Origin of the sequence: Ferrimonas pelagia, from assembly GCF_039543565.1 — a bacterium.
Lineage (GTDB): Bacteria > Pseudomonadota > Gammaproteobacteria > Enterobacterales > Shewanellaceae > Ferrimonas > Ferrimonas pelagia.
This window is the reverse complement of record NZ_BAABJZ010000083.1, coordinates 1-44,372: the sequence shown is the minus strand read 5'-3', so window position 1 is coordinate 44,372 and position 44,372 is coordinate 1. Positions and strand designations below refer to the sequence as shown.

Sequence of the window (44,372 nt, the reverse complement as noted above, 5' to 3'; positions counted from 1 at the left end):
TCTTCAATAACGGTGAGGTGTTCAATCAGGGTCATTTGGGGGGGATCTATGATGACGGAGAGCCCGATTAGATCACAGCAGATCGCTGGTATCAACTTCCATTAACAAAGTACGATCCCGCCCTGAGGATGGACTTTAATGACAACAGCGATAGTTGACAACCTAAGCGGTAGATATGTTCCCGTTGATGTAGCCGAATACGGTGGGTTTAGTGGGGTTGTAAAGTGCAATGATCAGCACCTTGATAGATATGTAGCTACTAAGTTCATCAAGGATAGAATTGAAGTTGATAGAATAAAAGACGAAATTGCTGCTCTTCTAAAGATGAGATCTAAAAACGTTGTTCAAGTATATGATTTGATCTCAACAGGAGAAGACGAGCTAGGAATAGTGTTAGAGTTCGTTGATGGAAGTGATCTCTTAGACAGTTCAAGTCATCCAACTGACAAAGATGACCTTTTAAGGGTTCTGTGGCAGGTGGCCTCTGGATTATCGGACATTCATGATGCAGGTTTGATTCATAGGGATATTAAACCAAACAATATCAAAGTTGATCCTGAGGGTGTTGTAAAGATCTTTGACTTTGGACTCTCGAGGGAAACTGGTGAAGAGGCAAAAACGCTTGGGTTTAAAGGAACCATAGGCTTTGCCGCACCAGAACTATACAGTAATGAAGTAGTTGAGTTTACACAAGCTATCGATGTATATGCTTATGGTGCTACTGCATTGTATTTGGCGACGGGAGATATACCGAAACTTCTTAGACAAGTTCCACCAAGACTTGCTCCAGATGATGTATTTAACGGAACATTGCTTCAGGGGCATGGTGAGTTGATTGATCTATTTAAATCCTGCTTTTCTCGCAATCCAGAACAGCGACCAAGTATCTCTAAAATACGAGATGCCTTATCCAAGCACTTACTGTTTAATAAACATCAAGCACTCGCGGTTTCTAATGCAAAAACGCACACTTTAGATATGCATAATCGGTCAGCAGCTCTTAGTTTGGGAAATATCGGTTCTTTTAATATCACTTATGATGGTTTTGATTTTAGGCTTCAAAACGTAGTTGGAGAAGTATCTGTTAACGATACTAGAGCATTATCAGGGATGGCAATACCGGGCTCTTGTGTTGTTGCGATAGGTGACCAAAATAGACATAACTGGGAACGAACATATATTACATTTGATGTATCTAATCCGGAGGTAGCTTTATGAATGGGCCGCATTCTATAGGAGATGTTGTAGGTGGTAGGTACATCATTCAAGGTTTTTTGGGTGAAGGCGGTATGCAATATGTCTACCTTGCCGATGATCAAGTTTTAGGCCGTCAGGTCGCTTTGAAAACTCCAAAGAACAATTCGGCTGAAAAGAGGTTTCATAGAAGTGCGATCGTTTCAGCTAGAGTTAATCACCCGAATATTGCAAAGACTTTAGACTACATTGAGTCAGATACTAAATCATATCTTATTGAGGAAGTGATATATGGCGATGATATGCAAAAGGCTCTTCTTCAAAAAGTTGATAAGTTAGACCCATTTCTTTGTGCCAAGGTATTTCACCACCTTTCTAAGGGACTTGCAGCGTCACACCATGTGAACGTTTTACACCGAGACTTAAAGCCAACGAATGTTATGGTTTCTGGTGGAATTAATATCGAGGAAATCAAGATTACGGATTTCGGCGTTGCGAAGCTAGCTGAGGGGGAAATCGTCGAAGCCGCTGAAGGAGGTCACGATACGATAAGTGCTTCTGCTACCGCTGTAGGAGCTTTGCCGTATATGGCACCAGAAGTAATAGATACTCCAAGAGAGGTTACCTTGAAGGCTGATGTTTGGTCTCTAGGCGCCATGATGTATGAGCTTATCTGCGGTAAGAAACCTTTTGGAACAGGTTTGAGATCTGTAAGTAAGATACTCGAAGGGAAGTATGATGAGTTCCCCGAGTTCATTACATCAAATAGGCAGTTTAAATCACTATCTGAGCAACTGATAAACATCATTGAAGAGTGTTTGCAAGTTGACCCTGTCAAACGACCAACTGCTGATCAACTGGTGAGTAAATGTAGCACTCTGTGTTATCCAGTTTGTAAAAGGCTTGTCGGAAATATCAAGAACTTACAGCACAACAGTTATGGTTTTATTTTTGTGCAGGGCAGTAACGATGTTTTCTATCACAGGAATAGTGTGTATGGCGATTTTCCGTCCGTCGGAGAGCCTGTTATGTTCTCAAAGTTTGCTGGAGGGAGGGCTGATCGAGCTTATCCCCTAGTTAAGTTAAAGAGCTAAGCTACTCAGCTCTCGGTGGGGGAAGCGAAGATAGTTGAGCGGAAGATAGACTGCCTAGATACCAATACGATCGAAGTATGATTGAAACTATCTAATGTGGATTAGGGGGTCTATGGGTGGTCTTGAGGACGGAGGACAAGCTCAACGTATTGATTTATATAAACTATTTTTCAAGCTTGGCCTCCCCAAGAGGACTCGAACCTCTATCGGCCGCTTAGGAGGCGGCTGCTCTATCCTGTTGAGCTATGGGGAGACGGACGTCATTCTAGCGACATTTTGTGGCGAAAAGAAAGGGTTAACGCGCAAGTGCTGCTTTTCTCACCAGTCTTATCGTCGAGTGGCGTTGATGGGGCTGATCGCGGGAGCATTGTCGGCGTTTTTTCGCGGTTATTTCGATGATGTGGCGCCAGCGCACTGAAACTTCACGTTTTGTCGCTTCCTCCACTAGGCTTATGGCTCCTTTTTTGCGGCTGCGACGCGGCGGCTGAATGTCTGGTGGGTGGAGGCGAAGTATGGTGCGTAAGGCGATGGCGGAGTGTGTCGGTACGTTTTGGCTGGTGTTGGGAGGCTGTGGCAGTGCGGTGCTGGCGGCGGGGTTTCCTGAGGTGGGGATCGGTCTGCTTGGGGTGTCGCTGGCCTTTGGTTTGACGGTGGTGACCATGGCGTATGCCATCGGCCATATCTCGGGGTGCCATTTGAATCCTGCGGTGTCAGTGGGGCTTTGGCTTGGCGGCCGGTTTCCGTTTTCGAATCTGTTGCCTTATGTCGCTGCTCAGGTGGTTGGCGGTATATTGGCGGGTGGGGTGCTGTATGTGATCGCCTCCGGTCAGGCGGGTTTTGAGCTGAGCGCGGGGTTTGCCTCGAATGGCTATGGTACGCATTCTCCGGGTGGGTATTCGTTGGCGGCGGCGCTGGTGTGCGAGGTGGTGATGACGGCGCTGTTTCTGGTGGTGATCATGGGGGCGACGGATGAGCGGGCGCCGGCGGGCTTTGCGCCTTTGGCCATTGGCTTGTGTTTAACCTTGATCCACCTTATCTCCATTCCAGTGACCAATACCTCGGTCAATCCGGCGCGGAGCACGGGGGTGGCAGTTTATGTCGGGGATTGGGCGCTGTCGCAGCTGTGGCTGTTTTGGTTGGCGCCGATCGCCGGTGCGATGATCGGCGCTTTGTTGTATCGAATGATCAGCCCGGCGCCGGCTGCGTCGAACGGTTGAGTCGATTGTCCGGTCTGTGAGCCGGGACAACGGCGCTTTGGCCTCGGTCAACGAGGTCGTTATCGCGAACGGTGATCTCGCTCGTTCTGGGCTTGATCACCGTTCGCCGCATTGCTGGGCACTCACTTCTGGCGGCGCGCTGGGATCAACGGCTGGCGCGCTCGACCCAATCGCCGATCTGGACACCGGTCATGGCGCCATCCCCTTGAATGCGTGCACGGGCGGACTCGGGGCGGACTTGTTCGAGGATGAGGGTGACGCGGCTCGCTTCGCCCCAGTGTTGTCCGCTGAGCTCACGCTGCTGCACCAGCTGCAGTCGGTCGCCGGGGCGGACGCCGTTACGTAGGCCTAGATCGAGGATGGCGGTGTCGTGCTCGAGCCGGGTGATCCGCCCTTGCAGCGGTTGGCAGGTGAGCAGTCCGTCGAGATCGGCGATGATATCCATGCCGAGGCGACGCAGTTCGGCGCCAAAATCCGAGGCCCAGAAGCGCTCTGTGGCGGTATCGGCCATCTCTTGACGTTTGTATTCCCAGGCAGCTGCGCTGCGGTAGCGCTGCTGCCAGACTCGCTCGCCACTGAAGGCGTCGTACAGTCGCGCTTCGATGGCGATGGTGCGTGTGGCATCGCGTTCTATGTAGCCAAACAGTTTGTCGGGACGATCGACGCTGAGATCGTCGATGATCAGGTTCAAGATATATTGACTGCCCTCTTGCTCACCCAGGCTCATGATCCAGTCGGGTTGGGGCGAGAGCAGATCGAGGCGCAGATCGTCTCGGGCGCTGGCGAAGGCGTTGCGGGATTCGCCGCTGATGGCGTTGGCGAGCAGGCGGACGAAGGCGCCGTCCAGCTCGTAGAGGCCACCGGGCACCAATTGTTCCCGATAGCGCACCTGAGCGCGGGGCAGGGTGATGGCGGCGCGGCCGACCAGCCCCTGGCATTGATTGTCGCTGGCCGATTCGAGCTCAACCAGCAGCTCAACGGAGTAGATATCCCCTTTGCGATGCTCGGAGAGCAACTCCATGGAGCGCACTTGGCTGCGGCTTTGCCAGCTCACTTGCTCCTGCTCCAGCACGCCGTTTTGGCTGCTCTGGTTAAAGTCGACCATGCCGCCTTGGCTGAAGATCGCCTGGCTGAGTGCGCGATCGATGGCGCGGCGCCGTGCGTCGTCTTCGTCGTTGTTGATCACTGGGGCTTGTCCGGTGATCTCAAAGGGCAGGGCCAATACGCTGGGGCTGATCAGCAGGGCTAGGAGTAAGGCTAAGGTCGATCTCATGAGGTTGGGTAGCTTCCGCGTCGCAAGGGTCTGTTTTCTTGGGTATGGCGATTATAAGCAAGTGGTGTGCCTAAAGGTTATGGTTTTTGCGCCGATAGCCAAGGACAATAAGGCAAATTGTGTGCGGAAGGAGCAAACATGCGTTGGGTCGCAGTCTTGCTGGCGGGTTTATTGACCGCCTGTGCCCCATTTGGGGGCGAGCAACAATATTCAGGCTTTGACGATGGCGGCAAGCCTTTGCCGCCTCAAGGGGCGATCAATGCGCTGGCGGACCGCATCGCGGTCGACTTGATGCGTCATCACAGCGATAGGGACGGTGAGCCGGTGTTGGCGATCACCACGCCGGTGATGCTGGATGAGTATGAGCGCAGCAGTGCGTTCTCGCTGCAACTGGGCGAGGCGATGGTCGCGGCGCTGCACCAGCAGGGGATGCAGGTGGTGGATCTCAATGGCTCGGATCGGGTGCGTATCGGCGAGCGCGGAAATTTGTTGCTGAGCCGGGATGTCACTCAGTTGTCCAGCGAGATGTCGGTGGATCAGGTCTTGGTGGCGACCGTTGCGCGCAGTCGCGATGGGGTGCAGATCCACAGTCGGATCTTGTCCGTGGCCAACAATCGGGTGTTGTCAGCCAGTCAGGGCCAGGTGCCGTGGCAGCAGTTGCCGGCGTTTTTCCGTCCGGCGGGGTTGGTGAGTATGGAGCAGGGGCGGTTGTATCGTCATGCCGATGGTGGGCGAGGCACGGTGATTGAATGGGAGCGCGCGCAATGAAACTGTGGTTGAGTCTGGTTTTGAGTGTGCTACTGGTCGGTTGCGCGATGGATCGCCATGTGGAATATGAGCCGATCCAGCCCGACAGCTTTCCGGTGCTGACGGCCACGGGGATCGCCCCACTCTCTGCTCAGCTCGGTAACAATGATGAGGAGAAGATGCGCCGCGCGATGCGGGCGGCCAAGCTGGATGCTTACCGAGAGTTGGCGGAGCAGGTTTATGGCCAGCGGATCCAGAGCAGCAGCGTGGTGGATGAACTGGTGCTGGCGGACGACAACTTTCGTGCTCAGGTTGATGGCGTGATCCGCGGCGCGCGGGTGATCCGCAGTTATCCGGTGGGCGACAGCTATATTACCGAGATGGAGTTGGACTTTCGCACCGTGTGGGAGCTGTATCAGCAGCGGCCGCGACAGCGGATCCGTAAGGTGACCTATTACTAAGCGCATTGCTTGATCCAGAGCGGCCTCCGATGAGGCCGCTTTTTTGTTCTCGGCGTTTACTGAGGCTGAGCGCAAGCGTGGGGTTTTGTACGGAGCGTGATATGGGTCACGCGTGCTTTGTCGGGCTGGTCATTGACGCTTCGCAAAGCTGTGTAAATTCACTGGGAATAACAACGGGTAACGGCAGGATCCTTGTTGTAATTAAACAACATAACGAGCGTTTGTATCCGGCTGCGATTATTTGAGTTTGACCTCATATAAATCCAGTTTGTCTCGGCCTGGATCAAACTTTTCGAATGAAGTGGGCGCTCCGTGGCGCAGGGTAGGATAAATTCCACTTTCAGAATTTCGCGCATGCGCGGCAAACGTCGTCCGAGACTTGAGGGCGGGGTAGCAAATTGTGTAATAAATACAAAAAACGGTGCCAATAGTGTCGTCTAAATCACTGAAATTAATTCACCTTAAGCTACTGTTGCACCCATCTATATGAGTATTCCTGTGAACCGGCCGATGTAAGTGCCACCCGTGATCAAGAGAGCCTTGGAACAGGCGATCACACCAGACAGGTTAATGACGTATGCACTCAACCAATTTCAAAAACTAAGGACTTAGTACCCATGACCGTAGATAAACCGGCAGTGATCCAGCTGCTTTCGCCGTTTACCGGTATTGCCTGTCCTCTGGAGCATGTGCCAGATCCGGCGTTTGCACAGAAGATGGTGGGTGACGGTTTTGCCGTTGACCCAACTGAGAATGTGCTGGTCGCGCCTTGCGACGCGACTGTGACTCAGATCCACCCTTCACGCCACGCGGTTACCTTGACCACCGAATCCGGTGTTGAGTTGCTGATCCACATTGGTGTGGACACCGTTAAGCTGCGTGGCGAAGGCTTTAAGGCGCTGGTTGAAGCGGGTCAAAAGGTGACCGCCAAGACCCCGCTGGTTGAAGTGGACATGGATCCGGTGGCTCAGGGCGTTAAGTCCATGCGTACCGTTATCTTGCTGACCGATCAGGACCGCATTGCGTCTTTGAAGACCACGGATGCGACCTTTGTTCAGGCGGGTGATTTCCTGTTTGAAGCTCAGCTGAAGGCGGATACTGCGGCGGTCGTTGATGCGGCGCAGATGCAAGCCTCCGAGCCGGTGACTGTGATTAACCCAACCGGTATTCACGCGCGTCCTTCCGCCGCCATTGTGGCCATTGCTAAGCAGTTTGACAGCGCCATGATGCTGGAGAAAGACGGCAAGCAAGTGAACGCGCGCTCTGTGGTTGCGCTGATGGGCATGAACATCGCTTTCGGTGACGAAGTGAAGGTTCTGGCGCACGGTGACGACGCCGACGCGGCGATCGCCGCTCTGGTTGAGGGCCTGAAAGCGGGTCTGGGCGAAGAGGGTGCGGATCCTAACGCGGTGGTTGAGAAGAAGGCTCCGGCCAACGATTTCGATATCTACGCCGAAGAGTCTCTGCTGATCGAAAAATCCAACGACGAGCGTAAGGTCATTGGTATTGAGGCGTCTGCCGGTCAAGCCAAGGGCACCTTGTACGTGATCGAAGCGGAACTGCCGGCCGTGACCGAGCAGGGTACCGATGCGGCGGCGGATAAAGCGGCGCTGGACAAAGCGGTTGCTGAAGCCAAGCAAACTCTGGTTGCCTTTGTGGCTGAGCTGCGCGAGAAGGGCATGGGCCAGAAGGCCGATATCTTCGTGGCACACCAAGAGCTGCTGGAAGATCCTGACGTGTACGACACCGCCGTTGCTGCTATCAACAGCGGTAAGTCTGCGGGCTTTGCCTGGGCGAAAGCGATTGAGAAGCAAGCGGACTTCCTGGCGGGCATGGACAATGCGCTGCTGGCAGGCCGTGCGGCTGACTTGCGTGATGTTGGTGGCCGTGTGTCCCGCATCTTGGCGGGTCTGTCTCAGGAAACCATCCCTTCTGATCTGCCAGAAAACACCATTCTGGTGGCCAAAGATCTGACCCCTTCCGACACTGCCAACCTAGATCCTAAGCGCGTACTGGCTATCGCCACTGTGCTGGGTGGCTCCTCTAGCCACTCTGCGATCCTGGCGCGTGCCATGGGCATTGCCGCCATGGCCGGTGTGGAAGAGCGTGTTCTGAACCTGCACGGCAGCGCCGCGCTGATGGACACCACCAAAGGTCAGATCCTGCTGAACCCATCCGACGCCGAATTGGCTGAGCTGGCTCTGCAACAGCAGCGTCAAGCTGAGGTGCAAGCCGCTGCCAACGCCGCGAAAGATGAAAAAGCCTACACCACCGACGGTGTGCACGTTGAGATCGCCGGTAACATCGCCAAAGTCTCCGACGCACCTAAGCTGGTTGAGAAGGGCGGTGAGGCGGTTGGCCTGCTGCGCTCTGAGTTCCTGTACGAAACCTCTGCGGTCTTCCCAACCGAAGCCGAGCAAGAGCAAGCGGTTCGTGACGTACTGACCACGCTGGGCGATCGCCCGCTGATCGTGCGTACTCTGGACGTGGGTGGCGATAAGCCACTGCCTTACTTGCCGCTGCCAGAAGAGGAAAACCCGTTCCTAGGCGAGCGTGGTATTCGTGTTGGTCTGGACAAGCCTGCGGTTCTGCGTCAGCAGCTGCGCTCCTTGTTGAAGGCTGCCGATGCGGGTCGTCTGCGCATCATGTTCCCGATGATCTCCTCTCTGTTTGAGCTGACTCTGGCCAAAGAGATCCTGGCGGAAGAAGCTGCCAAGCTGGGGATCGACATGAGCACCATCGAAGTGGGGATCATGATCGAAGTACCTTCTGCGGCGGTAATGGCTGACATGCTGGCACCACACGTGGACTTCTTCTCCATCGGTACCAACGATCTGACCCAGTACACCCTGGCGATCGACCGTGGTCACCCGAAACTGGCGGGCATTGCCGACGGCCTGCACCCTGCGGTGCTGCGTCTGGTGAAGATGACTGCCGATGCGGCGCGTGCTGCGGGTAAGTGGACCGGCGTATGTGGCGGTCTGGCGGGCGAGAAAGACGCTGTGCCACTGCTGGTGGGTCTGGGTGTCGAGGAGCTGTCTTGCTCCGTACCGGTTATCCCTGAGGTGAAGCATCAGGTTCGTAGCCTGAGCAAAGCCGAGTGTCAGGAGCTGGCGATGAAGGCCATGACCTGCACCGATGCCAAGCAGGTACGTGAACTGATGAAAGAGTTTCACGCTGCCCACGAAGCCAAATCCAACTGCGCTTAAGCCCGAGTGACGGACGAATAGAATAATGAGTATTTTTAGTAACGCATTTGCGACCCTGCAGAAGGTCGGTAAAGCGCTGATGTTGCCGGTCTCTGTATTGCCGGTAGCCGGTATCATGCTGGGTGTGGGCGCTGCCAACTTCAGCTTCCTGCCTGAGATCGTGTCCCAGTTGCTGGAAGCGGCCGGTGGTGCTGTCTTCAGTAACATGGGTCTGCTGTTCGCCATGGGTGTGGCACTGGGCTTCACCAAGAACGACGGTGTCGCAGCCGTTGCGGCCTTGGTGGGTTACGCCATCATGATCAAGACCATCACGCTGTTGGCACCGGGCACCGATGTGGGTGTTTTGGGTGGCATCATCGCCGGTGGTATTGCGGCTTGGGCGTTTAACCGTTTCTTCAAGCTGGAGCTGCCTCAGTACCTGGGCTTCTTCGCTGGTAAGCGTGCGGTGCCTATCATCACCGGTTTCACCGCCATTGCGGTGGGTGCGATCATGACCGTATTGTGGTTGCCGATCGGCTGGGCCATCGACAGCTTCTCCCACTGGGCTGCTTACCAGAACCCAACGTTGGCCTTCGGTCTGTACGGTGTGATCGAGCGCTCCTTGATCCCATTCGGTCTGCACCACGTGTGGAACGTACCGTTCTTCTTCGAAGCGGGCTCTTATGAGTTGGCTAATGGTGAAGTTGCGCGTGGCGTGATCAACCGTTTCTTGGCGGGTGATGAGACTGCCGGTCAGTTGGCGGGTGGTTACTTCTTCAAGATGTTTGGTCTGCCGGCTGCGGCGTTTGCCATCATTCACTGCGCTAAGCCTGAGAACAAAGCGAAAGTCGGCTCCTTGATGGTATCCGCTGCGCTGACCTCTTTCCTGACCGGTATTACTGAGCCGCTGGAATTTGCGTTCATGTTCGTTGCGCCGGTACTGTACGTGATCCACGCTCTGTTGGCGGGTTCCGCTTACGTGGTGTCCAACAGTCTGGGTATCGTGCACGGCACCAGCTTCTCCCACGGTTTGATCGACTTCGTGGTACTGAGTGCTAACGCGCAGAAAGTGCCGCTGATGATCGCTATCGGTCTGTGTTACTCCGCTATCTACTACACCGTGTTCCGCTTTGCCATCACCAAGTTCAACCTGATGACCCCGGGTCGCGGTGATGACGACGTTGAGGAAGTGGATGCCGGTCAAGGTACCGAGCGTGCTCAGAACTTCATCGAAGCCTTCGGTGGCCCGCAAAACCTGGCCAACGTCGATTCCTGTATCACCCGTCTGCGTATGACCGTGGTTGACGCTTCCAAGGTGGATCAGGCTCGCCTGAAGCAACTGGGTGCCTCCGGTGTCCTGGTGTCTGGTAACGCCATCCAGGCGATCGTCGGCACCACCGCTGAGATCACTAAGACTGAGATGGAAGAGATGCTCAAGTCTGGCGGTTTCGAAGCGGCCAAGCCGGTAGCTGCAGCTGCTGAAGCCGTGGTTGAAGCCTCTGCGGAAGACCAAGCGAAAGCAGACGCCCTGTCCGCCGAGCTGGCTGGTCTGAAGTCCGTCAAAGCCATCGCTGACAACCGTCTGCGTGTTGAGTTGGCAGACACCGCTGTGCTGAACAAAGACGCCCTGGTGGCGGCGGGTGTTCAGCACGTGGTTGTGATGGACGGTGCGGTTGCCCACCTGTTGTTCGTAGAGAACACTGCGGGTCTGGGTAAAGCGCTGGAAGCCAAAGTGGCCTAATCGCAACTGACGCTCTGCGTTAGAACAAGCCCCCGTTGCCGTAAGGCAGCGGGGGCTTTTGTTTGCGCAAGTGCGGGAGAGCAGCGGTCAGCTTTCAGCGGTAAGCGATCAGTCAGAGCGGGGGAGAGCAGCTATAAGCTTTCAGCGGTAAGCGATCAGTCAAAGCGGGAGCGAAGTGCGGGAGAGCAGCGCAGGAGAGCAGCGGTCAGCGTTAAGCTTTAAGCGATCAGACAGAGCGGGAGCGAAGTGCGGAGAGCAGCAAGCGATCAGACAGAGCGGGAGCGAAGTGCGGAGAGCAGCGCGGAGGAGCAGTGATCAGCGTTAAACGATCAGCGATTAGGCAGAGTGGGAGCGGGAGGGAAGTGCGGAGGTACGGCAGTAAGCTGCTTGGCGCTGGATAAGCGCAAGCGTGGAGTGGGGGAGACATTGCTGGGGGCAGGACTCAGCCCGTTGTCGGACGCCGAGTCTTTGGCTTAAACGATAAACAGGTTCGGTGCGCAGTGGCGCTTCGAGCTATCGTGCGCGATCCGCATTTGCTCTCGCACTCGCATTCGCTCTCGATCTAGCTCTCGCTTCAAACTGACCGCTGATAGCGGACCGCTGCTCTTACGCTTTAATGCTTTTACCGAGCCGGGAGCCGACGTGGGTTTGACCGCTGTCGTTATAGGTCATGGACTTGCTGTGGCGGGTGGTGCTGAGCAGCACTTGCTGCAAGCGGGCCAGACTGGCGGAGGCCAACTCAGCCTGTTGCTGGTTGTGCAGGTTGCGTTGCTTGCACTGGGCCAGTAGGGCTTTGGCCTGGGTGGTCTGCTGCTGTAGCTCGGGATCGGCGCTGAGCTGCGCGAGATCGGGGTGGCGCGCCAGATTGCCGTCGGCGAGTGCCACTTCGTCGAGCATGGCCAATTTCCGTTTGAGCAGGGTTTCGATCTGCTCAACCTCTCGGTTGACCAGTGCGTCGGTTTCCTGCTCCAGAAGCGCCAACAGCTGGCCCAGACGGGTCAGCTGTTGCGACAGCAGATCAGCGATGTGGGGCTGACTCATGGATCAGTCCATCAGCCCATCAAGCTCGCTTTCGAAGCGGGCGATGTTGTCGGCCAGTTTTTCCGGATCGACATGGTAGCGGCCTTCAGCGATGGCGGCTTTGATGCTGTCGACCTTGGCCTGATCAATGCCGGTGGCGGAGGCCAGGCTGGCTTCTGCACGCTTGAGTTGCTGTGCCTGCTCGGTCAGCACCACCTCATCGCCTTTATGCGTATGGGGTTGGGCCTCGGCCTGTGGCGCTTTGTGCGCGGCGGCTTGGGTGTGTTGATTGAGGGCACGTGGTGCGCCTCCGATCAGGTTGTTCAGATCGATAGCCATCGGGTTGGCTCCGTTGCTTACTGTGTACGTCTGTTATTAACTGTATCGTCCGTCCAATCGTTTTCTTTAGAGAAAAGATCAGAGCCGGACTTCGACGGTGCCAACGGCAACGACTCGGGCGTCAATGATACGCTGCGAGCGGCTGTTTTTCACCCGTATTGTTTCGCCAACGGTGCCATTGCCGATGGCTTCGCCGGAGGTTTTGAGCTCCAGTGCGCTGGAGCGGGCCAGAATGGTGACCAGATCGCCGCTGCAAACCTGGCAGATGTTGTTGCTGCGGATCGGTTGCTCGGCGCCGACACGGCGGATCAGGCGGGCGCCTATCAACTCGCTGGGATCGGAGAAGTGATTGCCTCGGAGGCTGTGGGCATCCCGCAGCTCGGTTGTTAATTGTGAGGGCTCGAGTAGGGTTTCCGGCGCCAGCGCCGCGCGGCTGATCACCACGGGGTAGCGAATGCGGGTTTGCACCGGGACGTACAGGGTCCAACCGCCGCTGACCGGGCAGCTGATCTTAACTGTGATGTGGCGCCCACTGCCGTTATTTGCCGGCGCGCTCGCCATCAAAGGTAATTCACATTGGGTCAAACTCAGTCGCTTATCCAATGCATTGGCCTGAATGTCGACATCCGCTCCTGGCGGGAATTCGGTAAAGGCGGCGACGTAGTCTTCGGCCGTTTGCTGAATGATCTGATGCGACATGGTTTCGGCGGCCGCTGCGCTACCGCACATTATGGCGCTGATACAGAGAATGCTGAGGGTGGCACTGGTGAACTGTTTGATTTTCATGGTAGGGCAATTCTGGCCTTTACTTGAACCTGATCAGGGAAACTGCTAAAACGCCGCTGCATTATAACGATACAATACAGATAATTATGCCATGTCGTATGCACACGGCTAACGAAACTTCGATTTTTTGCTCTCGATAAGGACACCGACCCCATGGCAAGTATCCTCGACTCCGTAAACCAGCGCACACAGCTGGTTGGTCAGAACCGTTTGGAGCTGCTGTTGTTCCGCCTTCGCGGTCGTCAACGTTACGGTATTAATGTGTTTAAGGTGCGTGAGGTGTTGCAGTGCCCACCACTCACGGCGTTGCCACACCAAAGTGGGGTGATCCGAGGCGTGGCTCATATTCGGGGGCAAACCATCTCGGTGATCGATCTGTCTGCGGCCATTGGTGGCCCGGCGATGACCCAGACCGCCGACAGTTTCATCATCATCACTGAGTACAATCGCACGGTACAGGCCTTCCTGGTGGCCGGGGTGGATCGCATCGTTAATCTCAACTGGGAGTCGGTGCTGCCGCCGCCGAAGGGCGCGGGTCAAGGGAACTATCTGACCGCCGTGACCGAGCTGGATAAGCAGTTGGTGGAGATCCTCGATGTAGAGAAGATCCTCGACGAGATCAACCCGGCGCGCACTAGCGTTAGCGCGGAGGTGGTGCGCTCGCTGGCGCCGGTGCAGGCATCCAAGCGTAAGGTTCTGGTCGCCGATGATTCGGCGGTGGCGCGCAAGCAGGTGCAGCGGGCACTGGAGCCGTTGGGGCTGGAGATCATCCTGGCGAAAGATGGCTTGGAGGCGCTGCAGTGCTTGAAAGAGCTTGCTGCGCAATGCCAGCACGATATCTCTGAGCAGATGCATCTGGTGATCTCCGATATCGAGATGCCGGAGATGGATGGGTATACCCTGACCGCCGAGGTGCGGGCCGATCCTAAGCTGCGCTCGCTGCGCGTGTTACTGCATACCTCGCTGTCGGGCGTATTCAACCAAGCGATGGTCAACAAGGTTGGCGCAGACGAGTTTATTGCCAAGTTCAATCCCGATGAATTGGCGGCCTCGGTCAACCGTTACTTGAGCGAAGCTGAGGTTTAAGCTTTGGCGAACAAGACGTTAGCGAACAACGAGTACCAGGCATTTGCGGATTTTCTGAGTCAGCACAGCGGTATCGTGTTGGGCGACAACAAGCAGTACCTGGTGCGGAGTCGACTGGCCCCTTTGATGGAGCAATACCAGCACAGCACCCTGGCGGAGTTGGTGCATGCGTCCATGCAGATGGGTCAGCATCAGCTCAAGACTGATGTGATCGAGGCGATGACCACCAACGAAACGTTTTGGTTTCGCGATGTCTATCCGTTTGAGCTGTTTAAGGCGCCCATCTTGACCGATCTCGCTGGGCAGGGCCGGCGCCTGCGGATCTGGTCGGCGGCGTGTTCGTCCGGCCAGGAGCCGTACTCGCTGGCGATGTCGCTGCAGGAGTTTCGCCTACGCAATCCGGGCCGTTTGATGCAGGGTGCGGAGATCTTGGCGACGGACATCGACAATCAGATCCTGGCGCAAGCGCAGCGGGGCGAATATGACGCCTTGGCGATGGCGCGGGGACTGACCGAGGAGCGCCGGCGTCAGTACTTTGAGGCGATGCCGGCGGGGGCGGCCCGGGTTAAGCCGGAGATCCGCAATGCGGTGACGTTTCGACGCGCCAATCTGCTGGACTCCTATGTGTTGCTGGGCAAGTTTGACGTGATCTTCTGCCGCAACGTGCTGATCTACTTCAGCCCCGAGAGTAAGCGCCAGATCTTGCGGCAATTTGCTGCCGCTTTGAACCCCGGAGGCTATCTGATGCTGGGGGCTTCGGAGTCGATGGCGAACCTATGCGATGCGTTTGAGATGGTGCGTTACCCGAGTGGGATCCTCTATCGTAAGCGCTAACGCCGATTGACCGGCGAACACCGATGAAAAGGCGTGCCAACTGGCACGCCTTTTGCTTTTTATCTCTTTATCGTGGCAAACGGGCAGTTGGAGGCAAACATTGGCCATCTCTTTTGACAAAGCACTGGGGATCCATCAGCACTCGATGGGGGTGCGCGCGGAGCGGGCGGAGGTGCTATCGAGCAACATCGCCAATGCGGACACGCCGGGGTACAAAGCTCGGGAATTGGATTTTGAGCAGGCTTTGGCAGGAGCGACCCAGCGTCAATCGTTCGGTCTGTCCCGCAGCCATGACAAGCATTTTGACGTCAATATCGATCCGCAGCCGGGCCTGCTTTATCGCACGCCGATGCACCCGGATACCGGTGATGGCAATACGGTGGATCTGCAGACCGAGCGCAACATGTTTATGCAGAACACCTTGGAGTACCAGATGAGTCTGGGCTTCCTCGACGGTAAGTTTGCCGGTATGAAGAAAGCGATCCGCGGAGATTGATGATGAGTATTTTTAATATCTTCGATGTGGCGGGCTCGGGCATGAGCGCGCAGTCGACCCGGCTGAATGTCACGGCCTCCAACATGGCCAACGCCAGCACCGTGGCCTCCAGCGCCGATACGGTGTACCGCGCCCGTCAGCCGATCTTTGAGGCGGCAATGCAGCAGGCGAGTCATCAGCAGCAAAGCGTGCCGGTGCTGATCGCCGGGATCGTGGAAAGCGATAAGCCGATGATGGCGGAGTATAACCCCAACCATCCGCTGGCCGATGGGGATGGGTATATCTATAAGCCGAACGTTAATGTGGTGGAGGAGATGGCCAATATGATCTCCGCGACCCGCAGCTACCAAGCCAATGTGCAACTGGCCAGTGCGGCCAAGGACATGGCCCAGCAAACCTTGCGTCTGGGTAAAGGTTAAAAGGAGTCTTAGCCTGTGAGCACAATTAATAACGCCGGGTTCCTCGACCAATTGAAGTGGCAAGAGGAGAAAACGCCCGAGGCCAATCCGAACCAAGCATTGACCCAGGAGGATTTCTTCTCCCTGCTGTCGCAGCAGTTGTCGATGCAGGATCCGTTTGAGCCGGTGGACAACGATCAGATGATCTCGCAGATGTCGTCGTTTGCCACGGTCGATGGGATCAATTCGCTCAATGAGGAGATTAAAAGCCTCAACACCATGATGACCTCTGGCCAGGCGCTGGAAGCCTCCGGTCTGGTGGGCCAAAAGGTGTTGGTGCCGTCCAATACCGGCCATTTGCCGGATGGCAGCGAGCCGATCGGGGGAGTGGTGACGGTGCCGACGGGCAGCCAGAGCGTGTTGGTTCGGGTCGAGGACGCCAGTGGTCAGGTGGTACGGACCATGGAGCTGCCCACCGGCGGCAGCGGCAACGTGGATTTCAGCTGGGATGGCACCGATGCCGACGGCAACCGTTTGCCGACCGGCAGCTACAGCTTTTCCTCGACCGGCATGGTGGATGGCAAAACTGAGGAGCTCGGCGTGTACACCTACGCCCATGTCTCCAGCGTCACCTTAGGTGGCGCAGATTATGAAACTGTATTGAATTTGAAAGGTTTAGGCGGGATCACCTTGGGTGACGTGCTGGCCGTCGCGGAAGGATAAAGGAAGCTTAGCATGTCTTTTAATATTGCTCTTAGTGGCATTAACGCCGCGCAGAAAGATCTGGATACCACCTCGAACAACATTGCCAACGTCAACACCGTCGGCTTTAAGGAGTCTCGGGCCGAGTTTGCGGATGTGTACAGTAATTCGCTGTTTACCCATGTTAAAACCAACGCCGGCTCCGGGGTGCGCACCTCGAACGTGGCACAGCAGTTTCACCAGGGGGCGATGGACTACACCAACAATGCGTTGGATCTGGCCATTAACGGCAGTGGCTTCTTTGTCACCAGTGCCGACCAAGGCGATCAGGACTTTTCCTACACCCGCGCTGGCGCTTTTCGTTTGGACAACGACAGTTACATCGTCAACGCCCACGGGGATTACCTTCGGGCGTTGCCGACCGATGATGATGGCAAGGTGCAATCCGTCAGTCTGAACACCACCAAGCCGGTACAGTTGCCTCAGACCACGGGTGAGCCGACAGCGACCTCGACCATTGATATGCAGATGAACCTGCCGGCCAATGGCCAGGCGTTGGATCCTCGCGCATTCAATCCGGATGATCCTGACACCTACACCTCTTCGACCTCGGTCACCATTTACGATTCGCTGGGCGAGTCTCATATTCAAACCACCTACTTTGTTAAGTTGCCCTACCCGGAACCCGGCATCGATGCCGATGGCGAGCGCGTCAACAATCAGTGGGCGGTGTTTACTACGGTCGATGGGAAGCCGGTCAGTGTCGATGGCAACTATCAGTACGAAGTGGAGGACACGGCCACTTCGACTAAGTCCATGCGCGCGCGGTTTGATTACGATCAGAACGGCGATGGCAATACCACCACTCACTACGGTGCGGTGATCGAGTTTGATGATACCGGGCTGTTTGTGCTGCCGGAGGGGGACTACCCGTTTAAAACCGAGGCGTTGAGTAACGTGATCAACGGCGGTACCAATAGCGGTCAAACCCTGAGCTTAGACTTTGGCCATCCCGATCGTTCGGACCGACTGCCGACCATGTTTGCGTCGCCGTTTGAGGTCACCGGATTGGAGCAAGACGGCTTGACGGTCGGACGCTTGACCAATGTGGAAGTCAATGAGGATGGCATTATCTGGGCCAGCTACTCGAACGGCATGAGCCAGTCGATGGGTAAGGTGGCCATGGCCCGGTTTGATAATGATCAGGGCTTAGGCCAAGCGGGATCGACCGCGTGGAAGGCCACCTCGGCGTCCGGCAGTGCGGTGATCGGCGAAGCCAATATCGGCTCTTTTGGTTCGATCAACTCCGCCGCGCTGGAGCAGTCCAACGTCGATCTGACCAACGAGTTGGTGGATCTTATCTCAGCCCAACGTAACTTCCAGGCCAACTCCCGCGCGTTGGATGTGTCCAATCAGCTGTCGCAGAATATTCTGCAGATCCGCTAAGCGCGTATTTTGCGTCGACAGACCGCAGCCCTCGGGCTGCGGTTTTTGTTTTTGGGGCAGGAAGGCAGTGACAAGCGGTCAGCAAGGGCAGTGACAAGCGGTCAGCTGTCAGCGATCAGTCAGAGCGCAGGAAGGCAGTGACAAGCGGTCAGCTGTCAGCGATCAGTCAGAGCGCAGGAAGGCAGTGACAAGCGGTCAGCTGTCAGCGATCAGTCAGAGCGCAGGAAGGCAGTGACAAGCGGTTAGCTGTCAGCGATCAGTCAGAGCGCAGGAAGGCAGTGACAAGCGGTTAGCTGTCAGCGATCAGTCAGAGCGCAGGAAGGCAGTGACAAGCGGTCAGCTGTCAGCGATCAGTCAGAGCAAAAGCAAAAGCAAAGCGCAAAGCGCGGTGGCGAGGGAGCCGTTGGCGTGCTGATGTAAGGCGTCGTCCCAGCGTCAACGCCCTGCGTCGCCCAATCATTTGGCGTGTGCAGCGGCTGGTTGCCCTTGTTGGCTTCGCCGTTTTTCGGCCCATGCTCGCTCTTGCTTATAGCTGACGGCTTAAAGCTTACAGCTTACAGCTTAAAGCTTACAGCTTACAGCTTACAGCTTACAGCTTACCGCTGACGGCTTACCGCTTAGCGCCGTCCTTTGCCGCAGGCGGCAAGGTGTTTCCTCAAGACGAAAGGATCGGCCACCGAAAGCGCTGTAAATTTCACCAAATGCTCGTCAAATCAATGACTTTCTTGGTGGCATATAAATTGCTTCGTATATAATCAGACGGATCGGTCGACAGGAACACCAACGTGGATAATTACCTTTACCTTGCCGCCAGCGGTGCCAAGCAGAATATGAATCAGCTGGCCGTGCATGCGAACAACCTGGCGAACGCCAAGAGTGATGGCTTTAAGGCCGACATGCACCAAGCGCGCTCGATGCAAGCCTATGGTGAGGGACTGCCGACGCGGGTGTTTGCCATGACCGAGCGAGCGGCCAGCGATTTTGATGCCGGCGCGCTGAAAACCACTGGGCGCACGATGGATGTGGCCATCAAGGGACAGGGCTGGATGGTGGTGCAGGACGGCCAGGGCGGTGAAGCCCTCAGCCGTAATGGCTCGCTGCGTTTTGATGAGCTGGGCATGCTGCTCAATGGCGAAGGTCGGCCGGTGCTGGCGGACAACGGCCCGGTTTTTGCGCCGCTGCCGATCGAGAAGGTGGAGATCTCAACCGATGGGATCATCTCCGTCCGGCCGCAGGGGGCGCCAGCCAATGCCATGGAGCAGATCGGCCAGTTACGTTTGACCAACCCGCCGCTCAATAGCCTGACCAAGATGGAGGATGGCCTGTTCCGTCGTCTGGATGGCGAGCCCTACTTGGGCGCGGTGGAGGTGGCGCTGCAATCCGGTGCGCTGGAGGGCAGTAACGTCAATCCGGTGACGGAGTTGGTGGGCATGATCGAAGCCCAGCGCCAGTTTGATATGGCGGTCAAGATGATGAAGACCGCCGAAGAGAATGACAAAGCCCACTCGCAGTTAATGCGGGTGTAGGCGACAAGGAGTTTTAAGCCATGCAACCGGCACTTTGGATCAGTAAAACCGGCCTGGACGCGCAACAGACCGACATCGCCAACATCTCCAACAACCTGGCCAACGCCAGTACCGTGGGCTTTAAGAAGAGCCGGGCGGTGTTTGAGGATCTGCTCTATCAGACCATCAATCAGGCGGGCGGGATCAGCTCTCAGAACTCCGAGCTGCCGGCGGGTCTGACGTTGGGGGCGGGCACCAAGGTGGCGGCCACCCAGCGGATCTTCAGTCAGGGCAATATGCTGACCACAGACAACAGTTTGGATCTGATGTTGGATGGCCCGGGATTCTTTGAGATCCAGCTGCCGGACGGCACCGTGTCTTACACCCGCAATGGCCAGTTCACCGTCAATGATGAAGGCGAGATGGTGACACCGGGCGCAGGTTACCTGCTCAACCCGGGGATCGCCCTGCCGGACGATGCGCAAACCGTGACCGTATCGGCCGAAGGCGAGGTGTCGGTTCGGGTGCCGGGTCAGGCGGAGAATCAGGTGATCGGCCAGATCGAGATCAGCAACTTCGTCAACCCAACCGGTCTGGAGCCGATCGGGCAGAACCTGTACTTGGAAACCGGGGCCAGTGGCGCGCCGATCCAGGGCGTGCCGGGGCTGGATGGCTTGGGCAGTATCCGCCAGGGCGCGCTGGAAACCTCCAACGTCAATGTGACCGAGGAGCTGGTCAATATGATCGAGAGTCAACGGATCTATGAGATGAACTCCAAGGTGATCTCCACCGTGGATCAGATGTTGGCCAACCTCAACCAGCAGCTGTAAGGGGCGCAATAGGATGAAACGCTTACTGAGCCTTGCGGCGTTGTTGGTTTTGGGCGGCTGTGTCCACCCCAATGCGCCGCTGCCGGACGATCCCTATTACGCGCCGGTGTACCCGGATCTGCCGATGAGTCAGGTGGTGACCACCGGCTCCATCTATCAGGATGCCTACACCAACGAGCTCTATTCCGACATCAAAGCGCATCGGGTGGGCGATGTGATCACCGTGATGCTGGCGGAGCAGACCCGGGCGCAGAAGTCGGCTTCAAATCAGATCAGCAAAGACAACAGCATGCAGTTGGATCCCATCGCGGCGGCCGGCGGCAATGTCACCATCAGCGGCAACCCGATCGATCTGTCTTACAACGAAGCGTACGACATGAAGCGCAACTCGGATGCGGATCAGTCCAACAGTCTGGCGGGCGCCATTTCGGTCAACGTGCTGCAGGTGCTGAGTAACGGCAATCTGGTGATCCGCGGCGAAAAGTGGATGACCATCAACGACGGTGACGAGTTTATCCGGATCACCGGGATCATCCGGCCACGGGATATCAGCCCGGACAACACCATCACCAGCAGCCGCGTGGCCAATGCGCGCATTCAGTACAGTGGAACCGGCACCTTTGCCGACTCGCAGAAGACCGGCTGGCTGGCTCGGTTCTTCTCCGGCCCGCTCTGGCCCTTCTAAAGGAACCTCATGATGACTCGATTGCTGAGCGCATTGTTGTTATTGCTGTTGCCGTTGTCGGCTCAGGCGATGCGCCTCAAAGACATCACCGATCTGCAGGGCGTGCGCAGTAACCAACTGGTGGGCTACGGCTTGGTGGTCGGCCTGCCGGGCACCGGCGAGCAGGCCCGCTATACCGAGCAAAGCTTTGCCACCATGCTGTCGAACTTCGGTATTAACCTGCCCGCCAATGCTCGGCCCAAGCTGAAGAATGTGGCCGCGGTGGCGGTACACGCTGAGCTGCCGCCATTCACCAAGCCGGGCCAGCAGATCGACATCACGGTGTCCTCGGTGGGCAGCGCCAAGAGCCTGCGCGGCGGCACCCTGCTGCAAACCTTCCTTAAAGGCGCCGATGGCAAGGTCTACGCCATTGGCCAAGGCAGCTTGATCGTGTCCGGGTTCTCTGCCAGCGGCGCGGACGGCTCCAGCGTGATGCAAAACACGCCGACCGTCGGGCGGATCCCGGCCGGGGCCATCGTCGAGCGCAGCGTACCGACGCCCTTTGCCACCGGCGACTTCCTCACCTTTAACCTGCATCGGCCCGACTTCTCGACGGCGAAGACCGTGGTGGAAACCATCAATGGCCTGTTGGGCCCTGGCGTGGCGCGGGCATTGGATGCGACCTCGATCCAGGTCTCGGCGCCGCGGGATCCGTCGCAGCGGGTATCCTATCTGGCGACATTGGAAAACCTGCGGGTTGATCCGGCCGATGAGGCGGCCAAGGTGATCGTCAACAGCCGCACCGGCACCATCGTGGTGGGTAAGGATGTGCGGTTGATGCCCACTGCGATCACCCATGGCGGTCTGACGGTGACCATTACCGAAACCCAGCTGGTTTCGCAACCCGGCGCGCTGGCCGGCGGCGAGACGGTGGTGACGCCGCAATCGGGTCTGGATGTGCGCCAGGAAGACAGCCGGATGTTCAAGCTGGATACCGGCACGTCTCTGGATGAGCTGGTGCGCGCGGTCAACGAAGTGGGGGCGGCACCGTCGGATCTGATGGCGATCCTCGAAGCCCTGTCGCAGGCCGGCGCGCTGCGTGGTGAGTTGGTGATCATCTGATGGACAGTCTGAACAGCACGGGTCACTATTTGGATATGGCTCAGTTGGACGGTTTGCGCCAGCAGGCGCAGGCCGATCCCGACGCCAGTCTGCGTGAGGTGGCTCTGCAGTTTGAGGGGATCTTCCTCAATATGATGCTCAGCAGCATGCGCGATGCCAATGCGGCGTTTGAGGATGAGGACAGCCCGTTCTCTTCGGACACCTCCAAGTTCTATCAACAGATGCAAGACGAACAGCTGGCCAGCGAGCTGTCCAGTCAGGGCAGTCTGGGCTTGGCGGATCTGATCGTCGAGCAGCTTGGCGGTGAGAGTCAGCAGATCCCGGCATCGGCCCTGCGCGGCACCGAGTTCGCGCCGCCGGTGCGCGCGGCGACAACAGCGAGCGCGGACGTGTCATTGAGCCCGGCGGAGCCGGTGGCCGAGCGCACGCCAGTGGCCCCGCCGCTGCAGGCGGCGATCAACCCCGAGCCGGTGACGTTTGACTCGCCGGAGCACTTCGTACAAACCCTGTTGCCACAGGCAGAGGAGGCGGCGCAGACGCTGGGGCAAGATCCCATGTTGTTGATCGCACAGGCGGCGCTGGAGACCGGCTGGGGCCGCAAGATCTTGCCTGGTCCGGAAGGCCAGAGCAGCCATAACCTGTTTAATATTAAGGCCGATCGTCGTTGGGACGGCGATAAAACGTCGATCAACGCGCTGGAGTTTGAGGATCAACTGCCGGTGATGCGCCGCAGTGCCTTCCGGGTGTATGACGATCTCAAGGCCAGCTTTGACGACTATGTCGATTTTCTGGGCCAGCCACGCTACCGCGAGGCGCTTGGGGCGAAGGACGCCAGTGGCTTTATCCATGGCTTGCAGCAGGCGGGCTATGCCACTGATCCCAATTACGCCAATAAGATCTTAAATGTGTTCAACGGTCTGCTGCAGCAGACCTCGGGCCGATGAGGAAGTAGAACATGGCCGATATGATGAGTATTGCCCGTTCGGGGATTTTGGCTGCCCAGCAGCGCCTCGGCGCCACCAGTAACAACATTGCCAACGTCGGCACCGAGGGCTACAACCGCCAGGTGGTCGAGCAGGGCTCCACCGCTTCGCTGCGCCAGGGCAATCACTTTGTCGGCACCGGCACCTATGTTGCGGACATCAAACGGGTGTACAACGAGTTTGCTCAGCGGGAGTTGAGCCTGGCCACCAGCCAACTGAGCCAGTCGAGCACCAGCTACAGCAAGCTCTCAGAGCTGGATCAGATCTTCTCTGTGGTGGGCAAGTCGGTGCCCAACTCGCTCAATACCCTATTCGAGAATGTCAATAACCTGAGTGACATGCCGACGGATCTGGCGGTGCGGGAGAATCTGCTGACCTCGGCGGACCAATTGGCCAAGGCGTTCAACAGCATCAACACCGAGTTGAGCAACCAGCTCAATATGCAGAACAAGCAGATCGACGGCGTGGTTGAGCGAGTCAACGCCATCACCGCTGAGCTGGCCGCCATCAATGGCGAGTTGCAGAAGGTGGGTGGGCAGGATCTGCAGCTGCTGGATCAACAGGATCGCTTGATCTCCGAGCTGTCGGAGTTTGTTCAGATCAACACCATCGAGCAGGCGCACGGGGTACGCAGCGTAATGGCCGGTGGCGCAGTGATGTTGGTGTCCGGAGAGACGGCCACCGAGCTGGGGACAGTGGCGGGCGATCCTATCCCCCATCAAACTCGTCTCACTGGCACGATCGGCGGCCAGACCGTGACCCTGCGCAACACCGAGTTGGGCGGACAACTGCAGGGGCTGTTCGACTACCGTGACAATGAGTTGACCCAGGCCAAGCAGCAGTTGGAGCTGATGGCGGTCGGCGTGGCCGATGCCTTTAATCAGGCCCAGGCCAATGGTCTGGATCTGGAAGGCAACCCAGGTGAAAACCTGTTTACCGATATTAACGATCCCAGCCTAGTGAGTCGTCGCACTGCGCCGTTTGCCGGCAATCAGAGCGCGGTGAGCGTGGATGTGCGGATCGACGACACCATGGCGCTCAGCGGTGGCAGCTATACCCTGAGCTTCGAGCGTGGTGGCTTTGCGCTGATCGATCAGCACGGCGACAGCGTGGCGCTGACGGCGGATCCGCAGGATCCGACCCGCTTGATCAGCGCGCAGGGCTTCAGTCTTCATATTGATCCCAACCAGATGGCGCAAGTCGGCGATAAATGGCAATTAACCCCGACACCGGGTGTGGCCAATGGCATGCAGATGCTGTTGACCGATCCGCGCCAGGTGGCCGCCGCGGGTAACGAGGGCGTGTTTGGTCCCGGCGATAACAGTAACGCCGTGGCGATGGCGCAGTTGGCCAACAGCAAATTGATGAACCAAGGCGACATGACCCTCACCGATATCTATCAGAATGTCACCACGACGGTCGGCGGCAAGGCGCGGGCGGCCGAAGTGGCGATGCAGTCGGCCGATGCGGTTAAGGGCCAGGCGGAGGCGCGCGTCGCGTCGGAGTCCGGGGTCAATCTGGATGAAGAGGCGGCGGATATGATGCGTTTCCAGCAGGCGTATCAAGCCTCGGCGCGGATCATGACCGTCGCCAAAGAAACCTTCGATACCCTGTTCAACTCGGTGCGATAAGGAGTAACGCGTGCGGATCTCGACCAATCAGTTTTACAACCTCAACACCCGTAACCTGACCGGGCTGCAGTCGGACACCAATAAGACCTTGATAGAGCTCTCCTCGGGAAAGCGGGTCAACACTGCTAAGGACGATCCGGTCGGCGCGATCATGATTGAGAACCTCAATCAGCAAAATCATCAGCTGGGTCAGTACAAGGCCAACATCAATCTGGCCAATAACCGCTTAAGCCAGCAAGAAGCCCGCTTGGCGGAATATGAAAAGCTGCAGATGAGCAGCCGCGACAAACTGCTGCAGGGCAACGATGGTGCCCTGTCTGAGTCCGATCGGACTGCGTTGGCGTTGGATATTCGTGAAGAGATGGAGGCGGTGCTGGCACTGGCGAACAACCAGGATGAGAGTGGCAACTACCTGTTCGCCGGTTTCCAGACAGGCACCAAGCCCTTCGTGCCCGACGCCAACGGCAACATCACTTTTATCGGTGATGATGGGCGACGCACGGCGAGTATCGCCGATGGGATCAGCGTGAACGTCAGCGAAAGCGGCGATCGACTCTTTATGAAGTCCCCCAACGGCAGCGGCGATTATCGGGCCGATTACGCCAACGCGACCATGACCGAGAAGTTCTTCGTTGAGTCGGCCCAGATCACGGATCCGGACGGGCACAGTGCCGGCCCGATGAACATTCGATTTGTCGATGACGGCAGCGGCAACGTGAACGTAACCGTGTTGGATGGCAATGGTGGGGTACTTCAGCCGCCGGTGCCGTTTGATCCCTCCGTGCCGCTGCAGTTTAACGGCATGAGTCTGGAGATGACCGGCGAGCCGGCGATCGGCGATTCGGTCCGCATCGACGCGCAAGCTGAGGTCGATATCTTCTCCACTTTGCAGCGGGCGGCAGAGCTGCTTGAGCAGCCCGAAGGGATCAACGCTCCCCACGCGCAGGCGGAGTACGCGCAGCTGATCGACGACATGGGGGCGGCGCAGATCCACGCATCGGTGGTGCGGGCGGAGACGGGCAACACCCTGCGCTCACTTGATACCTTCCGTGATCAACATGAGAATATGGAGCTGGTGTCTTCCTCGGCGAAGGCCACGCTGGAAGATCTGGATTATGCCAAAGCGATCACCCAGTTTGAGAAGCAATCCCTAGCGCTAAATACCGTCAGCCAGACCTTTGGTAAGGTAAACAGTCTGAGCCTGTTTAATTATATTTAAGATTGATCTTCTTAGAAAAAAATGCGCCTTTGGGCGCATTTTTGCCAAAGCAGCATACGTTTTTGTTCTACGCTTAGCCTCCATGCAAAAACTCTCGGCTCAATGGAGGAGCGATGCGCGCTGGCGTTTGGATCTGGCAACCGCTGCTGGGCGGGATCGCGTTGGCTGGCGCGCTCGGCTTGCTGTGGGGCCCCTATCCTAAGCTTTGGCTGAGCATCTATCTTTCTGTCTTGCTCCTGCTGTTCATCAATTTTCGCCTGCGGGCTCGGTCTTGGTGGGATCGAGGCTCTTCGACCTACTGGTGGCAGATGATGCAAGGCTGGCATGAGCCTGCGTTGGTCTATTCCGAGCAGGGGACGGTGCTGGCGCTTAGCCCGGCCTTGAGCCGCGAGATCACCGGCATTGATGCGCAGCATTGTGGTCGCCCGCTTGAACTGTTGTTTCCCGAAGCGATGCGGGCGGATCAGCGTAAGCTGCGAGACACCTTTTTTGGCTCCGACGGGCACAGTGGCCAGCGCTTGTGGTTTCGGCTGCTCGATAAACAGGGACGATGGCACGAATATTTGGGCCAGCAGCGCCTGCTGACTCGCAGAAAGGAGCGGGTGGCGCTGATCACCCTAGCGAAGCAAAAGCCTGAGCGGGCATTGGAAAGCAACCTACCGCAACTGCGCCAGCGAATGAGTGACACCTTTGAATTCTGTGCGATCGGCTTAGCTCATATGAGTCTGAGCGGCGTTTTAGTGCGTGCCAACCGGCAGATGCAAGCGCTGCTGGGGTTTAAGGAGGATGAGTTGCTCGGGCACAGCCTACACAGTTTCACCTTCGAGCCGGATGTGGACAGCGATCTGCGCGATCTGCAGTACTTATTATGCGGTCAACGCCAAAGCTATTGCGCTGAGCGGCGTTATCGACGTAAGGATGGCCAGTTGATCTGGGGGCGGGTGACGGTCTCGCTGGTATCGGGTGAGCCGGACTATTTCCTGATCGCCTTACAAGATATCGAGATAGAAAAGGCGGCGCAGCAGCAGTTACTTCGCTCCGAGCATAAGTTCCGTGTGATGGCTGAGTCCTGGTCTGAGCACGCGGTGGCGTGGATCGGCTCACCGTGGGACAACACGCTGCTGTATGTCAATCAAGGGATAGAGCGGCTATGGCAGCTGGGACGCGCGCAGGTGTATGAGCAGCCAACTCTTTTTATCGAGCGGGTTCACCCGGACGATAGGGCGCGGGTGAGCAAGTCGTGGCAGGAGCAGGGGAACCGCGGCTGGGATCTGAGCTATCGCATCCAGTTGCCAAACGGTGAGGTGCGACACGTTCGGGATCGGGGTCAGGCGATCCGGGACGACAAGGGCCAGCTCTGTTATGTCGTCGCAATGGCGCTGGACGTGACCGTTGAGGTGGCGTTACGCCAGGAGCTGGAAGACTCCGTCAAGGAGCTGCATCATGCCTACAGTGAGCTGGCGTTAACGGCTCAGACCGATGCGCTGACCGGGGTACTGAACCGACGCGCCATCGTGTTGGAGCTGCAGCGCGAGGGGCTGCGCTGCCAGCGACACCAGCAACGATCGAGCCTGGTGTTTTTGGATCTTAACGACTTTAAGCCCGTCAATGATGAACTGGGTCATGGGGTGGGGGATCAGGTCTTGTCGGGGATCGCTGCTCATCTGCGTGCGCAACTGCGGGAAGTGGATCTGCTTGGGCGCTACGGGGGCGATGAGTTCCTGATCTTATTGGTCAATACCTCGGTGGAGGATGCGGAGCAATTTTGTCGCCGGGTGATCTCACCGGGGATCGTGTTGCCCATTGAGGCGCTAGCGCAGCGACCGATCCAACTGTCTTGGGGGATCTGTGAGATCAACGCCAAGATCACCAGCGTGGAGGAGGTGATGCGAATGGCGGATAAGCATATGTATCGTCAAAAAGAGGACAGTAAACGCTTGCGTCAGTCGGGCTAACTGGTCTGATCTGAAAGGCAAAAGTAAGAAATTGGAGCCAGCTCGCTAATTGGCGTATTGCGATAGAGTGGTGGGCTTTGCTTCAGTAAGCTGGCGCTAAGTTTTTTGTTTTAGGTGTTTTTCCCATGGCCCCATCGGCAGCGGCATTTCAAGCGTTGGTTCACAGTCGTCGCTCTGTGCGTAAATTCGACGCGCAACTTCCCTTCGATCATCAAGCGGTGCAGCGTTCGCTGCAGTTGGCTCTGTTGGCACCGAACAGCTCGAATATGCAGTTGTGGGAGTTCCACTGCGTGATCCAAGATGATCTGCGCCAGCAAGTGGCCCAGTGCTGTTTTAATCAAAATGCGGCGAAGACGGCGCGGGAATTAGTGGTGTTTGCCGTGACGCCGCACAAATGGCGCGAACGGGCTGAACTGAATGCGGCGCAGATCCGGCAGAATTTCAGTGGACGCGAAACCCACCCCAGTGCCAAACGTGCGTTTAAATACTATGAGCGGATGATCCCCGCTTTATATCAAAATGACCGTATGGGTGTGCGTGGTGCCCTACGGAAATTGCTCAGTACGCTACTTGGGCTGAAAAAGCCGATGATGCGCGAGGTCAGTCGGACGGATCTGCGCGTGTGTCTGCATAAAAGCAGCTCATTGGCGGCGATGAACTTCATCAATGGCATGCGGGCGGAGGGCTACGATACCTGCGCGATGGAGGGGTACGACTCCAAGCGCCTCAAGCAGTTGCTGGGGATGGACAGGGAAACGGAGATCACCATGGTGGTCGGTTGCGGCCCTCGGGCGGAGGGTGGGATCTACAGTGAGCGCCATCGGATCGACGCTGAGACGGTGATCCACACCCATTAAGCGGTTTGATAATAAAAACGCCGGCATGATGCCGGCGTTTTTTTAGCCTGCGAGTTTGTCCGTGGCCACTTTATAGTTGGGATCTTCCATCACATTAACTTCCACCAGATCGCCGGCCTTGTGCAGTAACTGACGGCACTCCGGGCTGAGGTGGCGTAGGTGCAAGCGTTTTCCTTCCCGCAGATAGCGCTCCGCTAGGGTGTCGATCGCCTCCAATGCGGAGTGATCGGCCACACGGGAGTCGCGAAAATCGACCACGACGTCCTGTGGATCATTCTTTGCGTCGAACAGATCCAGGAAGCTGGTGATCGAAGCAAAGAACAGCGGACTTTGCGGCTGGTAGCTCTTCCAGCCCTGCTCGTCGGTGTCGATCTTGGCCGTCATATGGGCGGCATGATCCCAGGCAAAGCGCAGGGCGGAGACGATCACGCCGACCAGTACGGCGATGGCCAGATCGGTGATCACCGTCACGGCGGAGACCAGCACGATCACGAAGGCGTCGGAGCGCGGGATCTTGTTCATGATGCGGAAGCTGGACCACTCGAAGGTACCCAGCACCACGATGAACATTACGCCGACCAAGGCGGCGATGGGGATCATCTCGATCAGGCTGGCACCGAATAGGATAAAGCCGAGCAGGAATAAGGCCGCTGAGGCACCAGACAGACGTGAGCGCCCGCCGGAGTGAATGTTGATCATCGATTGGCCGATCATGGCACAGCCGCCCATCCCCCCGAAAAAGCCGGTGACGACGTTGGCCGCGCCTTGGCCTACGCACTCGCGGTTGCCCTTGCCTCGGGTTTGGGTCAACTCGTCCACTAAGGTCAGGGTCAGCAGGGATTCGATCAAGCCAATGGCCGCTAAGATCAGCGCGTAAGGGAAGATGATCACCAGCGTATCTAGGGTCATCGGCACCATAGGGATGGCGAAGTTCGGTAGCGTGCCCTCCAGCGTCGCCGCATCATTCCCGGTCATGGCGCGCACAAAGTCGACCACGCTGGCCGTTTGCAGGTCCAGACCGTGCACCAGCGCGGTCACCACCACAATCGCGGCAAGCGAGGAGGGGATCGCTTTGGTCAGCTTGGGCAGGAAGTGGATGATCGCCATGGTGAGGGCAATAAGCCCCAGCATCATGTAGAGCGGGGCGCCTTGCATCCACACCCAGTCACCGCTGGCGTCTTGCACCTTAAACTGGCCCAACTGCGCCAGGAAGATCACGATGGCCAGGCCATTGACGAAGCCGAGCATCACCGGATGGGGCACCAAGCGGATAAACTTGCCCAGCTTAAAGACGCCAGCCAGGATCTGCAGCACGCCCATCAACACGACGGTGGCAAACAGATATTGGACGCCGTGCTCCGCCACCAGCGCGACCATGACCACGGCCAGGGCGCCGGTGGCGCCGGAGATCATGCCGGGGCGGCCGCCGAAGATGGCGGTGATCAACCCAATCATAAAAGCGGCATACAGGCCGACCATGGGCTCTACGCCGGCGACAAAGGCGAAGGCCACGGCTTCGGGGACTAGGGCCAGCGCCACGGTCAGGCCGGAAAGCAGATCGGCTTTGACGCTCGCCTGGGGGTTACTACGTAGTTCAAACATACTGAAATTGAACCTAATTTGTGAGATTTGATGGTATTCGGCGCGAAAGTAACAGTGCGGCGATAGGTTGTCAAAGTGTAACGACATTCGGGCGCTTTTGAAGCTTGGTTGGATAATCGCGCGTGATGTGTCGGTTCGTGGGGATGTGCGTGCTAAGCTGCGATGATGTTGGTTTATGGGGAGAAGTGATGACTGATGGACTGACCGTGGGGATCGCGCTGGGCAGCGGCGCTGCCAAGGGCTGGGCCCACATCGGGGTATTGCGCGCGTTGGGCCAGATGGGGATCGAGCCCAAGGTGGTGGCGGGCTGTTCGATTGGCGCCTTTGTCGGAGCGGCGTATGCGGCGGGCAAACTGGATGCGCTCGAGGAGTGGGTGCTGGGCTTCTCCAGCTGGGATGTGATGGGCTTGATGGATCTGTCCTGGCGCCGCGGAGGCTTGATTGAAGGCCAGAAGGTGTTTGAGGCGGGCGGCAAGGCGATCGGCCTGACCGATATGGATCAGATCACCTTACCCTTTGTCGCGGTGGCGACCGATCTCTATACCGGCCAAGAGGTTTGGCTGGACGAGGGCAAGCTCAGTGACATTATCCGTGCCTCGTGCTCTATTCCGGGCTTGATGTTGCCGAAGAAGATCGGCGACCGCTGGTTGGTGGATGGCGCTGTGGTCAATCCGGTGCCGGTCTCGGCCTGCCGCACCCTCGGGGCGGATATGGTGATCGCGGTGGATCTGCACGGTGATGGCCGTCAGCATGGCAGTGATGTGGTCAAGATCGACACGCCGGTGTCCCAAGCGCAGAAGCGTCGGCAGGACAGTGATTCCGGTTTTATGAACTTTCTGGTGTCGGGCCGAGATCTGCTCAATCGGCTGACCAGCACATTCTCCAGTGACAAGGAGCAGCCCAATATGGTGGCGGTGATGCACCAGTCGATGGCCATCTTGGAGCAGCGCCATAAGCGCGCCCGCTTGATGGGCGATCCACCTGAGACGATGTTGTTGCCGCGGGTCGGGGATATTGCCACCATGGAGTTTCAGCGGGCTGAAGAAGCCATTGCCGCTGGCGAGGCGGCGGTGTTGCAGATGCGGCATCAGATCGAGGCGGAGATCGAGCGGATCAATCGCGGGCGCAATGGCCATTGAGGCTGACGGTGTTCGCTTCACAGGGAGAGCGTGAGATGCAAAAAGGGATGCGATGGTTGATCACCTTGTCGCTGCTGGGCGCAGCACTGTTGTGTTACGCCATGGGCAGCGAAGCGGGTGCGGTGAGTTTGTTGATACTGGGGGCCGTATTTGAGGGGGCGTTCTGGTGGCGGTTGTGCTCAGGACGGCGCTCGGCGCCGCGAGCTGACGGCAAGCGCTGAGCCGAGCGGGGCGCACCGTGGTAGGGTACGCCCTCGCCTTAGCGGCTTAACACTCGACGATATTGACCGCCAGGCCCCCTTTGGCGGTTTCTTTGTATTTAGAGCGCATGTCCATTCCGGTGTCCCACATGGTTTTAATCACCTTATCCAGCGACACCTTGTGCATGCCATCGCCACGCAGCGCCAAGCGGGAGGCGTTGATCGCCTTGACCGCGCCCATGGCATTGCGTTCGATGCACGGCACCTGAACCAGGCCGCCGACCGGATCGCAGGTCAGGCCGAGGTTATGCTCCATGCCGATCTCGGCGGCATTCTCGACATTCATCACGGTACCGCCGAGGATCTCGGTCAGTGCCCCGGCGGCCATGGAGCAGGCCACGCCCACTTCACCTTGGCAGCCCACCTCGGCGCCGGAGATGGAGGCATTCTTCTTGTAGAGTATGCCAATGGCGGCGGCCGACAGCAGGTAGCGGGTGCAGGTGTCTTGGTCGACCGGTTGGATAAACCGGTCGAAATAGCACAGCACGGCTGGGATGATCCCAGCGGCGCCGTTGGTCGGCGCAGTCACCACTCGGCCACCGGCGGCATTCTCTTCGTTGACGGCCAAAGCGAACAGGTTGACCCAGTCCATGGCATTGAGCGGATCTTTGCTGGTTTGCCCTTCCGCCTGCAGGCGACGGTACAGGGCAGGGGCACGGCGACGCAACTTGAGGCCGCCGGCGAGGATCCCTTCGCTGCGACAGCCCCGATCGACGCAGGCGCGCATGGTCTGCCAGATCTGCCACAACTCCTGATGGATCTCACTTTCCGGTCGTAATACCTTTTCATTGGCCAGCATCAACGCCGAGATCGACAGGCCATTTTCGGTGCACAGCTCGAGCAACTCGGTGGCGGTATCAAACGGGAAGGGTTGCGCTTGAGTCACCTGATTGATGGCGCTGTCCTGTTTTATCTCATCCTCATCCAGTACGAAGCCGCCGCCAATCGAGAAATAGGTTCTTTCGTACAGCAGGGTATCGCGGGCGTAGGCCTGCAGTGACATGGCGTTGGCGTGCTCCGGCAGGGACTTGCGCCTGTGATAGGTGATGCCGTTACTGCGCGTCAGTGCCACCGTGTACTCGCCGCCGAGCAGGAGAAGCTGATCTTTCTCCACTTGTGCGAGTCTTGCTTCGACGCTGTCCGGATCGCAGGTTTCCGGTTCATCGCCGAGTAAGCCCAAAACCACAGCCTTGCCGGTGCCGTGCCCTTTGCCGGTTTGGCCGAGCGAGCCAAATAACTCGGCGCGAACCTCGGTGACCGCCTTAAGCTTATCGCCTTGGCGCAGATCGTCAATAAAGCGGTTTGCCGCCCGCATAGGCCCTACGGTATGGGAGCTGGAGGGGCCGATGCCGATGCTGAACATGTCAAAAACGCTGATCATTTTGTATCCCTGTAATGCGGTTGCGTCTGCTGCACACTGTGGCCTAGTGGTACACTAGCCTCAATGTTAATGCTCAAATTGTCAAAGGAAGCCGTGTAAATGGGACCTGTTATGGCGGATCTGCTCGGCCCGGTGCTGACAGAGACGGATCGTGCCTTGCTGGATTGTTCTAGTTTAGGTGGACTCATCTTTTTTTCCCGTAATTTTACCGATGTGGACCAGTTGCAAGCCTTGGTACACGCGGTGCGCGCGCTAAGGCCTGAGCTGCTGTTGTGCGTGGATCACGAAGGCGGGCGGGTGCAACGATTTCGTGACGGCTTCACGCCGCTGCCCGCCGCAGGGGCATTGCTTCAGCGGGCCGAAGGCGATGTGGCGCTGGCGACGCGGTGGGCGCGCGAGATGGGTTGGCTGATGGCGGCAGAGTTGCGGGCGATGGACATCGATTTTAGCTTTGCGCCGGTGCTGGATCGCAACGGCTGTTCGGATGTGATCGGACTGCGCGCGTTTGCCGAACAGCCAGAGCAGATCATCGCCCTGGCCGGCGCCTATATCGATGGCATGGCCGAGGCGGGCATGGCGTGTGTGGGCAAGCATTTCCCCGGGCATGGCAGCGTTAAGGCGGACTCCCATGTGGCAGCGCCGATCGATCCCCGCCCGCTGGCTCAGATCCAAGCGGACGATCTGCCGCCCTTTATTGGCTTAGCGGACAAGTTGGACGCGATCATGCCGGCGCACGTGACCTACCCGCAAGTCGATAGCCGTCCCGCGGGCTATAGCCCGGTGTGGATCCAGCAGATCCTGCGACAGCAGATGCAGTACCGGGGCGTGGTCTTTTCCGACGATCTGGGCATGGCCGGTGCCGCCGTGGTGGGCGATATGTTGGCTCGAACCCAAGCCGCGTTGGACGCAGGCTGTGATATTGCGCTGATCTGCAACCAAACCGAAGCGGCCATCGAGGTGGCAAAGCAGATCGCGCCTTGGCCGACCGTGCCTGCGCCGATCCAAGCGCTGCGGGGCCAGCCGGGATCGGATCGAGTGACCTTACGAGACAGTGAGCGCTGGCAGAAGGCACAACAGCTTGCAGTCGCGTTTGAGCGATTTACAATGCTAGCTAAGCCATAGTTAAGGCGCGTTTGTAAGTGGCAACAAAAAGGAGAACGGAATGATCCTCTATTTGCATGGTTTTGATGCCACCAGTCCGGGCAATCATGAGAAGGTGCTGCAGCTGCAGTTTATCGATGATGATGTGCGTTTTTTAAGTTATTCGACCTTGCACCCCAAGCACGACATGCGCCATCTGCTCAAGGAAGTGGATAAGCAGCTGAAGTTGAGTGACGATCCTGATCCGATCATCGTCGGTGTTGGGCTCGGCGCCTATTGGGCAGAGCGGATCGCGTTTCTTTGCCAGATCCGCTCGGTGATGTTTAATCCCAATCTCTGGCCACAGGAGAATATGGAGGGCAAGATCGACCGACCCGAGGAGTATGTTGATATTGCCAACAAGTGTGTGGCTGAGTTCCGTAGCAAAAACCAGGGACGGTCACTGTGTGTCCTCGCGCGCCAAGATGAGGTGTTGGATACCGCTCGGGTGGCCGAGGTGTTGGCGCCATACTACCCCATAGTGTGGGACGACGAGCAAACGCATAAGTTTAAGTCCATCAGTAGCCACCTCAGTGCCATTAAGGCGTTTAAAGATCGGGTGAGTGTGGCCTGAACGACGTCGTTTTTCGCGTTCCGACCAGCAATGAGCCGCCCTTTGAGGCGGCTTTTTTCTGGACGGCTGACGTTCGATTCGCTACAACATCAGAACCTCGCCAAACGGCAAGGCCAACCTGCGGGAGCCAAAGTGGATGAAACGGGTATTAGCGAAAGTCTCAGGAAAGGTGCAAGGGGTCTGGTTTCGGGCATCGACCCAACAGCAAGCGCGACGTCTTGGGGTGACAGGCTATGTTAAAAACCTGTCCGATGGCAGCGTGGAGATCTTGGCTCAGGGGGGCGGCAATGCCGTGGACGCCTTAATCGACTGGGCCCAGCATGGGCCCAGTCAGGCGACCGTCGAGGACATCTTGCTGGACGAATACGACGGTAACGAGGTGTATCTCGATTTTGAGATCACCGATTAGTCGGCAGGGCCAACGTCTCTTCCTCTTCTTCCTCCGGCTTAGGTTGCTCCATGCGCCGGATCTGGATCACCAAGCCCATCTGTGGGTGGTCAAAATAGTGCACTTCGCGACTGCGCACCCGCCGGTTCTGATCCAGATTGATGGTGAACAGGTAAGGCTCACTGTGTTCGAGCTCCACCACGGCAGGCGCCGTTGCCGTCGGCTCGTTGGCCAGCAAGGTATCCTGTTCGATCCGCTCTTCACCGTGCCAGACTCGCTCTCCGGGTTGACGGAGATCCAATCGGGCTTCGATGAACAGGAAGTGATCTAGGTAGATATTAAGCCAGCCATCTAATTGCCAAACCGGCTCCGGGGCTTGGGAGCGTGGCAGCAAACTGTTGAACCAGTTAAAACGGGCAAACTCCGGCTGGGTTTCCAGCTGACGCTGATGACCGTCACGGTTGAACTGCTCACCGTAATTGACTCCGCCGTAAAGCATCAATGGCTGGGCATTGCGGCGGCTGTAGACCGGCATCTGCCAGCCGGTGTGCAGTAAGATCCGCTTGCCTTGCTGGCGCAATTGGCGGGCTTGACCGTCAAATTCCAGCCTATCTTCGGTCAGCAGGTATGCATGACCATCGCGTGGGTCGCCTAAGCGGTTGGCCACGGCTTGGATCGGCAACTGCGCTGGAACCGATGAGATGATCTCGGGCCGACGTTGATCGCAGCCTGCGGGATCTTCCAACCACTCGGTGGCAGAGCAGGTGTTCAGCGTTTGCTGCAGGCCGGACAGATCTGGCATCCAGACTGGGCCGAGCAGATCTTGCCCGGCGATCGCGGGCAGCGGCAGCTGCTCTTCGGGAAAGCGCTCCTGGCTCTGATTGTCGCGGTTGAAGATCAACAGCTCGACCTCAAACCAGGTGGCCTGCTCGGCGCCCGCCGTGCAGGCCACGGCGGCCATCAGCAGGGCGCAAATACGGGTTTTCACTTGGGGTATGCCTCTCATTAAAGATCGACGGACACGCGGTCCAGCCAATAGGAAACGGCCTCTATACGCTCGGCGGCGGGCTCCATCTCCTGATTGAATCGTAATTTTGTCGGTCCGTCCATTTTTAGTTTGGCGGGTTGTGATTGCAGTAAGGCGATCAGGGTGCCCGCTTGTACTGGTGTTTGCTCGCTGAAGTCGAAGCTGCCGCCTTTGGCATTGGCCTCGATCCGGCGGATCCCCAGTCGGCTGGCGCGCAGCTTGAGTTTGGCGATCTCCAGTAGATTCAGTGCTGCTTCAGGAAGGCGACCAAAACGGTCGACCAGTTCGATCTTGGTTTGCAGCAGGGCGTCTTCGTCTTTGCACGAGGCGACCTGTTTATAGATGGACAAACGGGTATTTACGTGGGGAATGTAGTCGTCCGGCAGCAGCGCCGGAATGCGCAGCTCCAGCTCGGTTTGATCCGCCAGGAGCTGATCCATCGACGGCTGTTGCCCCGCCTTGAGCGCCTCGACCGTGGCTTCGAGCATCTCCATGTAGAGGGTGAAGCCGATCTTAGCGATGTGGCCGCTTTGCTCATCGCCGAGCAGCTCGCCGGCCCCGCGGATCTCCAGATCTTGGGTCGCCAGCATAAAGCCTGCGCCCAAGTCTTCCAGCGCCTCGATGGCCTCCAGGCGCTTTTGTGCATCTTTGGTCAGCTTCTTGCCCGGAGTGAGCAGGTAGGCGTAGGCCTGGTGGTGCGAGCGGCCAACCCGGCCCCGCAACTGATGCAACTGGGCCAGACCAAACTTGTCGGCCCGTTCGATCAGGATGGTGTTGGCGCTGGGGATATCAATGCCGGTTTCGATGATGGTGGTGCACACCAGCAGGTTGAAACGACCGTGGTGGAAATCGCTCATCACGGTTTCTAGCTGACGCTCGCGCATCTGGCCATGGGCGATGGCGATGCGCGCCTCCGGCACCAGCTCGGCCAACTCTTCGGCGCACTTCTCAATGGTTTCCACGCTGTTGTGCAGGTAATACACCTGACCACCGCGCAGGATCTCCCGCATCAATGCCTCGCGCACCAGCGCCCCGTCGTTGGGCCGGACAAAGGTTTTGACCGATAAGCGGCGCTTGGGCGCTGTGGCGATGATGGACAGATCGCGCATGCCGGACATCGCCATGTTCAGCGTCCGTGGGATAGGGGTTGCGGTCAGGGTGAGGATATCGACCTCGGCCCGCAGGGCCTTGATCTGATCCTTCTGGCGCACGCCGAAGCGGTGCTCTTCATCCACCACCAGTAGGCCCAAGTCCGGGAACTTGATGTCGCTGGAGAGCAGCTTGTGGGTGCCGATGATGATGTCGATCTTGCCCTCGCTCAGATCGGCCATCGCCTTCTTCTGCTCGCTGGCGGTCTTGAAGCGGGACATCACCTCAATGCGCACCGGCCAGTCGGCGAAGCGGTCGCGGAAGTTGTCATAGTGCTGCTGGGCCAGCAGGGTGGTGGGCACCAGCACCGCCACTTGTTTGCCGCCGTGCACGGCGACAAAGGCGGCGCGCATCGCCACTTCAGTTTTACCAAAGCCGACATCGCCACACACCAAGCGATCCATGGCGGTAGGGGTGCGCATGTCCCGCACCACGGCCTCGATGGCGTTGGCCTGATCGACGGTCTCCTCAAACGGGAAGTCGGCACTGAAACGGCGATACTCGTTCTCATCCAAACCAAACTTGTAGCCGGGCTTGGCTTCGCGCTGGGCGTAGATCTCCAGCAGCTCCGCCGCCACATCGCGCACCTTTTCAGCGGCCTTGCGGCGGGCCTTCTCCCATGCTTCCGAGCCCAACTTGTTCAATTGAACCGTGGCTTCGTCACCGGCGCTGTAGCGGCTGATCATGTGCAGCGCACTGACCGGCACATACAGCTTGGAGCCGGTGGAATACTCCAGCATCAGAAACTCGGCGGTCATGCCGCCGGCATCCAGGGTTTCCAGCCCGAGATAACGACCGATGCCGTGCTTGAGGTGCACCACCGGCTGGCCGACCTTCAGCTCGGCCAGGTTGCGAATGAGGGTGTCGGAGCTGACGCTGCGGCGTTGACGCTGACGGCGTTGTTGGCGAACCCGACTGCCCAGCAGCTCCTCTTCGCTGATCAGCGCGATCTTCTCCTGCTCGAGCCAGACCGATTGCTCCAGCGGGCTGACGATCAACCCCAGCGTGCTGTCGCTGGTGGCGAAGGTGTGCCAGTGATCGAAGCGCTCCGGCTTGAGGCCGCTGCCGCGCAGCAGCTCGAGCAGGGCTTCCCGTCGTCCTTCGGACTCGACGGTGAACGCCAACCGTGGCCAGTTGGAGAGCTTGTCCAGCAGCGGCGACAGCGGCACCTTAAGCTGATGGTTGACTTCGATGCCGTCGATCGGCGCCACCTGGGCGCGCGCATCCTTGGCGATCTCCGAATGCTGGCTCTCCAGGGCGATGCGGCCATGAGGCTTGATGGCGGCGAACAGATCCTCTTCGCGCAGGAACAGGCAGTCCGGTGGCAGCAGCGGACGCAGCGGGTCAACCCGCTGATTTTCGTAGCGCTCGTTGGCGTCGGTCAGATAACGCTGACAGCCCGCTTGGATGTCGCCGACGGTGAGCAGCTGAACCTGCTCCGGCAGGAAATCGAATACGGTGGCCGTGTCTTCAAAAAACAGCGGCAGGTAGCTCTCGACGCCACCGGGCATGATCCCTTTGCTGATCTGCTGGTAGATGGATTCCGGCTCATTGCTGATCCGGCCAAACTTGGTGCCGTAGTTGGCACGAAAGGTATCGATCCCGGCGTCATCGGTGGGAAACTCGCGCGCGGGCAGCAGCTCGATGGCGGCGATCTTACCCTCAGAGCGCTGGGTGTCGGGATCAAACGGGCGGATCGATTCGAGCTCGTCATCAAACAGATCCAGCCGCAGCGGCTGCTCGGCCCCCATCGGGAACAGATCGACAATGGCGCCACGAATAGCGTACTCGCCGTGCTCATACACCTGCTCGACATGGTGGTAGCCCGCGCCAGCCAGATTGGTGCGCAGCGCAGCAATGTCGACGGTTTGCCCCTCTTTGAAGCACAGTACGTTACTGGCAACAAAGTCGACCGGACAGAGCCGGGTCAGGGCGGTGGTGATCGGCATGATCAGCGCGCCACGGGTCAGGCTGGGCAGGGCACTGAGCGCCTGCAGTCGCTGGGAGACGATGTCCTGATGGGGGGAAAAACTGTCATAGGGCAGGGTTTCCCGATCAGGAAACAGCAGGATCGGGTAATCATCGCGACTCAGATAGCGCAGCTCCAGCTCAAGCTGCAGCGCGGTGGGCGTATCTTCCGTCAGCATCAGGGTCAGACCTGGATTGCTTCGTACCAGCGCGTCGATGCACAGGCTGCGGGCGGCGCCGCTGAGGCCGGTCAGGCGTTTGCGCTGACCCGGGCCCAAAGCCGGGGGAGTTAAGGGCGAAAAACGACTCATGTAATCATCCGTGTCGGCGTCGGGTGGGTGTCCCGACATCACTAAAATAGCGGCTATTTACCGGTTTGTTGATTGCGCTGCTGCTCGGCGCGCTGACGCAGCTGGCGTTGCTGAACCTGCAAGCTGGCGCGCACGAGCTGCTCCTGATCCCGATCCAGGATGGCACAGAAGCGGATCTCGGCCAGCAAGCCCAGCTCTTGATCGATGCAGCTGATCACTTCGCCGTGGGCGTAGGCGGCGACCTGATCCTGCGGCAGAAACAGTCGCAAGGCAACGGCCTGACCGGCCAGCAGTGGCTCGCTTAGCCGCACGGTCACGCCTGAGCCGCCAAAGCGGACGCCTTGCGCTTGCCAGCGGGCGTTGGGATCTTGCGCCAGCTGTTGCTGCAACACCAGATCGATCTTCTGGGATTGCAGGCGCAGATAGTCTGCCAGGGCACCGGCGTGTTGCTCCAAGCCCTTCAGCAGCGGCAGGCAGTGCTGCTCCAGCTCGCTCACCTGGGCCATCAGGCGAAAGGCTGGCGGCATCTGCTGCGGCAGGGCGTCGTCATCGAGCCAGAGTAATTCGGACTCGATGGGATCGAGCAGAACCTGAAAAGGGCTGGCGACACTGAAGAAGGCGTCATCGGACTCCATTGGGGATAGTCCTTGTGTGTGGTATCGATTATTCATTATTATCCGTGAACTTATGATTTTAGCCAACCTGCCTCTATGACCACTTCTGTGCCGGTGTTTATCGGCCTGCGTTACTGGCGTGCCCGCAAGGATACCCGCTTCGTTTCATTTATCACGCTGTTCTCTGTGCTTGGGATCACCATCGGCGTGGCTGCGCTCATTATCGTCAGTTCGGTGATGAACGGCTTGGAGGGACGACTGAAGGGTCAGATCCTCGGGGCGGTGCCACAACTGGTGATCGACGCCGGTGAATTGCCGCTTGAGCAGATGCAGGCGGATCTGCGCCGTCAGCCCCACGTCGTTGGCCAGGTGCCGTTGCTGAGCAGCGAAGCGCTGGTGATGCGCGGCCATGATATGGGCGGGGTGCAGTTGCTGGGGATCGATCCTGTGCTGGAGCTACCTTTCTCCCCCATCGCGGCGCACATGGTGCAGGGGCAATATGACGCGCTGCAAGGCGGAGAGTATCGGATCCTGCTCGGCAGCCAACTGGCCAGCCAGTTGGGGGTGTTTAGTGGCGATCAGGTTCGGGTCGTCGCCGCCCAAGGCGCGCGCTATACGCCGATGGGGCGGGTGCCGAGCCAGCGTAATTTTACCGTGGCTGGGGTGTTTAACCTGGGCTCGGAGGTGGATCAACGCATGGCGCTGATCCACATCGACGACGCTAGTCGGTTGCTGCGGCAAACGCCGCAGTGGCGACTCTATCTGGATGATGCCTTTTTGGCGCCGATGGTTGGGCAGCAGCTGAACCAGCATTGGCAGGCCTTGCCCACCCCACCGAGCCTGACTGATTGGCGCTCTGAATATGGTCAGCTGTTCGCGGCGGTGAAGATGGAGAAGCGGATGATGTCCTTGCTTCTGGGGCTGATCATCGCCGTGGCGGCATTTAATATCGTCTCCGCGCTGGTGATGATGGTGACCGACAAAACCGCCGATGTGGCGATCCTCAAGACGCAGGGGCTGTCGCGCAGCGCGGTGATGGGGATCTTCACGACCCAGGGCATGAGCAGCTCTTTGCTGGGGACCCTGCTGGGTCTGCTGGTGGGCCTTGCGCTGGCGCTAAATCTGCAGCCGGTGTTGGATCTGTTTGGGATCTGGCTGTTACCGCCGGGCCAGCCGCTGCCGGTGATCATCGATAAAGTTCAAGTTTTCTATGTGGTTTGCGGCGCGTTAGCGCTCAGCTTTTTGGCCACGTTATATCCCGCCTGGCGGGCATCCCATGTTAATCCAGCAGAGGTCCTGCGTTATGAATGAGCCCTTGTTGCACTGTGAAGGGTTGGGCAAGGTTTACCGCGACGGTAAACAGGAGACCCGGGTACTGACGGATCTGTCCCTGGCGGTGAACGCCGGAGAACTGGTGGCCATTGTCGGCAGCTCCGGCTCGGGTAAGAGCACCTTGCTGCATCTGCTTGGTACGCTGGATCTGCCCAGTGAAGGCAGTATCCGGTTTCAGGGGCAGGATCTGACCCAGTTGTCGGAGCGAGCCCGTAATCGAATGCGCAATGAGCAGTTGGGGTTCATTTATCAGTTCCACCATCTGCTGCCGGAGTTTTCCGCGCTGGAAAACGTGGCGATGCCGCAGCGGATCAATGGGATCGGCAAGCACGCTGCCCATCAGCGCGCCACCGAGCTGTTGACCCGGGTGGGCTTGGCACATCGCTTGACCCACCGTCCGGGTGAGCTGTCGGGCGGTGAACGCCAGCGGGTGGCTATCGCCCGTGCATTGGCCAATGCGCCCGCTTTGGTGCTGGCGGATGAGCCCACCGGCAATCTGGATGAGCATACCGCCGAAGAGGTATACCAACTGCTGCGCGAATTGGCAGCGGAGCAGGGCACCGCGTTTGTGGTGGTGACCCATGATCGGGCGTTGGCGGCACGCCTAGACCGCCAATTGGAGATGCGCGGCGGTCACCTGGAGCGCGCCGATGGCTAATCGTCTGGCGTTTCAGATCGGCTGGCGCTTTTTGCGCACCCGGACAAGCAATGGCTTTGTGTCGTTTATCTCGCTGTCATCGGTGGTCGGGATCACCCTCGGCGTGGCCGTGCTCATTCTGGTGTTGTCGGCGATGAACGGTTTTGAACGTGAACTGCGCGAGCGCCTGCTGGCGGTGGTGCCCCATGGCGAGCTGATCGCCGTCGAAGGCGCTATCCACGACTGGCCTGCCTTGGTGGCTGATGCAACGAGCGAGCCCGGTGTTGCCGCTGCGGCGCCATTTGTGCTGCTCGATGGCCTGCTGCAGCGGGGCGATGTGATGAAGCCGGTGGCACTGCGTGGCGTCTTGCCGCGGTTGGAGCGAGAGGTATCATCGGCGGCGGAGTATATGTCGGAGGAAGCCTGGCAAAGCCTGGCCGAGGAGGGCGATCAGCTGGTGCTGGGTGAAGCCCTGGCCGAGTCACTGCAGGTGGCGGTGGGGGATCGGGTGTCGATGCTGTTGCCCAGTGCCAACGCCAGTCCGCTGAGCGCACCACGCAATGTGGTGCTGACCGTTTCGGGTCTGTTTGATCTGGGTGGCGAGATCGATCGCACCGTGGCGTTCGTTAATCTGGGGTTTGCGTCGAAGGTTGCGGGACTGGAGGGCGAAGTCAGCGGCGTGCGGCTGAAAGTGGACGATCTGTTCGAGGCGCCGCAGTTGGTCCGAAACGTTGGCTTTCGTCAGGCGCAGTACCTGATGCTGTCCGACTGGACCCGCACCCAAGGCCATCTCTACAGCGATATCCAGCTGGTACGGATGCTGACCTATCTGGTACTTATCCTGGTAGTGGCAGTGGCCAGTTTTAACATTATCTGCTCCTTGGTGATGTCGGTCCGAGATAAACAGGCGGAGATCGCGATCCTACGAACCATGGGGATGAGCCGCAGTGGCATACTGACCGCGTTTATGGTGCAGGGCGCGATGACCGGCGGGTTTGGCTGCCTGTTGGGAGCGTCGATAGGCTCGCTGATGGCGCTTAAGCTGTCCGATATCATGGCCGGGCTGGAATCCCTGTTTGGCGTCAGCTTCCTCTCCGGTGACGTTTACTTTATCGATTTCCTGCCGTCTGAGCTGATCCTCAGCGACGTGGTCGCCGTATCGGTGTTAGCCTTCGTCGTGACCTTGATAGCCACTTGGTATCCGGCTTGGCAGGCCAGTCGCCTGCAGCCCGCTCAGGCGCTGTGATTGTTGGGGCAGAGCAGCTGACAGCGTAAAGCTGTCAGCTGTCAGCTGTCAGTGCTCAGTGGTCAGTAACATCCAGACGGCATTCGCCGCGCAGCGCGGGTGATCCGTCGCGAGACAGGGCATTGAAACGCGGTCCGTCTTTTCCTTGAAATTGCATGGCAGCATCGCTCAAGAGCAGTGCGCTGAACAACGCGCTAAATACCGCCTTACCCCGGACAATGATGCCCATATACGGGCGGCAGAAGCGCCCCATTCCAACCGTCGAGAGTAGGGCAGCATTCGCCGCGAAGCGAGCGTGATCCGCCATGAAATGGTGCATTGAAATGCAGTCCGTCTTTTCCTTGATATCGCATGGCAGCATCTTTTCAACACCGTGCGCTGAACAACGCGTTAATACTGCCCTACCCCCAGACAATTATGGCCATCAACGAACAGCAGCTGGCTCCCCCGAACCGGCTGCTCTAATTTCGTAGCGGCGTAACCTACCGGCTCCCCCCAATGGAAACGTCGCATACCAAAAATCGCAGAATGAGTACGGCTAATGGTGGCTTACGCTTCGCTAAGCCACCCTACGTAGGGGCGGGTGTCGGCTGTGGGAGCAGCCGTTCATTGAGGTAAATCAGGGTTAATTCTGGGCAATCACAATCATGGGTGTCTATGTAATTGTCGGAGGTTAAAGACCTCCGGCTGGCGCTGTTTTAAGGAACTGTTGATCACGTCAGCATCCCTTCTTCGAGCCATGCTCTGGATGTTTCAAGTTTCCGCTGAGTCACAATACGCCACCAACCGAGGTAGTTACTTAAGTACTCAGTACCT

General features: G+C 58.1%; 40 protein-coding genes and 1 tRNA gene. 30 read left to right on the top strand and 11 right to left on the bottom strand.

The annotated features are described in order from the left end of the window. The first annotated feature begins 138 nt into the window (after positions 1-138). Positions 139-1,218: a serine/threonine protein kinase gene (locus ABEA08_RS12880; RefSeq protein WP_345335736.1), complete on the top strand. Its 1,080-nt coding sequence runs from the start codon at positions 139-141 to the stop codon at positions 1,216-1,218. Continuing rightward, positions 1,215-2,288, top strand: a complete 1,074-nt coding sequence (locus tag ABEA08_RS12875; RefSeq protein ID WP_345335735.1) for a serine/threonine-protein kinase — start codon at positions 1,215-1,217, stop codon at positions 2,286-2,288. Before ABEA08_RS12880 ends, ABEA08_RS12875 begins: the two co-directional genes overlap by 4 nt. A 177-nt stretch (positions 2,289-2,465) precedes the next feature. Here the strand turns inward: ABEA08_RS12875 and ABEA08_RS12870 are convergent. Continuing rightward, positions 2,466-2,541: transfer RNA gene (locus ABEA08_RS12870), tRNA-Arg, on the bottom strand. 259 nt (positions 2,542-2,800) lie between these two features. Between ABEA08_RS12870 and aqpZ the strand changes: the two genes are divergently transcribed. Continuing rightward, complete coding sequence (gene aqpZ, locus ABEA08_RS12865; protein WP_345335734.1) at positions 2,801-3,505, top strand: aquaporin Z; 705 nt, start codon at positions 2,801-2,803, stop codon at positions 3,503-3,505. 145 nt (positions 3,506-3,650) lie between these two features. On the opposite strand, the gene ABEA08_RS12860 is transcribed toward aqpZ, so the two are convergent. Next, the gene (locus ABEA08_RS12860; RefSeq protein ID WP_345335733.1) at positions 3,651-4,778 is read right to left on the bottom strand and encodes a flagellar assembly protein T N-terminal domain-containing protein; all 1,128 of its coding nucleotides are present in this window, start codon (positions 4,776-4,778) and stop codon (positions 3,651-3,653) included. A 138-nt stretch (positions 4,779-4,916) separates the two neighbouring features. Between ABEA08_RS12860 and ABEA08_RS12855 the strand changes: the two genes are divergently transcribed. The 4 genes from ABEA08_RS12855 (at position 4,917) to ptsG (ending at position 10,915) form a co-directional block, all read left to right on the top strand. Next, positions 4,917-5,546 (top strand): FlgO family outer membrane protein, encoded by a 630-nt coding sequence (locus tag ABEA08_RS12855; protein ID WP_345335732.1) that lies wholly within the window; start codon positions 4,917-4,919, stop codon positions 5,544-5,546. Beyond that, complete coding sequence (locus ABEA08_RS12850) at positions 5,543-5,986, top strand: LPP20 family lipoprotein (RefSeq protein ID WP_345335731.1); 444 nt, start codon at positions 5,543-5,545, stop codon at positions 5,984-5,986. The genes ABEA08_RS12855 and ABEA08_RS12850 overlap by 4 nt, the downstream gene beginning before the upstream one ends. A 617-nt stretch (positions 5,987-6,603) precedes the next feature. Then, complete coding sequence (ptsP, locus tag ABEA08_RS12845) at positions 6,604-9,195, top strand: phosphoenolpyruvate--protein phosphotransferase (RefSeq protein ID WP_345335730.1); 2,592 nt, start codon at positions 6,604-6,606, stop codon at positions 9,193-9,195. A 25-nt stretch (positions 9,196-9,220) separates the two neighbouring features. Continuing rightward, positions 9,221-10,915, top strand: coding sequence for a PTS glucose transporter subunit IIBC (gene ptsG / locus ABEA08_RS12840; RefSeq protein WP_345335729.1), 1,695 nt, complete (start codon positions 9,221-9,223; stop codon positions 10,913-10,915). A gap of 606 nt (positions 10,916-11,521) precedes the next feature. Here the strand turns inward: ptsG and ABEA08_RS12835 are convergent. From ABEA08_RS12835 to flgA, 3 genes are all read right to left on the bottom strand, one after another. Beyond that, on the bottom strand, positions 11,522-11,956 hold the full coding sequence (locus ABEA08_RS12835; protein WP_345335728.1) for a flagella synthesis protein FlgN: 435 nt from the start codon (positions 11,954-11,956) through the stop codon (positions 11,522-11,524). 3 nt (positions 11,957-11,959) lie between these two features. Continuing rightward, positions 11,960-12,274 (bottom strand): flagellar biosynthesis anti-sigma factor FlgM, encoded by a 315-nt coding sequence (gene flgM / locus ABEA08_RS12830; RefSeq protein WP_345335727.1) that lies wholly within the window; start codon positions 12,272-12,274, stop codon positions 11,960-11,962. 78 nt (positions 12,275-12,352) lie between these two features. Further along, the gene (gene flgA, locus ABEA08_RS12825; protein ID WP_345335726.1) at positions 12,353-13,060 is read right to left on the bottom strand and encodes a flagellar basal body P-ring formation chaperone FlgA; all 708 of its coding nucleotides are present in this window, start codon (positions 13,058-13,060) and stop codon (positions 12,353-12,355) included. A 153-nt stretch (positions 13,061-13,213) separates the two neighbouring features. Between flgA and ABEA08_RS12820 the strand changes: the two genes are divergently transcribed. The 15 genes from ABEA08_RS12820 to ABEA08_RS12750 all read left to right on the top strand — a co-directional run bounded on the left by ABEA08_RS12820 (position 13,214) and on the right by ABEA08_RS12750 (position 28,788). Beyond that, positions 13,214-14,146: a chemotaxis protein CheV gene (locus tag ABEA08_RS12820; protein ID WP_345335725.1), complete on the top strand. Its 933-nt coding sequence runs from the start codon at positions 13,214-13,216 to the stop codon at positions 14,144-14,146. A gap of 3 nt (positions 14,147-14,149) precedes the next feature. After that, positions 14,150-14,980, top strand: coding sequence for a CheR family methyltransferase (locus tag ABEA08_RS12815; RefSeq protein WP_345335724.1), 831 nt, complete (start codon positions 14,150-14,152; stop codon positions 14,978-14,980). Positions 14,981-15,080: 100 nt separating this feature from the next. Then, positions 15,081-15,476: a flagellar basal body rod protein FlgB gene (gene flgB / locus ABEA08_RS12810; protein WP_345335723.1), complete on the top strand. Its 396-nt coding sequence runs from the start codon at positions 15,081-15,083 to the stop codon at positions 15,474-15,476. A gap of 2 nt (positions 15,477-15,478) precedes the next feature. After that, positions 15,479-15,895, top strand: coding sequence for a flagellar basal body rod protein FlgC (gene flgC, locus ABEA08_RS12805; protein ID WP_345335722.1), 417 nt, complete (start codon positions 15,479-15,481; stop codon positions 15,893-15,895). 15 nt (positions 15,896-15,910) lie between these two features. Then, the gene (locus ABEA08_RS12800) at positions 15,911-16,597 is read left to right on the top strand and encodes a flagellar hook assembly protein FlgD (RefSeq protein ID WP_345335721.1); all 687 of its coding nucleotides are present in this window, start codon (positions 15,911-15,913) and stop codon (positions 16,595-16,597) included. Between the two features lie 12 nt (positions 16,598-16,609). Then, a complete protein-coding gene (gene flgE / locus ABEA08_RS12795) occupies positions 16,610-18,022 on the top strand; it encodes a flagellar hook protein FlgE (protein ID WP_345335720.1) in 1,413 nt (470 codons plus the stop codon). A gap of 785 nt (positions 18,023-18,807) precedes the next feature. Further along, positions 18,808-19,548, top strand: a complete 741-nt coding sequence (locus ABEA08_RS12790) for a flagellar basal body rod protein FlgF (protein WP_345335719.1) — start codon at positions 18,808-18,810, stop codon at positions 19,546-19,548. A gap of 20 nt (positions 19,549-19,568) precedes the next feature. Next, positions 19,569-20,357: a flagellar basal-body rod protein FlgG gene (gene flgG / locus ABEA08_RS12785; protein WP_345335718.1), complete on the top strand. Its 789-nt coding sequence runs from the start codon at positions 19,569-19,571 to the stop codon at positions 20,355-20,357. A gap of 13 nt (positions 20,358-20,370) precedes the next feature. After that, positions 20,371-21,042: a flagellar basal body L-ring protein FlgH gene (flgH, locus tag ABEA08_RS12780; protein WP_345335717.1), complete on the top strand. Its 672-nt coding sequence runs from the start codon at positions 20,371-20,373 to the stop codon at positions 21,040-21,042. A gap of 9 nt (positions 21,043-21,051) precedes the next feature. Further along, positions 21,052-22,143: a flagellar basal body P-ring protein FlgI gene (locus tag ABEA08_RS12775; RefSeq protein WP_345335716.1), complete on the top strand. Its 1,092-nt coding sequence runs from the start codon at positions 21,052-21,054 to the stop codon at positions 22,141-22,143. After that, the gene (gene flgJ / locus ABEA08_RS12770) at positions 22,143-23,087 is read left to right on the top strand and encodes a flagellar assembly peptidoglycan hydrolase FlgJ (RefSeq protein ID WP_345335715.1); all 945 of its coding nucleotides are present in this window, start codon (positions 22,143-22,145) and stop codon (positions 23,085-23,087) included. Before ABEA08_RS12775 ends, flgJ begins: the two co-directional genes overlap by 1 nt. 11 nt (positions 23,088-23,098) lie before the next feature. Then, positions 23,099-24,757 (top strand): flagellar hook-associated protein FlgK, encoded by a 1,659-nt coding sequence (flgK, locus tag ABEA08_RS12765; RefSeq protein WP_345335714.1) that lies wholly within the window; start codon positions 23,099-23,101, stop codon positions 24,755-24,757. A gap of 10 nt (positions 24,758-24,767) precedes the next feature. Next, positions 24,768-25,976 carry a flagellar hook-associated protein FlgL gene (gene flgL, locus ABEA08_RS12760; protein ID WP_345335713.1) on the top strand — a complete coding sequence of 403 codons (1,209 nt, stop codon included), beginning with the start codon at positions 24,768-24,770 and terminating at the stop codon, positions 25,974-25,976. A gap of 113 nt (positions 25,977-26,089) precedes the next feature. Continuing rightward, on the top strand, positions 26,090-27,931 hold the full coding sequence (locus tag ABEA08_RS12755) for a diguanylate cyclase (RefSeq protein WP_345335712.1): 1,842 nt from the start codon (positions 26,090-26,092) through the stop codon (positions 27,929-27,931). 125 nt (positions 27,932-28,056) lie between these two features. Further along, entirely contained in the window at positions 28,057-28,788 is a 732-nt protein-coding gene (locus ABEA08_RS12750) for a nitroreductase family protein (RefSeq protein ID WP_345335711.1), read from the top strand. 42 nt (positions 28,789-28,830) lie between these two features. On the opposite strand, the gene ABEA08_RS12745 is transcribed toward ABEA08_RS12750, so the two are convergent. Continuing rightward, positions 28,831-30,390: a SulP family inorganic anion transporter gene (locus ABEA08_RS12745; RefSeq protein WP_345335710.1), complete on the bottom strand. Its 1,560-nt coding sequence runs from the start codon at positions 30,388-30,390 to the stop codon at positions 28,831-28,833. Positions 30,391-30,578: 188 nt separating this feature from the next. Here ABEA08_RS12745 and rssA point away from each other — a divergent pair, with 188 nt between their 5' ends. Next, positions 30,579-31,529, top strand: coding sequence for a patatin-like phospholipase RssA (gene rssA, locus ABEA08_RS12740; protein ID WP_345335709.1), 951 nt, complete (start codon positions 30,579-30,581; stop codon positions 31,527-31,529). A gap of 35 nt (positions 31,530-31,564) precedes the next feature. Continuing rightward, positions 31,565-31,750, top strand: coding sequence for a hypothetical protein (locus ABEA08_RS12735; protein ID WP_345335708.1), 186 nt, complete (start codon positions 31,565-31,567; stop codon positions 31,748-31,750). 46 nt (positions 31,751-31,796) lie between these two features. Here the strand turns inward: ABEA08_RS12735 and ABEA08_RS12730 are convergent, their stop codons facing one another. Further along, positions 31,797-33,170: an L-serine ammonia-lyase gene (locus tag ABEA08_RS12730; protein WP_345335707.1), complete on the bottom strand. Its 1,374-nt coding sequence runs from the start codon at positions 33,168-33,170 to the stop codon at positions 31,797-31,799. A 99-nt stretch (positions 33,171-33,269) separates the two neighbouring features. Between ABEA08_RS12730 and nagZ the strand changes: the two genes are divergently transcribed. The 3 genes from nagZ to ABEA08_RS12715 all read left to right on the top strand — a co-directional run bounded on the left by nagZ (position 33,270) and on the right by ABEA08_RS12715 (position 35,293). Beyond that, the gene (nagZ, locus tag ABEA08_RS12725) at positions 33,270-34,292 is read left to right on the top strand and encodes a beta-N-acetylhexosaminidase (RefSeq protein WP_345335706.1); all 1,023 of its coding nucleotides are present in this window, start codon (positions 33,270-33,272) and stop codon (positions 34,290-34,292) included. A 40-nt stretch (positions 34,293-34,332) separates the two neighbouring features. Further along, a complete protein-coding gene (gene ycfP, locus ABEA08_RS12720) occupies positions 34,333-34,884 on the top strand; it encodes an alpha/beta hydrolase YcfP (RefSeq protein WP_345335705.1) in 552 nt (183 codons plus the stop codon). A 136-nt stretch (positions 34,885-35,020) separates the two neighbouring features. Beyond that, positions 35,021-35,293, top strand: a complete 273-nt coding sequence (locus ABEA08_RS12715; RefSeq protein ID WP_345335704.1) for an acylphosphatase — start codon at positions 35,021-35,023, stop codon at positions 35,291-35,293. Here the strand turns inward: ABEA08_RS12715 and ABEA08_RS12710 are convergent. From ABEA08_RS12710 to ABEA08_RS12700, 3 genes are read right to left on the bottom strand one after another with little or no spacing between them, the layout of a single operon-like run. Then, positions 35,283-36,260, bottom strand: a complete 978-nt coding sequence (locus tag ABEA08_RS12710; protein WP_345335703.1) for a CsiV family protein — start codon at positions 36,258-36,260, stop codon at positions 35,283-35,285. The two genes, ABEA08_RS12715 and ABEA08_RS12710, sit on opposite strands and share 11 nt — an antisense overlap. A 17-nt stretch (positions 36,261-36,277) precedes the next feature. Next, positions 36,278-39,727: a transcription-repair coupling factor gene (mfd, locus tag ABEA08_RS12705; protein WP_345335702.1), complete on the bottom strand. Its 3,450-nt coding sequence runs from the start codon at positions 39,725-39,727 to the stop codon at positions 36,278-36,280. 53 nt (positions 39,728-39,780) lie between these two features. After that, complete coding sequence (locus tag ABEA08_RS12700; protein WP_345335701.1) at positions 39,781-40,362, bottom strand: hypothetical protein; 582 nt, start codon at positions 40,360-40,362, stop codon at positions 39,781-39,783. 75 nt (positions 40,363-40,437) lie between these two features. Between ABEA08_RS12700 and ABEA08_RS12695 the strand changes: the two genes are divergently transcribed. The 3 genes from ABEA08_RS12695 to lolE are packed head-to-tail and all read left to right on the top strand — an operon-like array spanning position 40,438 to position 43,556. Then, entirely contained in the window at positions 40,438-41,652 is a 1,215-nt protein-coding gene (locus ABEA08_RS12695) for a lipoprotein-releasing ABC transporter permease subunit (RefSeq protein ID WP_345335700.1), read from the top strand. Beyond that, a complete protein-coding gene (gene lolD / locus ABEA08_RS12690; protein WP_345335699.1) occupies positions 41,645-42,331 on the top strand; it encodes a lipoprotein-releasing ABC transporter ATP-binding protein LolD in 687 nt (228 codons plus the stop codon). Before ABEA08_RS12695 ends, lolD begins: the two co-directional genes overlap by 8 nt. After that, positions 42,324-43,556 (top strand): lipoprotein-releasing ABC transporter permease subunit LolE, encoded by a 1,233-nt coding sequence (gene lolE, locus ABEA08_RS12685; RefSeq protein ID WP_345335698.1) that lies wholly within the window; start codon positions 42,324-42,326, stop codon positions 43,554-43,556. The genes lolD and lolE overlap by 8 nt, the downstream gene beginning before the upstream one ends. Before the next feature lie 55 nt (positions 43,557-43,611). Here lolE and ABEA08_RS12680 read toward each other — a convergent pair whose 3' ends face one another. Further along, a complete protein-coding gene (locus ABEA08_RS12680) occupies positions 43,612-43,917 on the bottom strand; it encodes a hypothetical protein (RefSeq protein WP_345335697.1) in 306 nt (101 codons plus the stop codon). Positions 43,918-44,372: the final 455 nt, after the last annotated feature.

Bases quoted from the DNA above. Each gene is read 5' to 3' on its own strand.
- ABEA08_RS12880 (WP_345335736.1), top strand. From the start codon at position 139: ATGACAACAGCGATAGTTGACAACCTAAGCGGTAGATATGTTCCCGTT.
- ABEA08_RS12875 (WP_345335735.1), top strand. From the start codon at position 1,215: ATGAATGGGCCGCATTCTATAGGAGATGTTGTAGGTGGTAGGTACATC.
- aqpZ (WP_345335734.1), top strand. From the start codon at position 2,801: ATGGTGCGTAAGGCGATGGCGGAGTGTGTCGGTACGTTTTGGCTGGTG.
- ABEA08_RS12860 (WP_345335733.1), bottom strand. From the start codon at position 4,778: ATGAGATCGACCTTAGCCTTACTCCTAGCCCTGCTGATCAGCCCCAGC.
- ABEA08_RS12855 (WP_345335732.1), top strand. From the start codon at position 4,917: ATGCGTTGGGTCGCAGTCTTGCTGGCGGGTTTATTGACCGCCTGTGCC.
- ABEA08_RS12850 (WP_345335731.1), top strand. From the start codon at position 5,543: ATGAAACTGTGGTTGAGTCTGGTTTTGAGTGTGCTACTGGTCGGTTGC.
- ptsP (WP_345335730.1), top strand. From the start codon at position 6,604: ATGACCGTAGATAAACCGGCAGTGATCCAGCTGCTTTCGCCGTTTACC.
- ptsG (WP_345335729.1), top strand. From the start codon at position 9,221: ATGAGTATTTTTAGTAACGCATTTGCGACCCTGCAGAAGGTCGGTAAA.
- ABEA08_RS12835 (WP_345335728.1), bottom strand. From the start codon at position 11,956: ATGAGTCAGCCCCACATCGCTGATCTGCTGTCGCAACAGCTGACCCGT.
- flgM (WP_345335727.1), bottom strand. From the start codon at position 12,274: ATGGCTATCGATCTGAACAACCTGATCGGAGGCGCACCACGTGCCCTC.
- flgA (WP_345335726.1), bottom strand. From the start codon at position 13,060: ATGAAAATCAAACAGTTCACCAGTGCCACCCTCAGCATTCTCTGTATC.
- ABEA08_RS12820 (WP_345335725.1), top strand. From the start codon at position 13,214: ATGGCAAGTATCCTCGACTCCGTAAACCAGCGCACACAGCTGGTTGGT.
- flgC (WP_345335722.1), top strand. From the start codon at position 15,479: ATGAGTATTTTTAATATCTTCGATGTGGCGGGCTCGGGCATGAGCGCG.
- flgE (WP_345335720.1), top strand. From the start codon at position 16,610: ATGTCTTTTAATATTGCTCTTAGTGGCATTAACGCCGCGCAGAAAGAT.
- flgG (WP_345335718.1), top strand. From the start codon at position 19,569: ATGCAACCGGCACTTTGGATCAGTAAAACCGGCCTGGACGCGCAACAG.
- flgH (WP_345335717.1), top strand. From the start codon at position 20,371: ATGAAACGCTTACTGAGCCTTGCGGCGTTGTTGGTTTTGGGCGGCTGT.
- ABEA08_RS12775 (WP_345335716.1), top strand. From the start codon at position 21,052: ATGATGACTCGATTGCTGAGCGCATTGTTGTTATTGCTGTTGCCGTTG.
- flgJ (WP_345335715.1), top strand. From the start codon at position 22,143: ATGGACAGTCTGAACAGCACGGGTCACTATTTGGATATGGCTCAGTTG.
- flgK (WP_345335714.1), top strand. From the start codon at position 23,099: ATGGCCGATATGATGAGTATTGCCCGTTCGGGGATTTTGGCTGCCCAG.
- ABEA08_RS12755 (WP_345335712.1), top strand. From the start codon at position 26,090: ATGCGCGCTGGCGTTTGGATCTGGCAACCGCTGCTGGGCGGGATCGCG.
- ABEA08_RS12750 (WP_345335711.1), top strand. From the start codon at position 28,057: ATGGCCCCATCGGCAGCGGCATTTCAAGCGTTGGTTCACAGTCGTCGC.
- ABEA08_RS12745 (WP_345335710.1), bottom strand. From the start codon at position 30,390: ATGTTTGAACTACGTAGTAACCCCCAGGCGAGCGTCAAAGCCGATCTG.
- rssA (WP_345335709.1), top strand. From the start codon at position 30,579: ATGACTGATGGACTGACCGTGGGGATCGCGCTGGGCAGCGGCGCTGCC.
- ABEA08_RS12735 (WP_345335708.1), top strand. From the start codon at position 31,565: ATGCAAAAAGGGATGCGATGGTTGATCACCTTGTCGCTGCTGGGCGCA.
- ABEA08_RS12730 (WP_345335707.1), bottom strand. From the start codon at position 33,170: ATGATCAGCGTTTTTGACATGTTCAGCATCGGCATCGGCCCCTCCAGC.
- nagZ (WP_345335706.1), top strand. From the start codon at position 33,270: ATGGGACCTGTTATGGCGGATCTGCTCGGCCCGGTGCTGACAGAGACG.
- ycfP (WP_345335705.1), top strand. From the start codon at position 34,333: ATGATCCTCTATTTGCATGGTTTTGATGCCACCAGTCCGGGCAATCAT.
- ABEA08_RS12715 (WP_345335704.1), top strand. From the start codon at position 35,021: ATGAAACGGGTATTAGCGAAAGTCTCAGGAAAGGTGCAAGGGGTCTGG.
- mfd (WP_345335702.1), bottom strand. From the start codon at position 39,727: ATGAGTCGTTTTTCGCCCTTAACTCCCCCGGCTTTGGGCCCGGGTCAG.
- ABEA08_RS12700 (WP_345335701.1), bottom strand. From the start codon at position 40,362: ATGGAGTCCGATGACGCCTTCTTCAGTGTCGCCAGCCCTTTTCAGGTT.
- ABEA08_RS12695 (WP_345335700.1), top strand. From the start codon at position 40,438: ATGACCACTTCTGTGCCGGTGTTTATCGGCCTGCGTTACTGGCGTGCC.
- lolD (WP_345335699.1), top strand. From the start codon at position 41,645: ATGAATGAGCCCTTGTTGCACTGTGAAGGGTTGGGCAAGGTTTACCGC.
- lolE (WP_345335698.1), top strand. From the start codon at position 42,324: ATGGCTAATCGTCTGGCGTTTCAGATCGGCTGGCGCTTTTTGCGCACC.
- ABEA08_RS12680 (WP_345335697.1), bottom strand. From the start codon at position 43,917: ATGCTGCCATGCGATATCAAGGAAAAGACGGACTGCATTTCAATGCAC.